Origin of the sequence: Bittarella massiliensis (ex Durand et al. 2017) (assembly GCF_001486165.1) — a bacterium.
Classification (GTDB): domain Bacteria; phylum Bacillota; class Clostridia; order Oscillospirales; family Ruminococcaceae; genus Bittarella; species Bittarella massiliensis.
Window position 1 is genome coordinate 1 of sequence record NZ_LN908977.1, and the last position, 42,765, is coordinate 42,765.

Here is a 42,765-nt window from a genome sequence, read left to right on the forward strand (position 1 = left end):
GGTGATGGCGGGGCCGCTGCTGCGCCCCAGGGCAAAGGCCGCGCCCCCCAGGGCGAGGGCGAGGAGGGCCGCCAGGGAGAGGGGGAGGGTGCGCCCCCTTTTGGGGGGCTGCGGGGTGGGGGAGGGGAGTTTTTGCACCGCCCGGCCCACCGCCGGTCCCACCAGGAGGGCGGGGAGGCCCAGCAGCTGCCGCAGCCGCCCCCGCGCCCGGTTGAGGAGCCTTTGGGCGGTGGAGGGGGAGCAGTCCATCGCCTGGGCGATCTCCGCCACGGTGCGGCGCTGGTAGTAGTGCAGCAAGACCGCCTCCCGCTGGCGGGGGTCCAGCTCCTCCAGGGCGGAGAGGAGGGCGCGCACCTCCTCCCTCTCGATGGCGACCTCCTCGGGCAGGTGGCGGGCGTCGTCGTCGGGCAGGGCGGCCAACGGCTGGGTTTCCGGCGGGGCGGCGTCCAGGGGCACCTGCTTTTGGCGCTGGGCCAGCCGCAGGCAGACCCGGTAGGCCGTGCGGTTGAGGTAGGCCACCAGGGCCTTGGGGCTGTCGATCTGCCCCATGTGGCGGTAGAGGGTGAGGTAGGTCTCCTGCACCGCGTCCTCCGCCAGCCCGGCGTCGCGCAGCATGGCGTAGGCCTGTTTCCACTGGATGTCGGCGGTGGCCCGGTAGAGCTGGTCGAAGGCCCGCTCGTCCCCCTCCCGCGCGCGCACCAGGAGCTCCCCCAACTGCCGGTGGTCGAGTGTGGACATCCGCCCCGCCCCCTTTCGTCAAATTTCGCCATTCATTGTAGCACAGATTTCGGCGGGGCGGGGTAGAAATGTTTGCCAGAAAAAATAATTTCAAAAAGTTTGCAAATGGGTGACAGTGGGCCCGGGTTTGCCGCCTCCTATGAGTAAAGAAATCCGTCTGCCGGTCCCCCGGCGGCGGGAAAGGGAGCGAGAAGATGAAAAAGCGGACGCGTTTGGCCGCCCTGGCGCTGGCCATTGCCCTCTGTGCAAATCTGGTTCCGCTGCAGGTCTTGGCGGAGGGAGAGGGGGATCCTTCCGGCGACGACAGCTCCACGGAGTTTGTGGGAGCAATTCGGTTGGAAGAGATATTCAATGTAAAGAGTGCCCGCCCCGGGTGGATACAGGGAAACCAGATGCACCTTGCGGACACCAAGACGTATCGGGACTACAGCAGCGTCATCCCCTCCTCTTACACCTCTGGTACATACCTCCCAAGCAGCAACTACATCTCTATGGACGCGAGTTGGGAGTTGAGTGCGGACTTCATCATTTCAGATGATTCCAAATTGAATTTCAGCACAATTCTCATCGACATTTACGGGAAGAAGACCGGTTACGTCATGGACGCGCGGGCCGGGAAAAACAACGGAAAATATTTGGTGGGGATGAACCAGTACACATCCATCAGCAAGTATGATGGGCTGCGGGCCATCGATGCGGGATTGACCGCGGCCGAAATGACCAGCGGCAAAACCCTTACCATGAAATACAATCCGGTCAACCGGGCGTTTACATTGCAGTACGGGTCGAGATTGTGCAGCTATGTTTCATCCTATTTAAGCGGGGAAAATCTGGCTCGCATTGCAATCCAGGGAGACATGAACTGGTATCACAGCAACAACGCCTCCATCAGCAAGTCGCTGCAGATAAACGGCGTTTATAAGAGTGCCCAGTACACCCACTACACCCCCCAATTCGTGAGCACCGAGCTTTTGGATGAAGACGGGAACACCATGACCGACGAGGAGAAGCTGGCCTTGCAGGACGGGGACGTGGTCACCGTCCGCGCCACGGTGAAGAACACCCACCCCGATGCGGGGAAGGAGATCGTCTACGACCACCTGACCCTGGTGCCGGAGGACGACGAAAAGGTCAAAAAATACCCCACCGCCGGGCTGGACATCCTCACGGGAGCCGAGCAGACGGTGACGGTGGACGGCAAGGCGGTGACAAACGCCTCCGGCCAGCCCTACGACGTGTCGGGGGAGGGCATCCCCTTCGGCTGCACGGCGGCGGGGAACGTCATCACCTACAAGGCAAAAATCAACAACCCCGACGGCAAGTCCGTCACGGTGGGCCAGCGGATGAGCGACGACTTCTTCGGCTCCAAGCAGTACTCAAGTGCCGAGCTGATCCCCGCCCAGCCATTGGTCCCGGCCGACCCGGAGAAGCCGGCGGGGGAGGCGGGGAAGGATTATCACTACACCCGCACCAGCCCCAACGAGAACGGGTGGAACAACTCGGACGTGGCCATCACCTTCTACCCCGGGGACTTCAACCAGTTTTACATCAAGGACCCGGAGGAGGGGACGGTACACGCCACCCTCACCAGTGAGAAGGAGCCCCTGCTCTATACCGACGAGACCGAGACGCCGGTGGCGTTGCAGGCGGAAAACAGCGAGAGCGGGGCCAAGTCGGTGCGAAACGACGACGTCATCAAGGTGGACAAGGTGCCGCCGACCCTGACGGCGGCCAGCCCGGCCCCCGCGCTGTTTGGGTTCCGGCGGTCGGCCGCCCCGGCTTCGGCGGTGACCCTGGCGGACAATCTCTCCGGCATCTGGAAGTTGGAGCGGTACGACGCCGCTTCCAAGGAATGGGTGGCGGCCGAGACCTTCGACCTGCCCACCGAGGGGGCGGAGAAGGGCAACGGCAAGGCCAGCGAGAGCGCCACTATCGACCAAAACGGGCTCTACCGTGCGGTGGATGCGGCGGGGAATGTGGGGGAGCCCACGCCGGTCTCCTTCAACGCCCCGCCCAGCGTCACCCCGACCGACCCGGAGGCCCCGGAGCTGGAACCGGAGGAGGAAACCGACGGGGGCGGCCTGCGCCACGCCGTGGCCAGCGACAGCATGAGCGAGTACATCGACAAGGCGGCCCCCCTCTACGGCGGGCGGTTCACCCTGGAGGACGCGGCGGAGCTGATGGCCCAGAGATACGGCTTTGCCTCCAACGTGGAGCGGGACGACAGCTTGAGCTACACCTATGCCATCACCCAGAAGGGGGCGGACGTGAGCGGCCAGGGGGTGGACACCACCCAGGCGGGCAGCTTTGTGGTGGTTTGCACCGCCACCGACGCGGACGGGAACACCACCACCCTCTACCTGACCGACACCCTCATCGACCCGGACGCGCCTCCGCTGGTGGAGCGGCAGGAGGAGGGGACCCCGCCGGTGGGCCCGCCCTTTGACCCCCTGAAGCCGGTGCCCCAGCCGGTGATCAAGGAGGATACGGAGACCGGGCGCTACCACGCCTATGTCTACGAGCAGATCGCCGAGGGGGTCAAAAGCCCGGGGTCTACGGCGGCAGCCTGACGGGAGAGGTGGCCCAGCAGATCTTTGCCGGGCGGTACGGGTTTGTGAGCCAGCAGGGGGACGGGGAGCTGCACCTCTCGCCCATCTGTGTGACCCAGGACGGCAAGGACGTGAGCGCGGCGGGGTACGACACCGCCAAGCCGGGGAGCTGCGTCATCAGCCAGACGGCCACCGACAGCCGGGGGAACAAGACCACCGTCTACCTGACCTATACCTTTTTGCCGGTGGGGAGCCCGCCCTGGGTGGGCTACGACCCCAGCGACCCGACGGTGGAGCCGGGGAGCGAGCTGGAGGAGCCGGAAATCGTGGAGGACTGGATCAATGGAACCAAGTACGCCACGGTGACGGACCGGCTGGCACAGACCATCACCGATCCGCCGCTGTCGGACGGCTGGCTGGACGGGGAGGAGCTGCGGGCCTTTCTGCGGAGCCGGTACCAGTTCACCTCCGCCCAGCCGGACGGGATGCTAAAAGAGGTGCGCTTTGCCGTGAGCCGGGACGGGAAGGCGGTGGAGGGCATCGACACCACCCAGCCGGGAGAGTACCTGATCGCCTACACCCTGGAGGACTCCGCCGGGAACCGCACCTCCCTCTTTTTGCGGTACCGATTGCAGGAGGGGGAGATCTCCGGCGAACTGGAGCACTCCTCCACCCCCTTTACGGGGATGGAGGGGGCCGACTACGGGGATGGAGGGGGCCGACTGGTCGGACGGCCGGGGCGGCGGCTCTGGCTCCGCTCTGGGAGGGCTGCACAACGGCTGTCCCATCCACTGGCTGGCTCTGCTGGGGACGCTGCTCACCCTCTGTCATCTGGGCCTCTCCCGCCTGCTGCTTCGCCGCCGGGAGGAGGACGAGGAGGGGTGGCGCACCCGCCGGGTGGGCCTGGGCCGGGCCCTGCTGCTGGCCCTCATGACCGCGGCGGCCGCCTTTTTGGCCGCCCACATCCGCTGTGGATACGACCTGCCGGCCCTGCTGCTCTGGGCGGCTGCCATTGTTTTGGACATGGTGGCGCCGGAGCGGAGCCGCCGGGAGGAGCGGGCCGAGGGATAAAAGCGGCGTGCTGAGCGATTTTTGAGAGAATGGCGCCAAAGGGGCGAACGGACCGAAAAAAACGGTCTGTTCGCCCTTTTTTTGTGGGGAAAGGGGGGCGCGCATATTCCTGCGGGGGCGGCAGCGGTTGCAGGGAAGAGGGGCACCCGGCGGCACCCCTTTTTTTATCGCAGAGGGGCGGGGCGGCCGGGAGCCGCTGTGGGGGAATGGGCAAAGGGGTCGTCCACGCCGGCTTGTAGGGGAGCGGCAGGGGGGAGAAGGTGGATGGAATCGGCCTGTCTCTTGGCCGGGGAGGAGAGGGGCTCAGGAAGGGGGAGGGGAGGAACGGGCGGGGTGCTGGGTGGGCGGCCTGTGAGAGGGGTGTTCGGCGCGGGGTTTATGGGGGTGGCTGCCCTTGTGGAGGAGGGCAGACGACACGGTCTTCCATCCCCTTTACAAAGGAGGAAAGGGGGCGGACAGGCCCCGGCCTCTGTGCTCCGATCTCCCCTTCTCCTTGAAACAGGGGGACTTTTTCCAGAGGGTGGGAAAGCAAAGAGCGGGGCGGGAGAGGGATGGGATTTTTGGCGGCGGGGCAGAAGGGGAGACTTTGGGCTTCGGGTCGGTTTGCGGGGGAAGAGGGAGCGGCGAGGCCAGCTTTCCCAGCGCCAAAAAAGACCGCTGCTCTCTGGCGGCGGCCTTTTTGGCAAGGGGGGTGAGGGGCGCTTGGCCCTTTGGGGGCAGATGGCATGGGCGGGGGTCTGTCCCCTATGCGGCGGGGGAATTGCGCGGGGAAGGGGTGGCACGGCCGCTCTCCCTCCGGGATGCTCGGCGGCGCGGGGGGAAGGGCGGGGCCTTTAGAGCACCTCGAACCCGTTTTCGCGGATGGGGTCCAGGCGGCGAGTCTCCACCCCCTCCACCTGGGACCAGCGGTTCCCCTCCCGCACCGCCTCCAAAAAGGCGTCCAGCTCGGCGGGGGGGCCCTGTACCTCCAGCTCCACGTCCCCGTCCTCCCGGTTGTGCACCCAGCCGGTGAGGCCGTGGAGGCTGGCGGTGTACTTGACAAAGTAGCGAAAGCCGACCCCCTGCACCCAGCCCGACACCCGGGCATAGACCCGCTTTTGCACGGCAGTTCCCTCCCTTCGGCTACTCCACCTTGCTGATGGAGGGGTAGTAGCGGAAGAGCACCTTGCCCAGCATATCTTTTTTGGGGACGTAGGGGGTGCTCCAAAAGCGGGCGTCCAGCGAGTCGTTGCGGTTGTCCCCCATGAGGAAATAGTGCCCCTCCGGCACGGAGTAGGGGCCGTAGTCCCCCTGGGGGATGCCTTTGACATAGGGCTCCTCCACCATCTCGCCGTTGCGGTAGAGGACACCGCTCTCGATTTCGATCTCGTCCCCCGGGATCCCGATCACCCGCTTGACGTAGAGGCGGTGTTCGTCCGGCGGGTAGAAGACCGCCACGTCCCCCCGCTGGGGCTCGCCGAAGGTGTAGGCCAGCCGCAGGGCAATGATGCGGTCCCCGGGCATGATGGTGTCCTCCATCGAGGAGGTGGGCACCTGGGCGTTGACGATGACCACCAGCCCGATGAAGAGGGCCAGCGCCACCGCCACCGCAAACACCTTGACCCAACTGACGACCTCCCGCATGACCGCTTTTTTCTTTTCTGCCACTTCGCGCATGGCCTGCTCGTCGTGTTCCTCCGGCAGCATGACACCGCTTCCCTTCCCTCTGGCGTTTTTCTGTATCGTTACCAATATAGCACAATTCACCCCCGCCGAAAAGGGCGGGCAGGCCCTCTTTTTACTATACAAATTGGAATATATAGATATAATATAACAAATTTACCCTTCTTTTGCCCTGTTTTGCGCTGTTTCCCGGTGCATTCGGCAAAAAAGGCGCGGCCCAAAGGCCGCACCTTTTTTGTGTTTGGGGAAAGGGGAAAGAGGGGATGGGGACGGAGGGCTGCGGCTAGATGAGGTGGTAGCGCGCCAGCAGCTCCTCGATGACCGTACCCGAAATCTTTTTCATGGTGGCCTTTTCCACCAGCCCGGCCAGGAAGGGCAGCTTGATGTCGGTGAGTTTTTTGCCGTCCATCATCTTGGAGGTGGAGTCCAGCAGCACCCGCACGTCGTAGCAGGAGTTGAAGACCTCCGGCACCCCGCGGTCCACATCCAACAGGGTGTAGACGGCCTCCATGGCGGTGCGCACCGAGTACTCGGTGGTGAAGACGGTGTCGCGCACCGTGTCGGCGAACTGGCCGATGAAGGCGAAGTTGACGCAGCCTTCGGGCACCACTTTGGGGCGGTCGCCCGCCGTGCGGGGCATGAAGAAGGCGGTGATATAGGGCATCATGCAGGGGATGCAGTGGGCCCCGGTGGCCGCCAGCTCGGGGATCTCCTCCTCCGGCACCCCCATGTGGTAGAGCCACTCCATGGTGATCTCCCGGCCGGTGCACTGGCGCATCGGCTTTTTCACATAGTCGCCCGGCACATCGGTGTAGAGGCCGTACACCCAGACCACCAACTGGTCCTTCGGCTGCTCCTTGAAATGGGGCTGGCGGTTGAGGGTGAAGCTCATCAGCCAGCTGGAGTCCTTGACGGTGATGATGCCGCCGGTGACCACCTTGCCCGAGAAGGGGTCGCGCTTGCACATCTTTTGGATGTAGGGGGGGATGCGGCCGTCCAGGGTGGTGATGGTGGCCGACTCCCAGTTGGTCTTGGGGATGTTGCCGCAGAACTTCTCCGGCCGGCCGAAGGCGGGGTCCTGGGCGGCGATGTTCTTCCAGAGCTGCCAGCAGCCGCCCTCGCCGTTTTGGGTGGTCTGGGCGGGGGCGTGGTCGTCGTCCCCCAGGGTGGAGTTCTCGGTACAGCTGCCGTTGGTGACGAAGACCAGGTCGTCCTCGAGGAGGTCGATGCGCTCCTCCCGGCCATCCCGCAGGCACTGGATCTGCCGGGCCACCTTTTTGCCGCCGCTCTTTTCAAAGAGGACGTTTTGCACCTGCACGCCGTACTGGAAGTCCACGTTGTGCCCCTCCAGATATTTGACCATGGGCAGGATCAGCGATTCGTACTGGTTGTACTTGGTGAATTTGAGGGCCGAAAAGTCGGGCAGCCCGCCGATGTGGTGGATGAAGCGCTGGATGTAGAGCTTCATCTCCAGGGCGCTGTGCCACTTTTCAAAGGCGAACATGGTCTGCCAGTAGAGCCAGAAGTTGGAGGAGTAGAACTCCTCGTCAAACACGTCGTCGATGGTCTTGTCGTAGAGGTCCTCGTTCTTGGTGAAGAACAGCTTGACGATCTCGGCGGCCGCCTTGTCCGAGAGGGCGAATTTGCCGTCGGTGTGGGCGTCCTCCCCCCGGTTGACCGAGGCCCGCATCAGGGAGTAGTTGGGGTCGTGCTTGTTGAGCCAGTAGTACTCGTCGAGGACGCTGACCCCCTCGGTCTCGATGGAGGGGATGGAGCGGAACAGGTCCCACAGGCACTCGAAGTGGTTCTCCATCTCCCGCCCGCCGCGGACGATGAACCCCCGCTGCGGGTCGTTGATGCCGTCGCAGGCGCCGCCGGGGAGGGCGAGTTCCTCTAAAATGTGGATGTGTTCGCCCTTCATCTGCCCGTCGCGCACCAGGAAGCAGGCTGCCGCCAGGGAGGCCAGGCCGCTGCCCACCAGGTAGGCGGACTTGCGGTCGACCCCCTCGGGTTTTTCAGGGCGGGCAAAGGCCTCGTAGTTGCCGTTGGAATAGTACATCAAAAATCCCTCCGTTTTGTCTTTGGTGGATGGGTCTCTTCTCTCGATGGCTCTATCCTACTCCCCCCCGGGCCCCGCCGCCATAGACAATCGCGCCCCCCTGTCGCAATTTTTGACAGGGGGGCGCGATTGTAAAAAGTTTGGACAGATGGGGGGAAGTGTCTAAATGAGGGGGAGGGGGCGATTCGGAGGGGCGGCGCGGGGAGAGGGATTTGTCTGGGGGAACGCGAGGCGGCTGTTGGCGGGGAAATCAGAAGGGGAGGGGGTCCAGTATCCGCTCGTCGACGCGGCGCACCAGGCCGTGGGTATAGGGGGAGAAATACTTGCACCAAAAGGCGTGGGCGGTGGGGTTGATGCTCTCAAAGTCCACGCCGAGGTGGGTGTATCCCTCCCCCTTTAGGGATTGGATGGCACAGTTCAGCAGGGTTTGCACGACCCCTTTGCCGCGGTGCTCCCCCAGGCAGAAAGCGCCGGTGATGTGGCGGTAGCGGGGGGAGGGGGAGAGAAAGGTCTCGCCCTTGGCGGACAGTTTTAGATAGGCGCACAACCGGCCCTGAAAGGCGGCGGCAAAGCAGCGGTCGCCCTCCGCCATGCAGGAGAGGCAGAAGGCGTCGCAGCTCTCCAGCGGGCGGGCCATAAAGGTCGGGCTCTCCCGGAAGTGCCGGTCGAGCAGCTCCTCAAAGGGGTAGACGGACGAAAATTGGGCGGGGGGCAGCTCAAAGAAGGAGTACCCCTTGGGGGGTGGGCAGTCGATCGGCTCCATGGGGCGGATGGCGTCGACACAGCGCAGGCCGAAACCGTACTGGAAGAACTGGCGCTGGGCCTCTTCCCCCTGGGCATAGAGGGCGACGGCGTGGCTGAGGGCCCCGGCCCGCACCCACTTGGCGGCGGCGCGCTGGTACATGGCGGCATAGACCGGCCCCCGCCCCTCCGACGCGGCGGCATGGGCGCCCATGGGAGAAAAGACCCCCCGGCAGCGGGTGGAGCCAAAGGCGTTGTCGAAGGGCGGGCCGACGCTGAGAAAACCCACCATCCGCCCGCCCTCGAAGGCGGCGACGCCCAGGCCGGCCGCGGCAAAGGGGGCCAGATCCAGCCCCTCCTCGACCGCCGGAAGGGCGGGAAGGCGGCGCTGCTGCTCCCGGTAATCGGCCAGGGCGAGGGCGCTGGCTGCGGGGATGTGGGACGGGGTGAAGTCGACAATGGTCATGGGGGCCTCCTCCTTATGATATATCCACTGGGAAAAGAGCTTTTTATGGAATGCAACAGAATCGTAGTATTTTTCAAAATATAGGCTATGCGATATAAAATGAATAGGGGAAAAGCCGTTTTTCCAGGAACTTCTATAAAAGGAATGAAGTTCCCTCAGAGTAAGGAAACACTTACCATACGTTTGTTAAAACGCGCTAACGGTATTGATACAATGGTGGGGAGGGGAAGTGATATTGTGAAAACCGATTACCCGGAGCGCTACCGGATATTGGGGCTAAAAATTGCCTATTACCGCAAGCGGGCTGGATACACCCAGGAAGCATTCGCGGAGAAGATTGGCAGGAGCAACAATTTCATTTCCCAGGTCGAGGGGGTAGGGACCACCAAAGGGGTTTCACTAGAGACCCTTTTCAAGATGGCGGAGGTTTTGGGTGTCCCCGCGGGGGAGTTGCTGGAGGAAGACCAAAGAGGCAGCATCCCCCCTTCAAAATGACCTGTGCAGAAAAATACAGTTGTAAATTTGCGCACATCCGCTCCTATATTATAGCGCAGATTGCGATGTCGGCGCATCTCATAAAAACATTCTGAAGCGATACGGTATGTGTGGGGAGGACAGAGCTGTGAAAAAGAGCGCGCGCCATGACTGCCCGCTTGTGGACCCTTGCCAGCCCATCTACCACCCGCCTTCCCTGGAAAAAGCGAACCGGGCCTTTGACCGATGGGTGCGGGCGGTCCGCTGGGAGGTGTGGACCCGCCGGGTGGCCCGGGTGCTGGCCCCGGCGGGGGTGCCGTTTGCGGTGCTGGCCCTTTTGTGCGCTCTGGCCGGGCCCTGCGGCTGGCTACCCGGTGAAGTGGCGCTGTTAGGCGGAGGGACATCGGTCCTTATTGCCTTTGGCTGCCTGGCCCTCTCCCTGTTGCTGCGGGAGGTGGCACGGGTGGCCAGAGAGGCCAGCGACGCGGCCTTTGCGACCTACGAAAACAGCCGCTATGCAGCCACCAACCCCCGTTCCGCCCACTTTATGGGCGGGTGCAAGGAGGGAAAGCGGGAAGAGGGATAGAGAAGTGCCCCGGACGGGTCTGTCCGGGGCGCTTTTTTGCTTGGGGGCGGGGCTAGCCCTGCATCTCGCGGTAGACAAAGCAGCTTGTCAGGTGGTCGTTGACCATGCCGACGGACTGCATATAGGCGTAGACGATGGTGGAGCCGACAAACTTGAAGCCCAGCTTTTTCAGGTCCCTGCTGATTTGGTCGGAGAGGGGGGTGCTGGGCGGCACCTCCTCCATCTTCTGCCAGTGGTTTGTGATGGGGGTGTCGTCCACATAGGCCCAGAGGAACTGGTGGAAGCTGCCGCAGCGCTCCTGCACCTTTAAAAAGGCCTGGGCGTTGGTGACGGCGGCACGCACCTTGAGGCGGTTGCGGATGATGTCTTTGTTTTGCAGAAGCTGTTGCACCTTGGCCTCGTCGTAGAGGGCCACTTTGGCGGGGTCAAAGCCGTCGAAGGCCTGGCGAAACGCCTCCCTCTTTTTGAGGACGGTGTTCCAACTGAGACCGGCCTGCATCCCCTCTAAAATCAGCATTTCAAACAGCTTGTTGTCCTCGCGCACAGGGCGGCCCCACTCGCGGTCGTGATAGGCGATGGAGAGGGGGAGCTCCCCCGCCCAGGCGCACCTTGTCTTTTCACACATGAAAACACATCCTTTTTTGTTTGTCCGCCTGCGGGCGGGGGGAGGGGGGAGGTTGGGCCAAACGCCCCTTGCCGGTGTTGGCGGCGCCTGCGCTGGGGCCTGTGGTGGGTGGGCGCGCTGTCGGCGGGGGTCACAGCCCCCTTTCGAGGAGGAGCTTTTCAAACTTTTTTTCGGAGAGGATCTCGTGGGTCACGAACGCGCCGTTGTAAAAGAGGGAGTAGGTCGGGAAGGGGGTGGGGGCCCGACGGGCCTGCTCCCGGGTGGTGAGGTGGACGGACCGAAACGGGACCGCCCGGTCTCTGGCCATCCCCTCGATGAGGGGGGCGTACTTGGCGGGGAAGGGGCACTGGTTGGTGTAGTAGAGGACAAAGCCGTCGGCCGCGGGCCCCTGGGCCCCACCCTTTGCCGAGGGGCCGAAGCGGGGCGGCTCGGCCTGCCCGTCAAAGGGAAGGTAGAGCAGTTCAAAATAGGGGGGCGCGGTGTCGGCGACGGCAAAGCCCTTGTGCCGCAGGTAGTTGGGGTCGGAGAGAAAGCCCCTCTTTTTGGGGGAGGAGAGGATGGCGAGCCCCTTTTTCCCCTGCTCCCTGCTGTCGCGGATGCACTCTTCCAGCAGGAGGTTGGAGTGGCCCTGCCCCGCGAACCGCCCCGCCACCCAGAGGCAGTCGATGAAGGTATAGCCGTCGGCCTCCACCGGGGCCCAGGCAAATTCGGCGGGGAGGTATTCGATGAAGCACTTTCCCCGGACATCGCCCTTTAAAAAGACGAGGCCCTCGGCCAGCCGGTCCTTCAGCCAGGCCTTTTTGGAGAGCACCTGGCAGTCTGCATTGTTGGAGAGGGCGCAGCAGATGTGCTCCTGCGCCAGATTTTCGGGGGTGATTTTGACAAGGTCGATCATGTTGTCTCCTTTTTGGGGCCGCTCATTTTGTGGGGCGGCGGCCCTTTTGTTTATCCTACCATTTCGGGCGGCTTTTCTCAAGGAGACCGGGGCGGGAGGGGGAACCGACTTTCCCCGCTGGACGGGGGGACGGGCCCATGGTACAATGGTCAAAATCCCCCGTTTTCAAGGGCGTTGCGCCACGGGGGTGGGAGCGGCGGTCCCGACTTGCCCGGGGCGGCTGGGCGTTGCGGCGGAGAGATGGGCGGGAAAACAGAGGTTTTTTGAGAGGGTGATTTTGATGGGGGCTTTGCTGCTGGTGCCCTTTTTTCTGCTGCGCTTTGGCCTGCTGGCCGTGCTGGACCGGGGCGCGGTGGGGCGGGCGGCCCACTTTGCCCCCCTGCCGCCCGGGGAGCGGGGGGCCTACTGGGTCTACCAACTGGCCAACGTGGGCATTCTGCTGGACATCCTCTTTTTGAAGGTCGAGACGGCGCCGCCGGGCCTTTTCTGGGCGGGGGTCGCCCTCTACGCCGGGGGGATGGCGCTGCTGGCGGCCTCTGTGGCGGCCTTTGCGACCCCAGCGGCGGACGGGTTTTGCCAGCGGGGGGTCTACCGCCTCTCGCGCAACCCCATGTACCTGGCCTATTTTCTCATTTTTGTCGGCTTTGCGGCCCTGGGCCGGTCGCCGCTGCTGTTGGGGCTGACGGCGGTCTTTCAGGTTTCGGCCCACTGGATCATCCGCGCGGAGGAGCGGTGGTGCGATCAGCGCTTTGGCGAGGCCTACGCGCAGTACGCGCGCCGGGTCAGGCGGTATTTGTAGCGGTTTTTCGCCCCTGTGGGGGCGGGGAGAGGAGGAGAGCGCGATGGAACGGGAGTTGCTGTTTGGCGACCGGGCGGCCTTTCGCCGGTGGTTGGAGGAGAACGGCCGGACGTCGGAGGGGGTCTGGCTGGTGTTTGGCAAGGCGGGCGGGCCGCAGACGGTGAAGGCGGGGGAGGCGTTGGAGGAGGCCCTCTGCTTTGGCTGGATCGACGGGCAGATGCAGCGCATCGACGAGGGGCGCTACCGCAAGTACTTTGCCCCCCGCCGGCCGGGCAGCAACTGGTCGGCCAAGAACCGGGCCCTGGCCGAGCGGCTTTTGCGGGAGGGGCGGATGGACAGTCGTGGCCGGGAAGAGGTGGAGCGGGCCCGGGCGGACGGCCGCTGGGCCGCCCCCGCGCCCCCGGCCATCACCGCGGAGCAGATGGACGCGCTGGAGGAGCTGCTGCGGGGACGGGAACCGGCCCACGGCAACTTTTTGGGGATGTCCCCCTCGGTGCGGCGGACCTATGCCCGGGGCTATTACGCCGCCAAGACCGAGGCGGGCCGGGCCAAGCGGCTGGCCTGGATGGTCGAGCGGCTGAACAAGAACCTGAAGCCGATGTAGGCGGGGCAGGCCTAGCGGGAGCGCCCTTCCAGCGCGGCCAGGTCGGCGCGCTGGTACTGGCGGCTGCCGGGAAACTGCTTTTTGTAGTTCCAACAGGCAATGGCCTCTTGCAGGGTCCGGCCCGGGTTATCGGCAAAGAAGGCGCGGACATAGGCGTTGTACTCGAACTGGCTGTCGATGGGGGCCGGTCGCTCCCTCTTTGCGGCGAGGATGGCGCGGTAGGCGGCCACCGCCTCCCGGTAGGTCTTGTCCGGGTTGGCCTTCAGCCAGCGCTGAAAGGCCACGTTGAAGGTGAAGCTGGGGCCGAGCTGCCCCTGAAAGAAGGCGCGGCGGGCCTGGGTGCAGGCGGCGTTCGGCCCGATGACGGCATCCTCCCTCGGGGGGGCTGTGGCGGCGGCGCGCCGGGGAGCGGGCGGCGGTGGCGGTATCTCCCCGGTGTCGAGGAAATGGGCGACCCTCTCGGTGAGGGCCGCTTTCCCGCCGGATGCGGGCAGGCCGTTTGCCCGGCAGAAGGCCATCAGCTCCTCCTTGCGGTAGTAATAGCGTTGGAATGTGGCGCTGTCCGGGCGGCTGGTGAGGGCTGGTCTCTCCTTCATCTGCGCTTCCCCTTTTCTCTTGCTTTTTCTGTCAGTATACCCCGCCTTTCCCCCGTCGTCAAAGGCGGAGGGGAGAGGCAGAACACAAAGGAGGAATGCACTGTGATCCTAGAAACTTCGCGCCTGATTTTGCGGCCCTGGCGGCCGGAGGACGCGCCGGCACTCTACCAACTGGCAAAGGACCCCCGGGTCGGCCCCGCCGCGGGCTGGCCGCCCCACACCAGCGTGGAAAACAGCCGCGAACTCATTGAGGGGGTGCTCTCGGCCCCCTACACCTTTGCGGTGGTGCTGCGGGAGACGGGCGGACCGGTGGGCAGCATCGGCCTGCTGTTCGGCGAAGGCAGCAACCTCCCCCTGAAGGAGGGGGAGGCCGAGATCGGCTACTGGCTGGGGGTGCCCTACTGGGGGCAGGGGCTCATCCCTGAGGCGGTGCGGGAGCTGCTGCGCCACGGATTTGAAGAACTGGGGTTGGAGCGGGTCTGGTGCGGCTATTTCGAGGGGAACGACAAGTCCCGCCGGGCGCAGGAGAAGTGCGGGTTCCTCTACTGCCGCACCGACCGGGACGTCCCCTGGCCGCTGATGGGGGATGTGCGCACCGAGCACATCACCTGCCTGAGCCGGGCGCGCTGGCTGGCGGGCTGTGCCGACGAAAACTGACAAATTTTTTGGCTGGGCTGTCACAACCGGCGGCGCGCGCCGTCTAACTGTGTATAGGAGGTGTGCGCATGAACGATTTGACCGCACTGGAAAAACAGACCATTGAACGGGCCGTCGCCGGCGACCAGAAGGCGCTGGAGGAGGTGTTGGCCGGGGTGCAGGACCTGGTGTTCAACCTCTCCCTGCGGATGCTGGGGCTCCTCCCCGACGCGGAGGACGCCACCCAGGAGATCCTCATCAAGGTGATGACCCGGCTTGGCTCCTTCCGGCAGGAGTCGAGCCTTACCACCTGGGTGTTCCGCATTGCAATCAACCACCTGCGAGACTACAAAAAGGGGATGTTCGCCCAGCGCCCCCTGAGCTTTGAAGTCTACGGCGAGGACATCGCCTCTGGCCGGGAGCGGGATGTCCCCGACCTGGGCGGCGGGGTGGACCAGGGGCTGTTGGAGCGGGAGCTCAAGCTCTCCTGCACCAACGTCATGCTCCAGTGCCTGGACGCCGAGAGCCGCTGCATCTACGTGTTGGGCACCATGTTCCGCCTGGACAGCCGGGTGGCCGCCGACATCCTCGGCCTGAACCCCGCGGCCTACCGGCAGCGGCTCTCCCGCATCCGCAAAAAGGTGGGAGGGTTTTTAAAGGAGTACTGCGGCCTGGGCGGCGGGGGCTGTTCCTGCAAGCGGCGGACCAACTACGCCATCGCCACCCACCGCATCGACCCCGGGCACCTGGTCTTCCCCGGGCTGGAGGAGTGCAGCTACCGAGACATCGCCCGGTTCACCGACGCCATGGAGGAGCTGGACGGGCTCTCCCAGGTGTTTGCCGACCTGCCCGCCTACCGCACCCCCGAGGAGGTGCGCGACTGGGTGAGGGGGCTGCTGGCCTCGGGCAGTTTTGCCACCGTGATGCAGACAGAGGGGGCGAAGGGATGAGGATGGAGGAGATGCTCTCCTTTCTGCGGGAGCTGGAGGAGCACAACGACAGGGACTGGTTTCACGCCCACGAGGAGGGGTACCGGCAGGCCACCGCCGCCTTTGAGCAGTTGGTGGGGGAACTGAACCTTGCCCTGCACCAGGGGGACCCGGAAATCCCCCTGGCCGCGCCCAAGGCCCTCACCTTCAAGCTGATGCGGGACACCCGCTTCAGCCGGGACAAGTCCCCCTACAACCCGTCTTTCCGCGCCCACATCGGCCCTAGGGGGAAGCTGCCGGTGCCGGTGGGGTACTACCTCTTTTTGCGGCCGGGGGGGCGCTCCTTCCTGGGCGGGGGACTCTTTGCCGACATGTTCCGGGACGCCACGACCCTGGTGCGGGACGCCATTGCCGCCCAGGGGGAGCGCTGGGGGGAGATCCTCGCCGCCCCCGACTTTCGGGCGCATTTCACCGTGGGCGGCAGCGCCCTCAAAAACGTTCCCCGGGGCTACGACCCGGATCACCCCCAGGCCCAATACCTGAAGAACAAGAGCTGGTACCTGGAGTACCCCCTGGACGACGAGCAGCTTTTGGCCCCCGACTTTGTGGACTTTGCCGCCGCCCTCTTTTTGAAGATGCGGCCCTTCAATGTCTTTTTGAACGAGGCCCTGGCCCCCTTTGAGATGCCCAGCCGATGAGACAGAAATAAAAAGCGAGCCGCCGACAGCACTTGTCGGCGGCTCGTTTTGGGGTGTGGGGGGCTACATGGTCTCCTTGAGGGAGGTGACGGTGACTTCCAGCACCCGGCTGAGCCAGGGGAACTGGGCGACCATCTTCTCAAAGTCGGGGCCGGAGGTGAGGAAGCGGGCGGTCCCCTCGAGGCGGAAGCCCGCGCCCATGGAGCCGCCGCTGCCCTCCACCTGGTTGCTGCCCAGGGCCAGCAGCACCTTGTTGTTGGCGGATGTGTCCTTTTCGATGCTGGTCATCCCCCCGGCGGGGATGAGCAGGCGGTCGTCCTCGGTGATGTTGACATAGCTGTGCCAGGTGTTGACCACGTGGGGTTCGTTCTCGCAGCAGGAGACGATGGCCACCACCCCTTCGTGGGCGAGAATGTCGAGCAGTTTTTTGTCCAGCATGTTGCAGTCCTCCTCATTCGATTGCGGTGTGATTTGCGTTCTGGCACCAGTATAGGATATAATTGGCTTGTTAGAAAGAGCCAATTTGGGAGAATTTATAGGAGCCAGTTGGAGGCGATGTCGGGTGTTCATCCTGCTTGAAGAGAGGGACGGCCAACCCCTGTACGTACAAATTTACCGCCAGATCAAGGAGATGATCGCCGCCGGACAGCTGCGCCCGGGGGAGCGGCTGCCCTCCACCCGGGCCCTGGCCGCCACCCTGGCGGTGGGGCGGAACACGGTGGAGAACGCCTACGCCCAGCTGGTGGTAGAGGGGTATGTGAGCAGCCGCCAGGGGAGCGGGTACGAGGTGCAGCCGCTGGTGGAGCTGGGGCCCTGCCCGCCCCCGGCCCCCGCCGAGAGGCGGGAAGCGCCGCCCCCGCCCCTGGGCGAGCGGGTGCGCATCGACTTTCAGTACGGGCAGCTGGATCCCCGCGATTTTCCCCTGGGGCTTTGGCGGAGGTGGACGGCCCAAGCCCTGGACGAGCTGCGGCCGGAGGAGCTGGTGGGGTACAGCAGCGGCAAGGGGGCCTACGGCCTGCGCCGGGAGGTGGCCCGCTATCTCCGCCGCTCCCGGGGGGTGGTCTGCGCGCCCGAACAGGTGCTCATCTGCGCCGGGACCACCTACGCCCTGAGCCTGTTGGGGCAGATGCTGCGGCCCCGGTGGGGGCGGGTGGCGATGGAGGACCCGGGCTACCCCAACGCCAAAGAGGTGTTTGCCAAGTGCGGTCTCGGGCTGCTGCCCATCCCGGTGGAGGAGGACGGCCTCTGCGTCGACGCCCTGGCGGCCAGCGGCGCGGGGGCGGTTTACACCACCCCCTCCCACCAGTTCCCCGGGGGGGCGGTGCTCTCCATCCAAAAGCGGCACCAACTGCTCAACTGGGCCCGGCAGACCGGCGGGATCGTCATCGAAGACGACTACGACAGCGAGTTTCGCTACCACGGCCGGCCCATCCCCTCCATCGCCAGCCTCAGCCCCGGGGACAACGTGGTCTACATGGGCACCCTCTCCAAGATCCTCTCGCCGGGGCTGCGGGTCAGCTACATGGTGCTGCCGCCCCTGCTGACCGAGGTGTACGACCGCGGGTTCGCCGAGTACCCGGCCTCGGTCTCGATACTGGAGCAGAAGGTGTTGGAGCGGTTTTTGGGCTCGGAGAGGTGGGAGGCGCACCTCCGCCGGGTCTGCACCGCCAACCGCAAGAAGCACGACCTGCTGGTGCGCTGCCTGAAGGAGGAGCTGGGCGGGCGCTTTGCCGTGCAGGGGGAGAATGCAGGGCTGCACCTGCTGGTGCAGTCGCTGGAGGGGCGGGGGGAGGAGGTGCTCATCCGCCGCGCCCTGGCCCGGCAGGTGCGGGTCTACCCGGTCTCCCGCTACTGGATGGAGCGGGCGCGCTACGGCGGGGACACGGTTCTGCTGGGGTTTGCCGGCCTCTCGGAGGGGGAGATCTGCGAGGGGGTGCGGCTGCTGGGCGAGGCCTGGGGGGAGGAAGGGTAGTCGTTTGGCTCGACCCCGGGGGAGGGGACCGTCCGCCGCCGCTGTTTGAGGGGCGGATACAGGTGGAAAGGGGGAGGCGGCGCCTTCCCTTTTTTGCTTGTGATAAGGGGAGTGCCCGACGCCGGTTTCTCCTGGCGGAGGGGCGAGGGGGCAAGGGGGCAGTGGGGCAGGTCTCCCGGATGGGAGCGAGGGGGCGTTTCCGGTTGCCTCTGTGAAGGTGGAAGGGGAGGGGAGACTCCCGGGCGGGGCGGGGAGAAAGGAGGAATGTTCTGGCCGGGGTGGTTGCGGGGGGCTGCGCGCCTTTTTGCCCGGAGGTCTGTCTGGGTGTAGGAGGGGCGGCGTTGGGGGGTGACGTCCCTGCCAGGGGACGACCTGCGGCGGGAAGGTCGGCTGCCTTTCTGGTGTGAGTTCGTGCTGCGGGGGAAAAGCGTCGGCGCGGGTCCGCCCTGGCTGAATTGGTTGCGGCGAGGGCTGTGTCCCCTTTTTGTCCGGGGGGCTGTCTGGGCGGGGAACTGGGCCCTGGCGGGCGGAGAAGGGGTGGGATTTGGGTTGCGGCGATGGGGGGGCGGGGGAACTGCCTTGCAGGGCGACAGGCGGGAAGGGCTGCTGCCTTTCTGGCGCGGGCCCGCGCTGTGGGGGGGAACAGGGGGCGGACTTTTGAGTGACGGGGCTGCCCTGCGTGGGGAGGAGGGAGCTGGACTTCCGCCCGGTGGGGTCGGCCCGCGGGGACGGCGGCCGAATGCCCTTGCCACCCCCTGCGGCTTTGTGCTACACTGGAGACAAGGAATAAAACCTGTTTCTGGAAAAAGGAGGAATTGTTATGTCCGCTGAAATTCGCCTTGCCGACATCGTGGTCGACTGCGCCGACGAGGGGCAGCTCTGCGCCTTTTACGAGGGCCTTCTCGGCTGGAAGCGGGGGGAGATGTTCGGTCACCCCACCCTCACCAGCGCCGCCGGGGTCACCCTTCTCTTTGTGCAGGAGGAGGACTACGTCTCCCCCGTCTGGCCGGAGGAGGAAGGCCGCCAGCAAAAGCAGGTCCACTTTGACTTTTTGGTGCCCGACGTGGCGGAGGCTGTCGCCAAGGCCGAGGCGTTGGGCGGCAGAAAGGCCGATGCCCAGTTTGGCGGCGAGGTGTTCACCACCGTTCTCGACCCCGCGGGTCACCCCCTCTGCCTGGTGAAAGAGGGATAGAAAAACAGGGTGTTTAAAGGAAGGCCCCCCGCTTGGGCGGGGGGCCCTTTTTTTATGGCTTCCCTCTAAAAAGTCACAAAATGAAAATATGGAAAAGAAGTTGTGACCAAACGGCACAGATGCCGGTTGAGAGCCATTTGACAAGGTTTCACAAGAGGGGATGCGCCGATTGTTTTCCCCATTTGCCGCTGATATGATGAAAAAAGAAAACCCGAACATTTGGGAGAAGAGAAAGGATTGCGGCAACATGAAAAAACACCCGGCAAAACGGCTGGTCAGCCTTCTTCTGGCGGCCCTGCTGGCCTTCCTGGCCACTGCGGCCCTGGCGGCGGGACCGGCGGGCGAGAACATCGAGGTCTTTGCCAGCGGCGAGACCGGCAGCGGCGGCGGGGCCGACCTGACCAACACCGAGGACAGCCCCTTTGACCCGGTCAAGTTTACAGACCCCAAACAGGGGGTCACCTCGGCCCAACTGGTCATCTACGCCTACGACGTGGACGCCCCGGACGAAATCGACGAGGTCTTTCTCAACGGACACTCGGTGGGCATCCTCACCGGGATGGACGAGGAGTGGAACACCAGCGTCCTCGAGGTGACCGGCGACGCCCTGAAGTCCCTGTGCGACGGACAGGAAAACAGCATCGCCGTCAAGACCAACAGCGGCTGGATCGTCTTTGTGCGCACCATCACCCTGGTCGTCAACGGCGGCAGCGCGGGCGGCCAGTTCGACAGGGGCAGCTCCACCGTCACCGCCACCCTCAACGGGCAGGAGATCGTCACCTCGGTCACGGTCACCTCGGTCAGCGGGGGGACCTTTGGGGTGGAGTACGCCGTCAAGGAGCTGGACAGCGAGGGCAACCAGGTGCGCCAGGTGGCCAGCAAGAGCGAGCCCAGCGTCTCCTTTGCCGCCGGCACGGTCCACAGGGAGGAGGAGACTTTTTCCCTGCCCGAGGCCCCCAAACCGGGGACTGCCTACCGGGTGGACTACGTCATCAAGGACAGCTTGCAGATCCCCGTCTTCACCCTGAGCGCGGTCGTCGGCTCCACCGTGGAGGCGGGCGTTGCCGTCGAGAGCGGTGAGGTGGCCGCCGACGCCATCTCGGTACAGGGGCTCAAGGGCGCGGCGGCCGCACTGGCCAGCCCCACCGAGGGGAACGCCACCTCGGTGACCCTGACGGTGAGAGAGGGGAAGGAGGCTGCCGACTACGGCGACATCCTCACCCGCGCCGAGGGCGACGGGCACGCCGTGGGATTGGCCCTGGAACTGACCGTCGACAAGGAGGTCAAGGATGCGGCGGGCCGGTTGGTGGCCGGCGAATCCGGCCCGGTGGCGCAGTTGGATCGGCCCATCCAGATTTCCATCCAGCTGCCCATGCCGCTGCAGGGGAAGACCGGTTACGCGGTCTACCGCTCCCACCAGGGGAAGGTGGACGTCCTCACCGAGGCGGCCAACAGCGAGGGGGAGGGGATCGCCCTGAGCGCCGACGGGAGCACCCTCACCCTGACGGTCGGCAAGTTTTCCACCTACGCCATCACCTATCAGGGGGAGAAGGGCGGGACCCCTGCGGAGCCCGGTCGGTTGGACGACGAGCCCAACACCGGCGCGCCCGCCCAGACCGCCGGTTGGGCCGTCGGTCTGGGGACCCTGTCGGTGGGCGCCTTCCTCTTCTGGAAGCTGCGCCGCGGCGTGGGTCCGACCCGCTAGATCCGCTTTGATCGCGCGGTGAGAGGCCGCGGAGAAAGGGTGTGAGTCGATCACATCCTTTCTTTTGCAGAGAGAGGGGGCGGCGGGATGGACCGCGGCGAAAAATCGGCCCCGCGGCCCACCGGGGCGGGGCGGGTCTCCCTTTTGGCGCGGGTGGCCCTGCTGGCTCTCCTCGCTTTGGGGGAGTGGGCGCTGGAGCGGCTGGCGCTGCTCGGGCGGGCGGCGGGCTACGGCCTGCTGGCCCTGGGGGAGTGGCTGGGAGAGCGCTGTCTCGCCCTGCTCCGCCGAGCGGGGGACGGTCTGGGACGGGCGGGGGAGCGGGCTTTGCGCGGCGGTGGGACCGCGGGGGCGGCTCTTGTACTCTGCTTGCTGGTCGCCACCGCCCCGGCTCTGGCGGGGCTTCTCCCCGCCGCCCCCCAGGCGGTGGCGGCGCCGCACCTGCAGGTGGCGGCGGAGGTTCTGGCCGCCCCGCCGGAGGACCCGCTGGCCTATCTGCAGCCCCTTTACGCCCAGAACAGCGACCTGGTGGGATGGATCGCCGTCGAGGGGACGGGGATCGACTTTCCGGTGGTGCGGGAGCGGGCCGCCCCCTACTATCTGACCCACAACTTTGCCCGCGAGGAGGACCGCTTCGGCATCCCCTTCATCAAGCATGAGATCTCTTTGGAGGACCGGCCGGACAACCTGGTCGTCTACGGCCACAACATGCCCCACAGCGAGGAGATGTTCGGCCCGCTGGAGGGGTACCGCGACGTGGCCTTCTGCCGGGCGCACCCCACCCTGCGCTTTGACACCCTGACCCAGGCGGGGGAGTACCGGGTGGTGGCGGTGCTCCTCACCCGGGTCTACCGCCAGGGGGAGGAGGGGTTCCGCTACTACGCCGAGACCGATTTCCCCGACGAGGCGTCCTTTGCCTATTTCTACGAGAACATCAAGGAGGGGTCCCTCTACGACACCGGGGTGGAGGCCAGCTACGGCGACAGCTTTCTCACCCTCTCCACCTGCGTATACGACTGGGAGAACGGCCGCCTGGCGGTAGTGGCCAAACGGGTTTTCCCGTGACCTTTGAGGCGGCGGGCCGGATGTGTTCCGGCCCGCCGCTTTTTTGTGGGGAGGAAGTGAGAGGTGGAGGGCGTTGGGGGCGGTTTCCCGGTGGCCGTGTCCCCCCTTGACGCGCCGACTGTCTCCCCGCACAGAGGAGAGAGCTGAAATTTGTGCAGGAATTTGTCGGCAACCCATTGCAATTGCCGGACAATTTCTATATCATTAAAATATATAATGCATGTAAAAAGAATGTAAATTCTGAGAAAAGTCCAGCGAATCTTGCGGGGAGGGGGACCTCCCTAAAATTACGGTAAAGTGGGTTTGTGTGACGATGGGAATTGGCAACATTCTGGCCCTTTTAGGGGGCCTCGGCGCATTTCTGTTTGGCATGAAGTACATGGGCGACGGGCTGGAGGCAGCCGCCGGGCCCAAGATGAGCAACCTGATGGAGACCTTGACCCGGACGCCGGTGCGGGGCTTTTTGCTGGGGATGTTGGTGACGGTGGCCATTCAGTCCTCCTCCGCCACCACCGTCATGGTGATGGGCTTTCTCAACGCCGGCATCCTCAACCTGGCCCAGGCCACCGGCGTCATCATCGGCGCCAACATCGGCACCACCATCACCAGCGTCCTCATTGCGCTGGACATCTCGGCCATGGCGCCCTTCTGCATCTTCATCGGCGCGGCGGCCCTTCTCTACTGCAAGAAGCGCACCTACAAGCACATCGGCCAGGTGGTGCTGGGCTTCGGTATCCTCTTTCAGGGGCTGGACACCATGAGCGGCGCCATGGGCGCCCTCAAGGACGTGCCCGCCTTTCAGCAGTTCATCACCACCGCCAAAAACCCCATTGTCGGGGTGCTGGTGGGGGTGCTGCTCTGCGCGGTCATCCAGTCCTCCTCCGCCGCCGTGGGCGTGTTGCAGGCCCTGGCCCTGCAGGGGCTGATGCCCATCCACTTTGCCTCCTTCATCATCTGCGGCATCAACATCGGCTCCTCGGTGCCCCCCTTCCTCTCGGCCATCAGCGCCAAGAACAACGCCAAGCGGGCCGCCTGCATCTACTTCATCTACAACGTCATCGGCGCCCTCCTCTTTGTGCCCATCACCCTGTTCACCCCCTTTACCGACTGGATCGAGATGCTCACCGCCGTGCCCATGGTGCAGGTCTCCCTCTGTCACATTGCCTTTAAGGTGGTCACCGGCCTGGTGCTGCTGCCCTTCACCGACGGCATCGTCAAGCTGTCCTACAAATTTGTCCCCCGCAAGGCCCACGAGGACGAGCGCCGCCTCCTCTTCATCGACAAGAACCTGGCGACCTCCCCCAGCGCGGCGGTGGCCCAGATTCAAAAAGAGGTGGAGCGGATGAGCCGGGTCGCCCGCAACAACTTTGTGCGGGCCGCCGAGGGACTGCTCAAGTCGGACGTCTCCCAGGCCGAGTTGATCCGCGACCAGGAGGACTTGATCGACTATCTAAACCACGGCATCACCGACTTTCTGGTGAAGATCACCAAGCAGGAGATGCCCGGGCGGATCTCCCTCTACGTCAGCCGCATCTTCCACGTGGTCAGCGACATCGAGCGCATCGGCGACCACGCCCTCAACCTGCTGGAGCGCACCGAGATGTTTGTGGACCGGGAGCTGCTCTACTCCCCCATGGCCATCCAGGAGCTGGAGACCATCTACGAGGCCGACCTCTACCTGTTTGACCGCTCCATCGGCGCCTTCCTCCGCCAGGATCTGACCGACGCCGAGGAGGGAGAGCTGCACGATTTGGAGGAGCGGGTGGACGAGCTGGTCCTCACCTCGCAGGACAACCACGTGGCCCGGCTGCGCCGCAACGAGTGCCAGACCGAGCCCGGCCTGGTCTTTGACGAGGTGCTCAACGATCTGGAGCGCATCGGCGACCACTCCTTCAACATCGCCCAGGCCGCCAAAAAGGGGAAGGCCGCGCGGATGGTCTGATTTCCGCTGGATTTTCTGAGCTGGGAGGGCCCTCCTTTTCTGCGGGTGGTATCGTGTTTTCTCTGCGCCCCACTGCCAAGATGGCGGTGGGGCGCTTTTGGTGGTGTGGCGGGAGGGGGGCATTTTCCGCGGCGGCGAAGAGGGGGTGCGGGGAAGGGGAAAAGGGGGAGCTGTTGCGAGACGGCGGGGTGCGGGCAATCGGTTGGAGCGCTTGGGGGGCAGGAGAAGGGGGCGCTGTGGTGGGGCCACGGCAGGGGCGAACTTCTCTTTGGGATTTTGCCACGGATAGCCGGCGCTGGGTGCGGGCGGTTTTGAGGGGGGGAGGGCAAAAGCGGTCCGTTTTGCGCTGTTTTTCGGCGGCGGCTGGCGGGAGATATTCGTGGGCGGCGCGCGGGGGAAAGGCGGGCCGGCGAGGGGGCGCCTTTCCGTCCGGCGGTTGTCGCCACCCCCCGGACTGTGCTAAGATGGGGGAGGAAACCAATTGAAGAAGGAGTGGTTCGCTGTGGAAAGACCCCGCCTCAAGGAGGCGCTGAATATCCCCAACTGCATGTGCTACTTTCGCATCCTCCTCATCCCCCTTTTCGTCTGGCGCTTTGCCACCGCCGAGACGGCGGCCGACTACTATCTGGCGGGGGGGATCGTTGCCCTATCGGGGCTGACCGACCTCTTTGACGGAAAGATCGCCCGCCGCTTTCAGATGGTCACCGAGCTGGGCAAGTTCCTCGACCCCCTGGCGGACAAGCTCACCCTGGGGGCGCTCCTCCTCTGCATGGCGCTGCGCCGCCCCGCCCTCTGGCCGCTGATGGCTCTCTTTGCGGTGAAGGAGGGGTTCATGGCGGTGATGGGGCTGCTTTTGCTGCGGCGGGGGCGCAAGCTCGACGGGGCCATGTGGTTTGGCAAGGTCTGCACCGCCACCCTCTACCTGGCGGCGGCCGTCCTTCTCCTCTTCCCGGGGTTGCCGGGCGGGGTGCAAAACGGCATCGCCCTCCTCTGCGCGGCGGTGATGGCGGCCACTTTGGGACTCTACCTCCCGGTCTTTCGCCGGATGTGGCGGGAGAGCGCCCGATGAGCCGCCGGCTGGCCCGGGCGGCGGGCATTGTTCTGGGGGGCTACCTGGGTTACGCCCTGGCGGGGGGCGTGCTGGCCTACTGGTTCCCCAAAAAGGCGGCCCCTGCCCTCCCCCCCGACGCCTTTCGCGGCGACGGGGAAGGGGTGGACCGGGTGCTGCTGGTGGAGGAGCCGCGGGCGGGATTTGCCCGCCGGGTAGAGGTGATGCGGGCGGCGCGGGAGACCCTGGACCTTTGCTGCCACTGCGCCAAGGCGGGGGAGAGTGTGGAGGCCTTTTTCGGCGAACTCATCCGGGCCGCCGACCGGGGGGTGCGGGTGCGGGTCCTCTTTGACGGCAAGGTGGGGGGACTGAAGGGGGAGCACCGCGCCATCCCCGCGGCCCTTTTGAGCCACCCCAACATCCGCTTTCGGCTCTACAACCCCGTTGACCCCCTGCGCCCCTGGCGGTGGAACGCCCTGCTGCACGACAAGTTTTTGGTCGCCGACGACCGGCTGATGCTCCTGGGCGGGCGCAACCTGGGGGACGAGTACTGCGACCCGCCCGGGTACGCCGGGCCGGTCACCTACGACCGGGACGTGCTGGTGGAGAACACCGCCGCCGGCACCCTGCGGGGAGGGGAGAGCGCCGTCTTGCAGGTCAAGGGGTACATGGACGCCCTCTGGTCGGCCCGGGAGACCGCCGTTCCCCCCGCGGCCGACCCTGCCAGGGGGCGGGCGGCCCAGCGGCGGTTGCGGCAGATCGCCGCCCGCTGGGAGGCGCGCTGGCCCGACTACTACCGCCCCGCCCGCCCGGCGGGGGAGGAGACCCTCCCCACCAACCGGGTCACCCTGGTGACCAATCCGGTGGCGCCGGGGCCCAAGCCGCCGGTGCTGGGGGCCACCCTGGCCGCCCTGCTCAAAGGGGGGCGGCAGGTGGACATACAGACCCCCTACGCCACCGCCAACCCCCGGCTGCTGGAGGAGCTGCGGCGGATCGCGGGCGGGGCCCAGCGGGCGCGGCTGCTCACCAACTCGGCCTACTCCTCCCCCAACTTCCCCGCCTTTTCGGGGTATGAATACGCCAAGGGGGCCTTTCTGGACACCGGCTTTGCCCTTTGGGAGTACCAGCGGGCCGACTCCATCCACGGCAAGGCCTGCACGGTGGACGGCCGGGTCGCTGCCGTGGGCTCCTTTAATCTGGACGACCGCAGCTTTTACATCGACACCGAGACCGCCCTGGTGGTGGACAGCCCGGCCTTCTGCCACGCCCTGCAGGGTGAGTTCGAGCGGTTGTTTGCCCAGTGCGCCCAGGTGGGGCCGGACGGCGGCTATCTGCCCGGCCCGGTGGAGCCCGTGCCGGTGCCGCCCAAAAAACGGGCCACCATGGCGCTTGTCTCCCTCTTCTCCCGGGCGGTGCGCCCGCTGATTTAGGGGGCTGCGACACCGGCGGTGCAGGGAGGGGGGACCTCTCCCGAGGGGCCGCCCGGCCGGGGCGCTGGGCGGGGAGAAACGACTGTTTGGGGCGGCGGGCGGATTGCCGGCCCGGCTGGCCCGCAATATTTTGGAACCGGCAAACAGAGACCAAATGGAGGGAAATACGATTGGAAAAGATGACTTCCAGCAGCCTGCGCGAAATCAGTTTCGTCTCCGCGCTCCGCCACTCCCCGGAAGGGGGACACGCCGCCGCGGTGGTGAGCCGGGCCAACGGGGACAACGGCTACGACAGCCGCCTCTGGCTGGTGGGCGAGGGGGAGGTGTGCCCCCTCACCGCCGGTGGGGAGGAGCGGGCCTTTCTGTGGGAGGACGAGGGGCACCTCCTCTTCCCGGCGGCCCGCACCAAGGCCGAAAAGGAGCGGACCGACGCCACCACCTATTACCGCCTGCCGGTGGACGGGGGCGAGGCTGTACCCGCCTTCACCGTCCCCCTCAAGGCGGTGGAGTTGCAGCGGATCGAGGGCAGCCGCTACCTGGTGACCGCCCTGGGGGAGCGGGACGACCCCGCCCCCGCAGAGGAGGACCGCTGGGCCGGCGACTACCAGGTCATCGACGAGCTGCCCTACTGGGGCAACGGGGCCGGGTTCACAAACGGCAAGCGCCGCCGCCTCTACCTCTTTGACGCGCAGACGGGGGCCTGTGAGCCCATCACCGCCCCCACCCAGCAGGTCTGTCAGGCCCGGGTCGCCGGGTGCGGGCGGTTTGTGGGCTACACGGTGCAGAGCTTTGAGGGGGTGCAGCCCCTGCAGCACACCTTCTGTCTCTACGACCTGGCCAGCGGTGAGACCCGCACCTTTTTGGAGGGGGACTACACCATCTTGCAGTTTGCCATGGCCGAAGAGGGCATCTTTTTGGCGGCGGCGAAAAATGACCGCTGGGGGATCGACCAGAACCCGGAGATCCTTCGCCTGGACACCGAGACCGGGGAGGTGGAGACCCTGCTCGACCGGGACCGCAGCCTCTGCGACGCCGTGGCCAGCGACTGCCGGCTGGGCGGCTGCACCACCTTTGCCTGCGAGGGGGGCAAGCTCTACTTCACCGGGCTGGACGGCTACTCCGCCCACCTTTACACCCTGGAACTGGAGAGCGGCGCCTTTGCCGAGCGGGTGCACCTCTCCGGATCGGTGGACGGCTTTTCCGTCTGCGGCGAGCAGCTCCTCTGCGTGGCCATGGTGGGGCAGGACCTGCAGGAGGTATACCGGGTAGAGGGGGATCGGCTGCAGCCGGTGACCGCCTTCAACTGGGCCTATTTGGAGAAGTACCCCCCCATCGCCCCCCAACACCTGACCTTTGTAGACGCCGACGGGGTGGAGGTGGACGGCTGGGTGCTCGCCCCCCGCGACCTGGCGGAGGGGGAGCGGCGGCCAGCCATCCTCGACATCCACGGCGGGCCCAAGGCGGCCTTTGGCGAGGTGTACTACCACGAAATGCAGCTCTGGGCCAGTCAGGGATACTTTGTGTTTTACTGCAACCCCCGGGGCAGCGAGGGCAAGGGCAACGCCTTTGCCGAGCTGCGGGGGGCCTACGGCACCTACGACTACGATGATTTGATGCAGTTTTGCGATTTGGTGCTCGAGCGCTATCCCGCCATCGACGAGGGGCGGGTGGGGGTCACCGGCGGCAGCTACGGCGGCTTTATGACCAACTGGATCATCGGCCACACCGACCGCTTCCGGGCCGCCGCCTCCCAGCGCAGCATCTCCAACTGGCTGAGTTTCACCTACGTCTGCGACATCGGCTACTGGTTTGGCACCGACCAGATGGCCGCCGACGCCTGGTCGGACGCGGAGAAGCTCTGGTGGCACTCCCCCCTGAAATACGCCGACAACTGCAAGACGCCCACCCTCTTCATCCACTCGGACGAGGACTACCGCTGCTGGATCCCCGAGGGGTACCAGATGTTCACCGCCCTCAAACTCCACGGGGTGGAGACCCGGATGTGCGTCTTTCACGGGGAGAACCACGAGCTTTCCCGCTCCGGCAAACCCGAGCACCGCATCCGCCGGCTCGACGAGATCACCGCTTGGTTTGACCGGCATTTGGAGAAGTAGGCAGATGAGAAAAAAGAGAGGACGCAGACGCGTCCTCTCTTTTTGGTTGCATTTCGGCGGCGGCTTTCGCCTTTGGGGCGAGGGCTTTACAGGGCAAGGGTGAGCTGCTCTGGCCCCTCTTCCGCCAGGTTTTGGATGGGGAGCCCCCGGCTCTTGGCGTAGCGGACGGTGTAGGCGGTGCCGCCGGGCACCCCGCAGTGGTAGCAGATGAGCAATCCGGCGTGGTCCACCAGCCAGCGGTTGCGGGCGTGAAAGCAGCCGCTGAAGTAGCGGGGGGAGAGGGTGACGACCTCGCCTGCCTCCCGGCAGAGGTGGTCAAAGGCGTACCGGTCCGGCCGGGGCCAGCGGTCGGCCACCCCGGCATAGGGGACGGCGCAGACCAGCCGCGCCCCATACCCCGCCCCCCTGGCCCTGAGGACCTGCAGCCCCGCCAGGGTGTCAAAGCCCACGGCCATCCCGCAGAGGAAGGTGCGCTGCCCCCTTTGACAGGCGGTGGTCACGGCGCGGTAGAGGGCCTCCCGCAGGGCGCGGTAGGCCGGGCTGTCGGGGGTGTAGGGGAAGGGAAACTTCTCCGGCCGGTAGCCGGAAAAGGCCACCGCTTCGGCGGGGTCTATGGACGGGTTCACGGGGCGGTCTCCTCCCCTCTGGGGCCGGTGTGCGGGGGCGCGCCCGGCACAGGCGGTGGGTGTTGTTGGGGCGGCCCCTCCTTGAAAAAGAGGGGTCAGCGAAAGACGTCGATATTGCCGCCGGCGGGCCGCAGCGCCCTGCCGCAGGGGGCGAACACCTGTTCCAGCGGGCAGCCGGCCAGATGGTTTTCCAGCGGGGCGCGCAGGTCGGAAAAGCGGTTGCGGATGACCGTGGGACTGACCCCGTAGCGCTTTGCCAGCAGCCGTTCCAGGGCGGGGCGGTCCTGGGTGTAGAGGATGCGGCGGCGGGCCACCTCGGGCAGGAAGCTCTGGTAGGGGACCAGCAGCTGGGCCGCCCCCTCGTTGGCCTGCCACTCGTCCCACCGGCCGCGGGGGGCGTGGGGGCGGATGTGCAGGAAGAGGTGGATCATTTCGTGGGCCAGAGAGAACCGCTGGGCGGTGCGGGGGTAGGAGGAGTTGACGAGGATGCAGTCCTCCCCCATGATCATGGCGCCCAGACAGCGCCCATCAAAGGGGTGAAAGTAGACGGGAATGAGGGTCTGGGCGGTGTAGAGCAGGTCCCCGGCGGGGAGTTGGCTGCGGATCTCGTCCACCCGGCGGTAGAGGCTCTGGCGGCCGCGAATCGCCTCAGGCCCCGGCATCGCCGCCACCCTCGCCCTTTTTGCGGGCGATCTTCTGGGCCATGGTGACGAGAAAGTCGATGTCGTCCTCGGACAGGTCCAAATCTTCGGTCATGGATTTGAAGTGGTAGTAGAGGTTGCTGTCTTTGCCCTCCCACCCCATGAGGTAGCCGGGGGAGAGCTGCAAGACCCGCGCCAGAGCGGCGATCTTATCGGCGCCCATGTTCTTGATCTCCTCGGTCTCATAGCGGTAGACGGTGCTCTTGGCGACGCCCAGCTTCTGGGCCACATCCTCGAGGGAGAGGCCGAGTTCCAGACGCCGGTTTTTGATTTTTTCGTTGATGGTCATAGGACACTCCTCCAATGGCGGAGACAAAGCCCGCCGGGAATGGGGGGAACACTTTTTTCAATTTCCCCAGGATACCCACAGTGTAGCAGATTTTTTGCAAATATGCAACGATTTTTCGCGAATTTTTGCAGAAAAACGAAACGGAGTGGGAAGGAGTGTGGAGTTGCAGGTGGGTGGAGAAAGCGGTGCAGGGCGTCCAATGCTCCCCAAATCGTTGACTTTAAGAAACGAGAATGGGATAATATAGTTGCTTAAAAGAATTTGCACTCTTGGGTTTCGTTGCGGGAGAGAAAATGAGGTGGCAGAGCAGGGAGCGGGTGAAGGCGATTTTTTGTGCGGACAGGGAGCTGCGGGCCGGGCGCGAAAGGGTCGGCAGCGCGGTTTCTGGAGGGCGACTTGGGGAGATGAGGGGATAAGGGGCTGGCTTTTTGTGCGGGCAGGGAGCTGCGGGCCGGGCGAGAAAGGGACGTCAGCGCGGTTTCTGGGGGACGACTTGGGGGGATGAAGGGATAAGGGGCTGGCTTTTTGTGCGGGCAGGGAGTTGCGAGCTGGGTGCGAAAGGGACGGTAGTGCGGTTTCCGGAGGGTGGCTTCGGGGGATGAAGGGATAAGGGGTCGGCTTTTGCGGGCTTTTTGTTGGAGGGATCGGCGGGAGAGAGGCTGGAGGGGAGCGGGGAAATGGCTCTCCGCCACGGGACATCCCCTCTTTTTGAACGGTGAGAGGTCCTTGCAGTTGGGATGGCCGACAGGGTCTTCTTCCCCTGAGACGGCGGGGCGTGTGGGAAGGGACAGGGGCGTTACGCGCCTTTTGCCGGGAAGGCGGCGGGGGAATACGGAAGGAAGGGCGCCCCTTGCGCCCCATCTGTCTCCGTCTATGTGGTTTTCAAGGTGTGGGGGCGGACTATTTTGGAAGGGTTGCCGGGCTGCTTGATACAGGCGACCGTTGCCTCTTTTTCAGAAGTTTCAGAAGGAGGCTGCCGATTTGGAGGAGGTCTGAAGCGGTGGGGACGCGACTGGGAAAGGCCGCCCGTTTTGCGGGGATACCGGACGGGCGTTGAAGGGCCCTCGGCGTTTTTGGGAGAGGAGTAGGAGCGGCTCTTTTCCGCCCGGGGGAAGACATTTTCCAAAGGTTGCGAATCGGCAATAAATCGAACGAGTTTTGTTTTGTAGCGGACAGAGGAGGGGACGCAGTGGAGAAGGCGCCAGAGGGGCGGAGCCAGGAGGCAGACCTGCGGGCGGTCTGGGGACTGGCCAGCCGGGGGGCGACGCTGGGGGAGATCGCCCGTGCCCTGAGGGTGGGGGAGAAGACCCTGCGGTCCCGGGCCAGGGGGGACGCCGCCCTGGCGGAGGCCCTGCGACAGAACCGCCGCACCGCCGAGGGGCGGCTCTTTCAGGCGGCGATGGAGCAGGCCACCGGCCGCTGGGTGGAGGAGGAGCGCCCGGTGACCCTGAAAGAGGTGGAGTACGAGGGGGGCAAGAAGGTCTTTGAGCGGGAGCGGGTGGAGCTTGTCCGGCAGCGGCGGTACCTGCCCCCCAGCGAGAAGATGCTCACCTTTTTGTTGGGGGCCCTGCTGCCCGACCTCTTCGGCGGCGGGGGGCGGCCGGGCGGGGTGGAGGTGGTCCACCAGGTGCCCCGGCCGAAGGAGGGGAAATGCGGCTGACGCTGGATTACCGCCCCACCCCCAAGCAGGCCGCCTTTCACCGCTCGGCCGCCTTTGAGGTGCTCTACGGCGGCGCGGCGGGCGGGGGAAAGACCAAGGCCATCGCCATGGAGGCCCTGGTGGACGCCCTGGAGCACCCGGGGGTGCACAGCTACCTCTTTCGGCGCACCTACCCGGAGCTGCGGGACACCCTGCTGCGGGAGGTGATGGAGTCCCTGCCGCCGGGGATGGGCAACCTGCGGCAGACCACCCACGACCTGGAGCTGCCAAACGGCTCGGTGCTCCACTTTCGCCACTGCCGGAGCATGGCCGACTGCTACCGCTACCAGGGGGCGGAGATCAACCGCCTCTACATCGACGAACTGACCCACTTTACCGAGGGGGAGTACAACTACCTGAAGACCCGGCTGCGGGCCAAGGCCAGCCTGGGGGTCTCCCCCCGGGTGCGGTGCACCGCCAACCCCGGCGGAGTTGGGCACGCCTGGGTGCGGGCCCGGTTCATCGACCCCATGCCCCCGGGCGAGGTGCGGGCTTTTGGCGGAAAGGACGGGCGGGGGCAGGCGGGACAGACCCGCCAGTACATCCCCGCCACCGTGGAGGACAACCCCCACCTGGCCGCCGGATACCGGGAGGAATTGGAGCAAAAGCCCCCGGCTTTGCGGCGGGCTCTCCTGCTGGGGGACTGGAACGCCTTTGAGGGCCAGGTGTTCGAGGAGTTTCGGGACGACGCGGCGGGGTACCGCAGCCGGCGGTTCAGCCACGTCATCGACTCCTTCGACCTGCCGGCGGACTGGCCGGTTTACCGGGGGTTTGACTGGGGGTACACCCGCCCCTTTTCGGTGGGGTACTGGGCCAAATCCCCCGACGGGGTGCTCTACCGCTTCTTTGAGATCTACGGCTGCCGACCGGGGGAGGCGGACCGGGGGCTGCGGATGGACCCGCGGACGGTGGCCCGGCAGGTGGCGGCCTTTGAGCGGGAGAACCTGGCGGGGCGGCGGATGGTGGGGGTGGCCGACCCCAGCATCTTCGACGAGAGCCGGGGGGAGGACGGGTGTGTGGCCGCCCTCTTCGCCAGGGAGGGGCTCTACTTTGAGAAGGGGGACAACCGCCGCCTGCCGGGGAAGATGCAGCTGCACGCCCGGCTCCGCTTCGACGAGCAGGGGCTGGCGGGGCTCTATGTCTTCTCCTGCTGCCGGGCCTTTATCCGCACCCTGCCCGCCCTCTGCTACGACCCCCTGCGGCCGGAGGACGTGGACAGCGACCAGGAGGACCACGTCTACGACGAGGCGCGGTATGTCTGCATGGCAAACCCCCTTTACACCCCGCCGCCCCCCGCCGCGCCCCATCCGCCGGGGGGCGGACCGCTGGAAATCGACCCCGCGCCGCTGCGGGGAAACAGCCCCTACGACGCGATGATGATCGGCGGGACGCCGGTCTGGCCGGGGTAGTGTCTGCCACGGTGGGAGCAGCGCGGTGCGGGAGGGCGTTGACCGCATTTTTTTGCCGATGTGGGGGAAAGGGGTCGGCGGGCGGCCTTTTTGGGAGCCAACAGCTGCCTTTTCCCTGCGGCGAGGCAAACTTTTTCAGTGGGCTGCGCGCGGGTGAGGCGTCGTGTTGGGGCGGTGGGCTGTCCCTGCCGTCGGCGGCCCTGGACATTCCCTTTTCTGGGAAGGGGGGCAGGACAGATGCTGCCTGTCGCGGGGATGGGGGGAGGGCTGCCGGCGGTTTTCTGGCCCCTTCTTTTGGAGGGGAAACACGCAACAAGCGGCTTTCCCCGGCGCAGGAGACCCTCTTTGCGGGTGCTGGTGTCGGGCGCGCCGTCCCCTTATGGGGGAGGGGGAGGCCGCCGCTGTGGGAAAGCGGCCCTGTGGCGGGCGGCGCGACCTGGCGGGGATTTTCTCTTTCGGGTGGGCCGCCCGCTTGGCGGGGAAGGGCGGACCGGCAAGGGGTGGGCCTGGCCCGGGCGGCGAGAGCATCTCGATGGGGAAGAGTTTTGCCGGCGGGGGGTGTCGGTCCTGCCGCGGCCAATGGGGCGGGGCCGACGTCCGGCAGCGGGGGAGGCAGCCCTCTGCCGGGGCCGAGATCCCCGCCCGTTCCCGCGACGAGGGCGGCTGGCGCTGACGGATGAAAACGTCCCTCCGGGTACCGGGTGGGCAGAGAAAGAGGAGAGGAACGGAGAAATTGGAGAGATTGCAGGAGATGCGCAGGGCGCTGCGCCGGTACCGGGACGGCCTGGAGGGGTTTCACCGGGAGGTATTGGTCAACGAGGACTACTTTTGCGGCAACCACTGGAAGTACATCAAGAGGGGGCAGCTCAGCGGACGGGAGCCCAAGACGCCCTTCCTCCTCAACGCCATCTGGAACAAGCACGCCGATGCCATGGACAACTACCCGGTGCCCCTCTTTCTGCCCCGGCGGCCGGAGGACAGGGAGGGCGCCGAACTGCTGGGCCAGGTGGTGCCGGTGCTGCTGGACAAGCTGGGATTTGAGGGGGTGTACAGCGACCTGTGGTGGTACAAGCTCAAGCAGGGCACCGGCTGCTACGGGGTGTTTTGGGATCCCGAGCGCGAGGAGATCCAGGTGAAAAACATCGAGCTGATGCGGCTTTACTTCGCCCCGGGGGCGGCCAGCATCCAGGACTCGCCCTATCTTTTCTGTCTCTCGCTGCTGCCCCGGGAGGAGGCGCAGCGCTGCTACGGGGGAGAGTGGCCCCAGTCCGCCCTCACCTGCCGGGACTACTTTGCCGGCAAGGGCCAGCGGGAGCTGGAGGGGAAGGTGGTGTTGGTGGACTGCTACTACAAGCGCCCCCTGCCGGGGGGGAAGAAGGCGGTGCAGCTGGCCAAGTTTTCGGGGGAGAGGTTGCTCTACTGCTCGGAGGACGAGCCCGCCTACCGGGAGCGGGGGCTCTACGACCACGGGCAGTACCCCTTTGTGCTCGACCCCTTCATCCCCCGGGCGGGCACCCCCCTGGGGATGGGGATGGCCGAAATCGGCCGCTCCACCCAGAGCTATATCGACCGGCTGGACTACCTCATCGAGGAGAACGCCCTGATTGCCGGGCGGCAGCGGTTCCTGGTGAAAAACGGGGCCGGGGTGGACGAGGGGGCGCTGGCCGACCTCTCCCGCAACTTCATCGGCTGCGACCTGTCGGTGGACGACAATGCGGTGCGCCCCTTACAGGCGGCCCCGCTGCCCGGCTTTGTGCAGGCCCACCGGGACCAGAAGATCGCCGAGCTCAAGGACGTGCTGGGCAACAAGGACTTTATGACCGGCGGGGTCGCCGGGGGGGTGACCGCCTACGGGGCCATCGTCGCCCTGCAGGAGGCGGGGAGCAAGCTCTCCCGCGACCTGATCGCCGGCAGCTACCGCGCCTTTCGGGAGGTGATCGGGCAGATAGTCTGGCTCATCCGCCAGTTCTACACCGGGCCCCGGCTGTTCTATGTGGGCGGGGCTTTTCTGACCCTGGAGGGGGCCCGGGTGACCCCCCACCTGGACATCAAGATCACCGCCCAGAAGAAAAATCCCTTCACCACCGCCGCCCACAACCAGCTGGTGTTGGACCTGTACAAACAGGGGGCCTTTGAGGCTGGACGGGCCGAGGGGGCCAAGGCCTGCGTGCGGGCTTTGGCGCTGGAGGGGAAGGAGGCCATCCTCCAGGCGCTGGACGGGCTGGGGGCGGAGGATGCGCCCTTGGCCCCGGAGGGAGTGGAGGGGGAGCAGACCGCCCTCTAGCCCCTTTTGGCCCCCTTTTAAAGGGGGGAGACGGGGGGAAGGAGAAGGACCCTGCCCGATGCGGGGCCAGCCGTTGGAGGGGGGAGTCGCGCCCCCTTCCCTTCGGCGGGCGGGGGAAGGCCCCGGCGACGGACGGGGGGAAGAGGTCGGAGGGGCGGGAGAGGGTGACGCTCGGAGAAATGGGGTTTGCACGCCGCGCTTTTTGGCGAATGAAGGAACGGCCTGGAAACGGGTGGGAAGCAGGTCGAGCGAGGGAGGGCGCGCGCTGTTTGAAAAGGCGGGGCTCTGCGCCTCGCGCCGTCTGGTGGGTGGGGGAGAGGCCCGGCGGCGGACGGGGAAAGGATTTGGGGAGAGAAGGCGGGACACCTGAAAAAGCGGGCCTTGCGCTGGGCCCCAGCCCGTCCCGGCAGACGTTGACAGAGAGCCCCGGCCCCGCCCTGTGCGGCGGGCCGGGGGAGAAGGAGGAGAAGATGGACGAAGAGAGAGTGACCCAGACGGCGGCCCCGGAGGGCGGCGCCGAGGAGGGATCGCAGGAGAGCGCCGCCCCCTACCGGGTGTTTGGCAGCGAGGAGGAGTTTGCCAAGGAGGTGGACGCCGCCCTGGAACAGGAGCGGGCCCAGTGGGCCGCCCGGGGGGAGGAGGTGGCCCGGCACCTGGGGGTGGCCAGCCTGGACGAGGTGCTGGAACTGCCCAGTCCCCAGTTGGTGGAGGAGTTCAAGGAGGCCTTTGCCGGCGAGTGGGAGGCCGTCTGCCGCCGGGCCCCCGCCCTCACCGAGGGGGTGGGGCTGGAAGAGCTGGCAGGCAACCGGCAGTTTGTCTCCCTGCTGGCCCAGGGGCTCTCCCCCCTGGCGGGCTATCTGGCCTGCTACGCCGAGCGGGTGCTGGAGAGGACACAGCCCCCGGCCCGCCCGCGGGAGGGGGCCCTGGAGGGCGACCCCGCTGGGGTCTTGGGGGAGGATGTCGCCGCCTTTACAGATGAGCGGCTGGAGGAAATCAGCCGGGCGGTGAAGCGGGGGCGGCGCATCCGCCTCTAAGGCCCGCCGGGACCGAGGAGGGGAGGGGAGCGCCATCTAAAATCGCAGGGGGACGAACGACAACCGGGCGGGCGACCGCCCCAACACGAGGAGGAAGACGACATGGAGCAACATGTGAACACCACGGCACAGACCGGGGAGGGCCAGGAGATCCTCTCGGCCCAGATGAAGACCTACTACGACAAAGAACTCATTCGCAACGCCAAGCCGCGGCTGGTGCACGACCAGTTCGCCCAGAAAAAGCCCATCCCCCAGAACCGGGGGAAGACGGTGGAATTTCGCAAGCTGAACCCATTTCCCCCGGCCAAAAAGCCCCTGGAAGAGGGGGTCACCCCGGCGGGGCAGAAGCTGGACTGGTCCACCCTCTCGGCCACGGTGAGCCAGTACGGCGACTACGTCAGCGTCTCGGACATGCTGGATCTGACCGCCATCGACCAGAACCTGCTGGAGGCGCAGGAGATCTTGGGCGACCAGGCCGGCCGCACCCTGGACCAGATCACCCGCGAGGTCATCTGCGGGGGGCACAACGTCCTCTACGCCGGGAAGAAGCTGGCCCGCCACACCCTGGTGGGCGGGGCGGAGAGCGGGAACGACTACCTCGCGGTGGAGGACGTGAAGCGGGCGGTCACCGCCCTGAAAAACAACCTGGCCGCCCCCATCCAGGGCAGCTACATCGCCATCATCCACCCCAACGTGGCCCACGACCTCACCGCCGACCCCCTCTGGGAGCAGGTCAAGAGCTACGACCCCAAGGACCTCTACGACGGGGAGATCGGCCGCCTCTTTGGGGTGCGGTTTGTGGAGACCACCGAGGCCAAGGTCTTTCAGGCCCCGCCCCTGGACGGCCGCGAGCAGCTGGAAGTCGCCAGCGCCAGCGGGACCGCCCTCACCGTCAAGGAGAGCCTGGTTGACGACCTGACCGGCCGCCAGATCCTCGTCGGGGGGGAGTGCTACACCGTCCGCTCCCAGAGCGGCAGCGCCCTCACCCTGGACCGGGCCTGCACCGCCGCGGCCGGGACCCCCGTCTTTGGCGGGGAGGCCGGGGCCGGCGGGGCCGACGTCTATGCCACCCTCATCTTTGGGGCCAACGCCTACGGGGTGACCGAAATCGAGGGCGGCGGCCTGCAGACCATCATCAAGCAGCTGGGGAGCGCCGGCAGCGCCGACCCCTTGGACCAGCGGGCCACCGTGGGCTGGAAGGCCACCAAGACCGCCGCCATCCTCAGCGAGCCCTTTTTGGTGCGGGTGGAGAGCTGCTCCTCCGCCGCCAGGGAAGGGGAGATGCTGTGATGGCAAAGCGGGATTTTCTGCGGGAACTGGTGCCGGTGACCCTCTTTCGGGACGGGGGGGAGTACCGGGACGACGCGGTGGTGATCGTCAACGGCAAGACCTGGATCATCCGCCGGGGGGAGCCGGTGATGGTGCCCCGGTTCGTGGCCCTGGCCCTGCGCGACGCCGAGCGGCAGCGCCAGGCGGCCCGGGCGCTGATGGGCCGCTGTGAGGGTTCGCTGCGGTGACGGCGCGGGAGATGATTGCCCGGGTGAAGGAGGCCTACCCCTCCACCCTGCCAGACAGCGCCATCCTCGCCCTGTTGCAGGAGGCCGAGGCCCGCCTCTGCGCCGAGGACCCCCTGCGCATCGCCTGCGAGTGGCTGCCGGTAAACGGGGAGGGGCAGGTGGAGCTGCCCGCGGGGGTGCGCCCCTACATGGTGCAGCAGGTGGACGGCCTTCCCCTGGCCCTGACCCCCGGCACCGGCCGAGCCTGCAAGTCGAGCGACGGGGTCTTCCTCCCCGCGGGGCGGCGGGCGGAGAGGGCCCGGGTGGTCTACCGCCGCCCGCCCCCCACCCTTGCGCCCGAGAGCGAACTCACCCTGGACGACGGCTACGCCGGGTGCTACCTCTACTACGCCCTGGCCAAGCTGGAGCTCTGGCGGGGGAACATCGGCGGGTACAACAATTACAGCGCCCTGCTGGAGAGCCTGACCGGGCAGTACACCCGGGCGGCGGTGCAGACCCTCAGCGGGTCGCGGCAGCGGTTCGTGTCGGAGGTGTGAGGGATGAGGATGCCCCATCTGCGCCCCCTCTCGGGGGAGCGGCGGGCGGTGCGGCCCTTTCGGGGGCTGAGCGCCCTGGCCCCCGCTGGAGGATACCTGCAGCGCTGCCGCCGCTGCGAGATCACCCCCCAGGGGCATTTGGTGGGGGCCAGGAGAAAGGTGGAGGCCCGCCGGGCCCCCGGCCTGACCCAGTGCGGCGAGGGGTGGATGATCGCCCGAAACCGCTTTTACTGGCAGGGCGTCGACCTGGCCGCCCCCATCGCCGCCGGGGAGAAGTCGGTGGTGCCCTTTGGCGAGCGGCTGCTCCTCTTTCCCGACCGGGTCTACATCGACCGGGTGCGGGGGGAGGCGGGAAATTTCAGCGCCCCGGACATCGACTGGGCGACGGTGTTTTTAAACCGGGTCTTCGGCATCCGCGGGGGGAGCCTGCTGGCCAGCTCGGTGGGCAACGAGAACTGCTGGGACGACTTTCAAAACCCCGACGGCTCTCCCAAGGAAAACGGCGCCTTTGCCCTGACGCTGCAGGACGCCCCCTTCACCGCCCTGCTCCCCTTTCAAAACCACCTGATGCTCTTTCGGGAGGGGGATTTCTTCGAGCTCTACGGCACCCGCCCCTCCAACTTTGCCCTCACCCAGGTGGCGGGGCTGGGGGTGAAGGAGCCGCGGCACCTGACGGCCTTTGACGACCGACTCTACTTCTTCTCCCAAAACCGCATCTGGCTCTACCAGGGCGGCGGGGTCAGCGACCTGCTTGGGCACCTGGGCTGGCGGTTTGAGGACTGCGCCCTGCAGGCCTTCGGCGGGGGGCTGCTCATCGCCGCGCCGGAGAGTGTCTACCTCTGGCAGGACGGCTGCCTGCTGGAATTGGAGGAGGGGCTGCACTGCGACCGCCTCTTCTGCGAGGGCGGGCAGGTCTACGGCCTGGACTGGGGCGAGGGGGTCTGCTGGCGGTTTCTCGCCGGCCCCCGGCAGGCCTACGAAGTCGGGGTCAAGACCGGCCTTGCCGGCGGCAGCTGGGAGGAGTACCGGGTGGAGTGCCGGGGCGAGGTGGCCGCCGCCTGGGAGGGCCGCCCCCTGGGCGAGAGCCGCAGCCGGGAATTTGCCCTGCTGCGCTGCTTTGTGGCCCGGGGCGGCAGGGAGCCGGGGCTCTTCACCCTGCGCTGCGGCCCCGACGCCGAGGTGGCGGGGCTGGCCGTGGAGGTCAAAGGGGGGGAGAGCGGATGGTGAACCTGTCGCCGGCGCGCCTCTCCTCCGGCGGGGCGGAGGAGCGCATTGCCGCCCTGGAAAACACGGTGCTGCGGCTGCGCAAAGAGCTGGAGTACGCCCTGCAAAACCTGGATGCGGGGAATTTGAGCCCCACCCTGGCCCAGACCCTAAACGGCGGGCCGGTGGATCGGGCGGCCGCCCGCATAGCGGACACGGCCGGTTACACCGGAGAATTGCGGCTGGGCGGGACCCGGCTGCGGGTAGAGGAGGGGCGGATCGTCGAGGTGATGGAAGATGGGATATAAAGAGGATCTGAAGCGGGTCCTCAAGCAGTTGGAGGAGACCAAGTTCACCTATGCGGTGGACGACGACCCCGCCTACATCCGCCAGCGGAAGGCGGGCAAGGAACAGACCGCCGCCCGGCAGGACGGGGCCACCGCTGTCTCTTATACCCATCTAGATGTGTATAAGAGACAGGTCCTATTATTATCTCAGCCGATATACCGCTCCGCCGAAAGCGCCGCCGGGGCCCTGGTCCAGGGCGGGGTCCTGCCGGGCAACCTGCTGCAAAACCCCAGCTTTGAAGAGGGGGAGGAGGGCTGGACGCTCACCGAGCGAATCGAGCAGCCCAGCCCCCTGCACGGCCGCTACGGGGCGGCGGTGGGGATCGGGCACACCCTGGAGACGGCGGCCGACCTGGATTGGCAGCCGGGGGACTATTTGGTGACGGCGGTGGCCCGGGGGGTGGGACGGCTCTTTGCCGCCGCGGGGGACTGCCAGGTGGAGATGGGGCGGATCAACGCCAAGTTCACCCTCTACGCCGGGCTCCTTCACCTGGAGGCCGCGACGGCTGCCCCCCTGACCTTTACGGTGGTGTCCGGGCGGGGCTACCTGGACTGCGCCCTCCTCTTTGCGGTGCCGGCGGACTGCGCCGGCCTGGACGCCGCCCAGTGGCTGCAGAAGCTGCAGCACTACCCCTACACCTGGGGCGCCGGACCCCAGGGGCCGGTGCTGGACGGCGCGCGGCGGGCGACCGCCCTGGGGGCGGACGTGGAAGGGCTGGCCCGGTTTTCCGCCGGTGTCCCCCTCCCGGCCCGGCCGGGGGTGGACTACGCCCCTGCCGCGGGGGGCGACTGCGCCTTTGTGGGGGAAGGATGCCGGGTGACCGGGCAGTCCTGCATCTGGCGGCGGCAGGGGGACTTTGTGGCCCTGGCCGGGGAGGTGGAGCTGGATGACTGCCAGCCCGGTTTCCGGCTCGTCGGGCTTCCCCTGCTCCCCCGCTCGGCCCCTGTCGGCGGCGTCTGGCAGTGCGATCCCCCCTGCGGGGAGGAATTGACCCTGACCGGGGAGGTGGGGGCAGACGAATTGGCCTTTGCCGTGCGCCGCGGGGGCAGCAACCAGCCAGCCCCCGCCCTGGAAGGGGCGGCGAAGTGCTGGATCTGGGTGTGGTACCTGGTGTAGGGCCGCTCTTCTGGATTGTCTGTCCTCATTTCTTGTCCTCCCGTCGGCAGCTTCTGACGGTAAAATTTCTCCTGTGGGAGGAGCTGGCCCTGACCGGGGAGGCGGGGGGGCAGACGGATTGGCCTTTGCTGTGCGCCGCGGGGGCGGCGACCAGCCGGCCCCCGCCCTGGAAGGGGCGGCGAAGTGCTGGGTATGGGTGTGGTAGCTGGTGTAGGGCCGTTCTTCTAGATTTCTTGTCCTCCCGTCGGCCGCTTCTGGCGGAAAAATCTCCCCTGTGGGGAGGAGCTGGCCCTGGCCGGGGAGGCGGGGACAGACGGATTGGCCATTGCCGCGCGCCGCGGGGGCGGCGACCAGCCGGCCCCTGTTCTGGAAGGGGCGGTGAAGTGCTGGATTGGGGTGTGGTAGCTGGTGTAGGGCCGCTCTTCTAGATTGCTTGTCCTCCCGTCGTCGGCGTTTGGCGGCAAAATCTCTCCTGTGGGGAGGAGCTGGTCCCGGCCGAGGAGGCGGGGACAGACGGCCTGGCCTTTGCCGTGCGCCGCGGGGCGGCAACCAGCCGGCCCCCGCCCTAGAAGGGGCGGCGAAGTGCTGGGTTTGGGTGAGGTAGCTGATGGGAGGCCGTTCCCCTAAAAAATGCGCCCCCGGCCCCTGTGTGAGGGGACTGGGGGCGTCTGCGCTCCCCGCCAAAGGGGGCGGAAAAAAACAAAAGGAAAAAGGCCCCGCGGAGTGGGGCCTTTTTCCCTGTGGGATGAAAAGATAAAAGTATGAAAAGAAGGTGAGAAATAGGAGGATTCCGTTTCATCGGAATCTGTTTCTGCATCTGTAGTATAGCAAATTTGCGGGGTATTGTATATGCACAAAAGAGCTAAAGAAATATATTTTGATTTAGTGATAGTGCTCTATTACAGGTCGTCGGCATCCTGCACCGGTGTCTCGTCCGGGTTCAGGGGAACGCCAGTCCAGGAGCCCTGGGGGTCGGTGATGATGCGGCTTTGGGCGGCCTTTTTGCGCCGCTCCTCCCGCTCTCTCTCGGTCATGCTCTCACCTCCTCTCCCCCAATAGGCCGCCGTTTTGGACGGGTGCTGCGGCGGCCTTTGCAGATAGCTTGCCCCCCTTTGGCCGGGGTATGATTGCCGCCGGAGGGGACAAACTCTCTCCAGAGAGGGCCTGGTGCCGGTCGAGGAGGGGGTGGACGGATGAAAAAGGGAGGGCGCCGCCTGTTGGCTTGGGGCGCCGGGATCGGGGGAGCGGCCCTGCTTTTTTGGCGGCTGGGGGGCGGCCCGTCCCCCCTGTCCCTGTCTCTTATACCCATCTAGCTGTGTATAAGAGCCTGAACTTGGAGGGTGAGGATCTCTCCGGCGTCGTTCGGGCTACAAGCATACTTTTACACTTGCAAGCGCTAACGTCTGCAAT

The 42,765-nt window shown here is 66.2% G+C and carries 40 protein-coding genes; 27 read left to right on the plus strand and 13 right to left on the minus strand.

The features are described from left to right. Nucleotides 1–738, minus strand: a 738-nt coding sequence (locus BN3266_RS06990; protein ID WP_059004588.1) for an RNA polymerase sigma factor, incomplete at its 3' end; no start/stop codon positions are given. 194 nt (nucleotides 739–932) lie between these two features. On the opposite strand from BN3266_RS06990, the gene BN3266_RS06995 reads away from it, so the two are divergent. Both BN3266_RS06995 and BN3266_RS13570 read left to right on the plus strand, forming a co-directional pair. Next, nucleotides 933–3,308, plus strand: a complete 2,376-nt coding sequence (locus tag BN3266_RS06995; RefSeq protein WP_059004589.1) for a hypothetical protein — start codon at nucleotides 933–935, stop codon at nucleotides 3,306–3,308. Nucleotides 3,309–3,316: 8 nt separating this feature from the next. Then, a complete protein-coding gene (locus BN3266_RS13570; RefSeq protein ID WP_154669008.1) occupies nucleotides 3,317–4,372 on the plus strand; it encodes a DUF5011/hyalin repeat domain-containing protein in 1,056 nt (351 codons plus the stop codon). An 819-nt stretch (nucleotides 4,373–5,191) separates the two neighbouring features. On the opposite strand, the gene BN3266_RS07010 is transcribed toward BN3266_RS13570, so the two are convergent. From BN3266_RS07010 to BN3266_RS07025, 4 genes are all read right to left on the minus strand, one after another. Next, on the minus strand, nucleotides 5,192–5,461 hold the full coding sequence (locus tag BN3266_RS07010) for an acylphosphatase (RefSeq protein ID WP_059004592.1): 270 nt from the start codon (nucleotides 5,459–5,461) through the stop codon (nucleotides 5,192–5,194). A 19-nt stretch (nucleotides 5,462–5,480) separates the two neighbouring features. Continuing rightward, entirely contained in the window at nucleotides 5,481–6,044 is a 564-nt protein-coding gene (lepB, locus tag BN3266_RS07015) for a signal peptidase I (RefSeq protein ID WP_021658173.1), read from the minus strand. 259 nt (nucleotides 6,045–6,303) lie between these two features. After that, complete coding sequence (locus tag BN3266_RS07020; protein WP_021658175.1) at nucleotides 6,304–8,079, minus strand: oleate hydratase; 1,776 nt, start codon at nucleotides 8,077–8,079, stop codon at nucleotides 6,304–6,306. 250 nt (nucleotides 8,080–8,329) lie between these two features. Beyond that, on the minus strand, nucleotides 8,330–9,286 hold the full coding sequence (locus BN3266_RS07025; protein ID WP_059004593.1) for a GNAT family N-acetyltransferase: 957 nt from the start codon (nucleotides 9,284–9,286) through the stop codon (nucleotides 8,330–8,332). 237 nt (nucleotides 9,287–9,523) lie between these two features. Between BN3266_RS07025 and BN3266_RS07030 the strand changes: the two genes are divergently transcribed. Beyond that, nucleotides 9,524–9,781 carry a helix-turn-helix domain-containing protein gene (locus BN3266_RS07030; protein ID WP_052537583.1) on the plus strand — a complete coding sequence of 86 codons (258 nt, stop codon included), beginning with the start codon at nucleotides 9,524–9,526 and terminating at the stop codon, nucleotides 9,779–9,781. Between the two features lie 127 nt (nucleotides 9,782–9,908). Then, nucleotides 9,909–10,346, plus strand: coding sequence for a hypothetical protein (locus tag BN3266_RS07035; protein WP_059004594.1), 438 nt, complete (start codon nucleotides 9,909–9,911; stop codon nucleotides 10,344–10,346). Nucleotides 10,347–10,398: 52 nt separating this feature from the next. Here BN3266_RS07035 and BN3266_RS07040 read toward each other — a convergent pair whose 3' ends face one another. Then, on the minus strand, nucleotides 10,399–10,971 hold the full coding sequence (locus tag BN3266_RS07040; RefSeq protein WP_021658179.1) for a DNA-3-methyladenine glycosylase I: 573 nt from the start codon (nucleotides 10,969–10,971) through the stop codon (nucleotides 10,399–10,401). Nucleotides 10,972–11,101: 130 nt separating this feature from the next. Continuing rightward, nucleotides 11,102–11,863: an N-acetyltransferase gene (locus tag BN3266_RS07045; RefSeq protein WP_059005548.1), complete on the minus strand. Its 762-nt coding sequence runs from the start codon at nucleotides 11,861–11,863 to the stop codon at nucleotides 11,102–11,104. A 283-nt stretch (nucleotides 11,864–12,146) separates the two neighbouring features. Between BN3266_RS07045 and BN3266_RS07050 the strand changes: the two genes are divergently transcribed. Then, nucleotides 12,147–12,665, plus strand: a complete 519-nt coding sequence (locus tag BN3266_RS07050; RefSeq protein WP_059004595.1) for a methyltransferase family protein — start codon at nucleotides 12,147–12,149, stop codon at nucleotides 12,663–12,665. Nucleotides 12,666–12,708: 43 nt separating this feature from the next. Then, on the plus strand, nucleotides 12,709–13,269 hold the full coding sequence (locus tag BN3266_RS07055) for a YdeI/OmpD-associated family protein (protein WP_059004596.1): 561 nt from the start codon (nucleotides 12,709–12,711) through the stop codon (nucleotides 13,267–13,269). An 11-nt stretch (nucleotides 13,270–13,280) separates the two neighbouring features. On the opposite strand, the gene BN3266_RS07060 is transcribed toward BN3266_RS07055, so the two are convergent. Beyond that, the gene (locus BN3266_RS07060; RefSeq protein ID WP_059004597.1) at nucleotides 13,281–13,865 is read right to left on the minus strand and encodes a DUF6434 domain-containing protein; all 585 of its coding nucleotides are present in this window, start codon (nucleotides 13,863–13,865) and stop codon (nucleotides 13,281–13,283) included. Between the two features lie 102 nt (nucleotides 13,866–13,967). On the opposite strand from BN3266_RS07060, the gene BN3266_RS07065 reads away from it, so the two are divergent. The 3 genes from BN3266_RS07065 to BN3266_RS07075 all read left to right on the plus strand — a co-directional run bounded on the left by BN3266_RS07065 (nucleotide 13,968) and on the right by BN3266_RS07075 (nucleotide 16,128). After that, complete coding sequence (locus tag BN3266_RS07065; protein WP_059004598.1) at nucleotides 13,968–14,522, plus strand: GNAT family N-acetyltransferase; 555 nt, start codon at nucleotides 13,968–13,970, stop codon at nucleotides 14,520–14,522. 68 nt (nucleotides 14,523–14,590) lie between these two features. Continuing rightward, nucleotides 14,591–15,451, plus strand: a complete 861-nt coding sequence (locus BN3266_RS07070) for an RNA polymerase sigma factor (RefSeq protein ID WP_059004599.1) — start codon at nucleotides 14,591–14,593, stop codon at nucleotides 15,449–15,451. Beyond that, on the plus strand, nucleotides 15,448–16,128 hold the full coding sequence (locus BN3266_RS07075; protein ID WP_059004600.1) for a DUF2461 domain-containing protein: 681 nt from the start codon (nucleotides 15,448–15,450) through the stop codon (nucleotides 16,126–16,128). Before BN3266_RS07070 ends, BN3266_RS07075 begins: the two co-directional genes overlap by 4 nt. A 63-nt stretch (nucleotides 16,129–16,191) precedes the next feature. Here the strand turns inward: BN3266_RS07075 and BN3266_RS07080 are convergent, their stop codons facing one another. After that, nucleotides 16,192–16,566, minus strand: coding sequence for a pyridoxamine 5'-phosphate oxidase family protein (locus tag BN3266_RS07080; protein WP_059004601.1), 375 nt, complete (start codon nucleotides 16,564–16,566; stop codon nucleotides 16,192–16,194). Between the two features lie 124 nt (nucleotides 16,567–16,690). On the opposite strand from BN3266_RS07080, the gene BN3266_RS07085 reads away from it, so the two are divergent. The 8 genes from BN3266_RS07085 (at nucleotide 16,691) to BN3266_RS14265 (ending at nucleotide 28,593) form a co-directional block, all read left to right on the plus strand. Then, nucleotides 16,691–18,100 carry a MocR-like pyridoxine biosynthesis transcription factor PdxR gene (locus BN3266_RS07085; protein WP_059004602.1) on the plus strand — a complete coding sequence of 470 codons (1,410 nt, stop codon included), beginning with the start codon at nucleotides 16,691–16,693 and terminating at the stop codon, nucleotides 18,098–18,100. Nucleotides 18,101–18,920: 820 nt separating this feature from the next. Continuing rightward, the gene (locus BN3266_RS07090) at nucleotides 18,921–19,292 is read left to right on the plus strand and encodes a VOC family protein (RefSeq protein ID WP_059004603.1); all 372 of its coding nucleotides are present in this window, start codon (nucleotides 18,921–18,923) and stop codon (nucleotides 19,290–19,292) included. A gap of 247 nt (nucleotides 19,293–19,539) precedes the next feature. Beyond that, a complete protein-coding gene (locus BN3266_RS07095) occupies nucleotides 19,540–20,997 on the plus strand; it encodes a hypothetical protein (protein ID WP_154669009.1) in 1,458 nt (485 codons plus the stop codon). Between the two features lie 87 nt (nucleotides 20,998–21,084). Next, nucleotides 21,085–22,059 (plus strand): class B sortase, encoded by a 975-nt coding sequence (locus BN3266_RS07100; protein WP_059004605.1) that lies wholly within the window; start codon nucleotides 21,085–21,087, stop codon nucleotides 22,057–22,059. A gap of 313 nt (nucleotides 22,060–22,372) precedes the next feature. After that, the gene (locus BN3266_RS07105) at nucleotides 22,373–24,001 is read left to right on the plus strand and encodes a Na/Pi cotransporter family protein (protein WP_021660200.1); all 1,629 of its coding nucleotides are present in this window, start codon (nucleotides 22,373–22,375) and stop codon (nucleotides 23,999–24,001) included. A 502-nt stretch (nucleotides 24,002–24,503) separates the two neighbouring features. Continuing rightward, the gene (locus BN3266_RS07110; RefSeq protein ID WP_059004606.1) at nucleotides 24,504–25,070 is read left to right on the plus strand and encodes a CDP-alcohol phosphatidyltransferase family protein; all 567 of its coding nucleotides are present in this window, start codon (nucleotides 24,504–24,506) and stop codon (nucleotides 25,068–25,070) included. Beyond that, nucleotides 25,067–26,479, plus strand: coding sequence for a phospholipase D-like domain-containing protein (locus BN3266_RS07115; RefSeq protein ID WP_059004607.1), 1,413 nt, complete (start codon nucleotides 25,067–25,069; stop codon nucleotides 26,477–26,479). Before BN3266_RS07110 ends, BN3266_RS07115 begins: the two co-directional genes overlap by 4 nt. Before the next feature lie 179 nt (nucleotides 26,480–26,658). Beyond that, nucleotides 26,659–28,593, plus strand: a complete 1,935-nt coding sequence (locus tag BN3266_RS14265) for an alpha/beta hydrolase family protein (RefSeq protein ID WP_059005549.1) — start codon at nucleotides 26,659–26,661, stop codon at nucleotides 28,591–28,593. 86 nt (nucleotides 28,594–28,679) lie between these two features. Here BN3266_RS14265 and BN3266_RS14055 read toward each other — a convergent pair whose 3' ends face one another. The 3 genes from BN3266_RS14055 to BN3266_RS07135 all read right to left on the minus strand — a co-directional run bounded on the left by BN3266_RS14055 (nucleotide 28,680) and on the right by BN3266_RS07135 (nucleotide 30,209). Beyond that, nucleotides 28,680–29,219, minus strand: a complete 540-nt coding sequence (locus tag BN3266_RS14055; protein WP_059004608.1) for an SLOG family protein — start codon at nucleotides 29,217–29,219, stop codon at nucleotides 28,680–28,682. A gap of 95 nt (nucleotides 29,220–29,314) precedes the next feature. Continuing rightward, nucleotides 29,315–29,881, minus strand: a complete 567-nt coding sequence (locus BN3266_RS07130; protein WP_059004609.1) for an ImmA/IrrE family metallo-endopeptidase — start codon at nucleotides 29,879–29,881, stop codon at nucleotides 29,315–29,317. Continuing rightward, nucleotides 29,868–30,209, minus strand: coding sequence for a helix-turn-helix domain-containing protein (locus BN3266_RS07135; RefSeq protein ID WP_021660563.1), 342 nt, complete (start codon nucleotides 30,207–30,209; stop codon nucleotides 29,868–29,870). Before BN3266_RS07135 ends, BN3266_RS07130 begins: the two co-directional genes overlap by 14 nt. A gap of 1,189 nt (nucleotides 30,210–31,398) precedes the next feature. Here BN3266_RS07135 and BN3266_RS07140 point away from each other — a divergent pair. The 10 genes from BN3266_RS07140 to BN3266_RS07190 all read left to right on the plus strand — a co-directional run bounded on the left by BN3266_RS07140 (nucleotide 31,399) and on the right by BN3266_RS07190 (nucleotide 41,355). Further along, nucleotides 31,399–31,869, plus strand: coding sequence for a hypothetical protein (locus BN3266_RS07140; protein WP_059004610.1), 471 nt, complete (start codon nucleotides 31,399–31,401; stop codon nucleotides 31,867–31,869). After that, on the plus strand, nucleotides 31,860–33,317 hold the full coding sequence (locus BN3266_RS07145) for a phage terminase large subunit (RefSeq protein ID WP_059004611.1): 1,458 nt from the start codon (nucleotides 31,860–31,862) through the stop codon (nucleotides 33,315–33,317). Before BN3266_RS07140 ends, BN3266_RS07145 begins: the two co-directional genes overlap by 10 nt. A 733-nt stretch (nucleotides 33,318–34,050) precedes the next feature. After that, nucleotides 34,051–35,601 (plus strand): hypothetical protein, encoded by a 1,551-nt coding sequence (locus BN3266_RS07155; protein ID WP_059004613.1) that lies wholly within the window; start codon nucleotides 34,051–34,053, stop codon nucleotides 35,599–35,601. A 470-nt stretch (nucleotides 35,602–36,071) separates the two neighbouring features. Then, nucleotides 36,072–36,635, plus strand: coding sequence for a hypothetical protein (locus tag BN3266_RS07160; protein ID WP_059004614.1), 564 nt, complete (start codon nucleotides 36,072–36,074; stop codon nucleotides 36,633–36,635). A 102-nt stretch (nucleotides 36,636–36,737) separates the two neighbouring features. Next, nucleotides 36,738–37,925 carry a N4-gp56 family major capsid protein gene (locus BN3266_RS14270; RefSeq protein WP_021660553.1) on the plus strand — a complete coding sequence of 396 codons (1,188 nt, stop codon included), beginning with the start codon at nucleotides 36,738–36,740 and terminating at the stop codon, nucleotides 37,923–37,925. Then, entirely contained in the window at nucleotides 37,925–38,152 is a 228-nt protein-coding gene (locus tag BN3266_RS07170) for a hypothetical protein (protein ID WP_021660552.1), read from the plus strand. The genes BN3266_RS14270 and BN3266_RS07170 overlap by 1 nt, the downstream gene beginning before the upstream one ends. Beyond that, entirely contained in the window at nucleotides 38,149–38,688 is a 540-nt protein-coding gene (locus tag BN3266_RS07175) for a phage adaptor protein (RefSeq protein ID WP_059004615.1), read from the plus strand. Before BN3266_RS07170 ends, BN3266_RS07175 begins: the two co-directional genes overlap by 4 nt. 3 nt (nucleotides 38,689–38,691) lie before the next feature. Next, nucleotides 38,692–39,915: a hypothetical protein gene (locus tag BN3266_RS07180; RefSeq protein WP_154669011.1), complete on the plus strand. Its 1,224-nt coding sequence runs from the start codon at nucleotides 38,692–38,694 to the stop codon at nucleotides 39,913–39,915. Further along, nucleotides 39,909–40,199: a hypothetical protein gene (locus BN3266_RS07185; protein ID WP_059004617.1), complete on the plus strand. Its 291-nt coding sequence runs from the start codon at nucleotides 39,909–39,911 to the stop codon at nucleotides 40,197–40,199. The genes BN3266_RS07180 and BN3266_RS07185 overlap by 7 nt, the downstream gene beginning before the upstream one ends. Continuing rightward, nucleotides 40,189–41,355, plus strand: a complete 1,167-nt coding sequence (locus tag BN3266_RS07190; protein ID WP_059004618.1) for a hypothetical protein — start codon at nucleotides 40,189–40,191, stop codon at nucleotides 41,353–41,355. The genes BN3266_RS07185 and BN3266_RS07190 overlap by 11 nt, the downstream gene beginning before the upstream one ends. Nucleotides 41,356–42,254: 899 nt before the next feature. Here the strand turns inward: BN3266_RS07190 and BN3266_RS14425 are convergent. Beyond that, nucleotides 42,255–42,389: a hypothetical protein gene (locus BN3266_RS14425; RefSeq protein WP_021660479.1), complete on the minus strand. Its 135-nt coding sequence runs from the start codon at nucleotides 42,387–42,389 to the stop codon at nucleotides 42,255–42,257. Between the last annotated feature and the right edge of the window lie 376 nt (nucleotides 42,390–42,765).

Excerpts from the sequence above, each read along its gene's own strand:
- BN3266_RS07100 (WP_059004605.1), top strand. The coding sequence starts at position 21,085 with ATGGACCGCGGCGAAAAATCGGCCCCGCGGCCCACCGGGGCGGGGCGG.
- BN3266_RS07020 (WP_021658175.1), bottom strand. The coding sequence starts at position 8,079 with ATGTACTATTCCAACGGCAACTACGAGGCCTTTGCCCGCCCTGAAAAA.
- lepB (WP_021658173.1), bottom strand. The coding sequence starts at position 6,044 with ATGCTGCCGGAGGAACACGACGAGCAGGCCATGCGCGAAGTGGCAGAA.
- BN3266_RS07075 (WP_059004600.1), top strand. The coding sequence starts at position 15,448 with ATGAGGATGGAGGAGATGCTCTCCTTTCTGCGGGAGCTGGAGGAGCAC.
- BN3266_RS14270 (WP_021660553.1), top strand. The coding sequence starts at position 36,738 with ATGGAGCAACATGTGAACACCACGGCACAGACCGGGGAGGGCCAGGAG.
- BN3266_RS07060 (WP_059004597.1), bottom strand. The coding sequence starts at position 13,865 with ATGAAGGAGAGACCAGCCCTCACCAGCCGCCCGGACAGCGCCACATTC.
- BN3266_RS14425 (WP_021660479.1), bottom strand. The coding sequence starts at position 42,389 with ATGACCGAGAGAGAGCGGGAGGAGCGGCGCAAAAAGGCCGCCCAAAGC.
- BN3266_RS07025 (WP_059004593.1), bottom strand. The coding sequence starts at position 9,286 with ATGACCATTGTCGACTTCACCCCGTCCCACATCCCCGCAGCCAGCGCC.
- BN3266_RS07160 (WP_059004614.1), top strand. The coding sequence starts at position 36,072 with ATGGACGAAGAGAGAGTGACCCAGACGGCGGCCCCGGAGGGCGGCGCC.
- BN3266_RS07040 (WP_021658179.1), bottom strand. The coding sequence starts at position 10,971 with ATGTGTGAAAAGACAAGGTGCGCCTGGGCGGGGGAGCTCCCCCTCTCC.
- BN3266_RS07090 (WP_059004603.1), top strand. The coding sequence starts at position 18,921 with ATGTCCGCTGAAATTCGCCTTGCCGACATCGTGGTCGACTGCGCCGAC.
- BN3266_RS07055 (WP_059004596.1), top strand. The coding sequence starts at position 12,709 with ATGGAACGGGAGTTGCTGTTTGGCGACCGGGCGGCCTTTCGCCGGTGG.
- BN3266_RS07135 (WP_021660563.1), bottom strand. The coding sequence starts at position 30,209 with ATGACCATCAACGAAAAAATCAAAAACCGGCGTCTGGAACTCGGCCTC.
- BN3266_RS07190 (WP_059004618.1), top strand. The coding sequence starts at position 40,189 with ATGGGATATAAAGAGGATCTGAAGCGGGTCCTCAAGCAGTTGGAGGAG.
- BN3266_RS07105 (WP_021660200.1), top strand. The coding sequence starts at position 22,373 with ATGGGAATTGGCAACATTCTGGCCCTTTTAGGGGGCCTCGGCGCATTT.
- BN3266_RS07170 (WP_021660552.1), top strand. The coding sequence starts at position 37,925 with ATGGCAAAGCGGGATTTTCTGCGGGAACTGGTGCCGGTGACCCTCTTT.
- BN3266_RS07095 (WP_154669009.1), top strand. The coding sequence starts at position 19,540 with ATGAAAAAACACCCGGCAAAACGGCTGGTCAGCCTTCTTCTGGCGGCC.
- BN3266_RS07130 (WP_059004609.1), bottom strand. The coding sequence starts at position 29,881 with ATGCCGGGGCCTGAGGCGATTCGCGGCCGCCAGAGCCTCTACCGCCGG.
- BN3266_RS07070 (WP_059004599.1), top strand. The coding sequence starts at position 14,591 with ATGAACGATTTGACCGCACTGGAAAAACAGACCATTGAACGGGCCGTC.
- BN3266_RS07050 (WP_059004595.1), top strand. The coding sequence starts at position 12,147 with ATGGGGGCTTTGCTGCTGGTGCCCTTTTTTCTGCTGCGCTTTGGCCTG.
- BN3266_RS07185 (WP_059004617.1), top strand. The coding sequence starts at position 39,909 with ATGGTGAACCTGTCGCCGGCGCGCCTCTCCTCCGGCGGGGCGGAGGAG.
- BN3266_RS14265 (WP_059005549.1), top strand. The coding sequence starts at position 26,659 with ATGACTTCCAGCAGCCTGCGCGAAATCAGTTTCGTCTCCGCGCTCCGC.
- BN3266_RS07115 (WP_059004607.1), top strand. The coding sequence starts at position 25,067 with ATGAGCCGCCGGCTGGCCCGGGCGGCGGGCATTGTTCTGGGGGGCTAC.
- BN3266_RS06995 (WP_059004589.1), top strand. The coding sequence starts at position 933 with ATGAAAAAGCGGACGCGTTTGGCCGCCCTGGCGCTGGCCATTGCCCTC.
- BN3266_RS07080 (WP_059004601.1), bottom strand. The coding sequence starts at position 16,566 with ATGCTGGACAAAAAACTGCTCGACATTCTCGCCCACGAAGGGGTGGTG.
- BN3266_RS07145 (WP_059004611.1), top strand. The coding sequence starts at position 31,860 with ATGCGGCTGACGCTGGATTACCGCCCCACCCCCAAGCAGGCCGCCTTT.
- BN3266_RS07180 (WP_154669011.1), top strand. The coding sequence starts at position 38,692 with ATGAGGATGCCCCATCTGCGCCCCCTCTCGGGGGAGCGGCGGGCGGTG.